The 57671-nt window shown below is 59.5% G+C and carries 50 protein-coding genes and 2 pseudogenes (1 of these 52 running past the window's edge); 35 read left to right on the top strand and 17 right to left on the bottom strand.

The window, feature by feature from the left end; genetic code table 11:
* Together ACTRWG_RS08925 and ACTRWG_RS08920 are read left to right on the top strand one after the other, a co-directional pair.
* Positions 1 to 1418, top strand: the 3' portion of a protein-coding gene (locus tag ACTRWG_RS08925; RefSeq protein WP_232272174.1) for an NAD-dependent succinate-semialdehyde dehydrogenase. It extends 37 nt beyond the left edge of the window; only the last 1418 of its 1455 coding nucleotides appear in the window; its start codon lies off the left edge, out of view; it ends in the stop codon at positions 1416 to 1418.
* A gap of 8 nt (positions 1419 to 1426) precedes the next feature.
* Positions 1427 to 3508, top strand: coding sequence for an FAD-dependent oxidoreductase (locus ACTRWG_RS08920; RefSeq protein ID WP_197918802.1), 2082 nt, complete (start codon positions 1427 to 1429; stop codon positions 3506 to 3508).
* A 75-nt stretch (positions 3509 to 3583) separates the two neighbouring features.
* Here ACTRWG_RS08920 and ACTRWG_RS08915 read toward each other — a convergent pair.
* A pseudogene (locus ACTRWG_RS08915) lies at positions 3584 to 4517 on the bottom strand (IS5 family transposase).
* Between the two features lie 252 nt (positions 4518 to 4769).
* On the opposite strand from ACTRWG_RS08915, the gene ACTRWG_RS08910 reads away from it, so the two are divergent.
* The 8 genes from ACTRWG_RS08910 to ACTRWG_RS08875 all read left to right on the top strand — a co-directional run bounded on the left by ACTRWG_RS08910 (position 4770) and on the right by ACTRWG_RS08875 (position 12030).
* Positions 4770 to 5672, top strand: coding sequence for an alpha/beta hydrolase (locus tag ACTRWG_RS08910; RefSeq protein WP_009827026.1), 903 nt, complete (start codon positions 4770 to 4772; stop codon positions 5670 to 5672).
* Between the two features lie 125 nt (positions 5673 to 5797).
* Entirely contained in the window at positions 5798 to 7435 is a 1638-nt protein-coding gene (locus ACTRWG_RS08905; RefSeq protein WP_009827025.1) for a flavin-containing monooxygenase, read from the top strand.
* A gap of 51 nt (positions 7436 to 7486) precedes the next feature.
* Positions 7487 to 8263 carry an SDR family NAD(P)-dependent oxidoreductase gene (locus ACTRWG_RS08900; RefSeq protein ID WP_009827024.1) on the top strand — a complete coding sequence of 259 codons (777 nt, stop codon included), beginning with the start codon at positions 7487 to 7489 and terminating at the stop codon, positions 8261 to 8263.
* Between the two features lie 76 nt (positions 8264 to 8339).
* A complete protein-coding gene (locus ACTRWG_RS08895; RefSeq protein ID WP_009827023.1) occupies positions 8340 to 9098 on the top strand; it encodes an electron transfer flavoprotein subunit beta/FixA family protein in 759 nt (252 codons plus the stop codon).
* Entirely contained in the window at positions 9098 to 10024 is a 927-nt protein-coding gene (locus ACTRWG_RS08890) for an FAD-binding protein (protein WP_009827022.1), read from the top strand. Before ACTRWG_RS08895 ends, ACTRWG_RS08890 begins: the two co-directional genes overlap by 1 nt.
* Positions 10021 to 11220: a 3-oxoadipyl-CoA thiolase gene (gene pcaF / locus ACTRWG_RS08885; protein WP_007120599.1), complete on the top strand. Its 1200-nt coding sequence runs from the start codon at positions 10021 to 10023 to the stop codon at positions 11218 to 11220. Before ACTRWG_RS08890 ends, pcaF begins: the two co-directional genes overlap by 4 nt.
* A gap of 323 nt (positions 11221 to 11543) precedes the next feature.
* Complete coding sequence (locus tag ACTRWG_RS08880; RefSeq protein WP_137795287.1) at positions 11544 to 11753, top strand: helix-turn-helix domain-containing protein; 210 nt, start codon at positions 11544 to 11546, stop codon at positions 11751 to 11753.
* 76 nt (positions 11754 to 11829) lie between these two features.
* The gene (locus ACTRWG_RS08875) at positions 11830 to 12030 is read left to right on the top strand and encodes a hypothetical protein (RefSeq protein ID WP_137795288.1); all 201 of its coding nucleotides are present in this window, start codon (positions 11830 to 11832) and stop codon (positions 12028 to 12030) included.
* On the opposite strand, the gene ACTRWG_RS08870 is transcribed toward ACTRWG_RS08875, so the two are convergent.
* Positions 12024 to 12602 carry a hypothetical protein gene (locus ACTRWG_RS08870; RefSeq protein ID WP_462829225.1) on the bottom strand — a complete coding sequence of 193 codons (579 nt, stop codon included), beginning with the start codon at positions 12600 to 12602 and terminating at the stop codon, positions 12024 to 12026. The two genes, ACTRWG_RS08875 and ACTRWG_RS08870, sit on opposite strands and share 7 nt — an antisense overlap.
* Before the next feature lie 132 nt (positions 12603 to 12734).
* On the opposite strand from ACTRWG_RS08870, the gene ACTRWG_RS08865 reads away from it, so the two are divergent.
* The 17 genes from ACTRWG_RS08865 to ACTRWG_RS08785 all read left to right on the top strand — a co-directional run bounded on the left by ACTRWG_RS08865 (position 12735) and on the right by ACTRWG_RS08785 (position 28252).
* A complete protein-coding gene (locus tag ACTRWG_RS08865; RefSeq protein WP_040181319.1) occupies positions 12735 to 13049 on the top strand; it encodes a hypothetical protein in 315 nt (104 codons plus the stop codon).
* A 103-nt stretch (positions 13050 to 13152) separates the two neighbouring features.
* Complete coding sequence (locus tag ACTRWG_RS08860; protein ID WP_306286042.1) at positions 13153 to 13686, top strand: lytic transglycosylase domain-containing protein; 534 nt, start codon at positions 13153 to 13155, stop codon at positions 13684 to 13686.
* 16 nt (positions 13687 to 13702) lie between these two features.
* Positions 13703 to 13984 carry a TrbC/VirB2 family protein gene (locus ACTRWG_RS08855; protein ID WP_009574106.1) on the top strand — a complete coding sequence of 94 codons (282 nt, stop codon included), beginning with the start codon at positions 13703 to 13705 and terminating at the stop codon, positions 13982 to 13984.
* A gap of 15 nt (positions 13985 to 13999) precedes the next feature.
* Positions 14000 to 14278, top strand: coding sequence for a VirB3 family type IV secretion system protein (locus tag ACTRWG_RS08850; RefSeq protein ID WP_306286043.1), 279 nt, complete (start codon positions 14000 to 14002; stop codon positions 14276 to 14278).
* On the top strand, positions 14253 to 16646 hold the full coding sequence (locus ACTRWG_RS08845; RefSeq protein WP_306286044.1) for a VirB4 family type IV secretion/conjugal transfer ATPase: 2394 nt from the start codon (positions 14253 to 14255) through the stop codon (positions 16644 to 16646). Before ACTRWG_RS08850 ends, ACTRWG_RS08845 begins: the two co-directional genes overlap by 26 nt.
* Positions 16643 to 16852, top strand: a complete 210-nt coding sequence (locus ACTRWG_RS08840) for a hypothetical protein (protein ID WP_306286045.1) — start codon at positions 16643 to 16645, stop codon at positions 16850 to 16852. Before ACTRWG_RS08845 ends, ACTRWG_RS08840 begins: the two co-directional genes overlap by 4 nt.
* Positions 16849 to 17961: a lytic transglycosylase domain-containing protein gene (locus ACTRWG_RS08835; protein WP_007120609.1), complete on the top strand. Its 1113-nt coding sequence runs from the start codon at positions 16849 to 16851 to the stop codon at positions 17959 to 17961. The genes ACTRWG_RS08840 and ACTRWG_RS08835 overlap by 4 nt, the downstream gene beginning before the upstream one ends.
* Positions 17958 to 18725, top strand: a complete 768-nt coding sequence (locus tag ACTRWG_RS08830; protein WP_007120610.1) for a type IV secretion system protein — start codon at positions 17958 to 17960, stop codon at positions 18723 to 18725. The genes ACTRWG_RS08835 and ACTRWG_RS08830 overlap by 4 nt, the downstream gene beginning before the upstream one ends.
* Positions 18726 to 18733: 8 nt before the next feature.
* Positions 18734 to 19159, top strand: a complete 426-nt coding sequence (locus ACTRWG_RS08825) for a hypothetical protein (RefSeq protein ID WP_007120611.1) — start codon at positions 18734 to 18736, stop codon at positions 19157 to 19159.
* Positions 19160 to 20173 (top strand): TrbL/VirB6 family protein, encoded by a 1014-nt coding sequence (locus tag ACTRWG_RS08820; RefSeq protein WP_007120612.1) that lies wholly within the window; start codon positions 19160 to 19162, stop codon positions 20171 to 20173.
* A gap of 17 nt (positions 20174 to 20190) precedes the next feature.
* The gene (locus ACTRWG_RS08815) at positions 20191 to 20871 is read left to right on the top strand and encodes a VirB8 family type IV secretion system protein (protein WP_007120613.1); all 681 of its coding nucleotides are present in this window, start codon (positions 20191 to 20193) and stop codon (positions 20869 to 20871) included.
* Between the two features lie 5 nt (positions 20872 to 20876).
* Positions 20877 to 21599 carry a TrbG/VirB9 family P-type conjugative transfer protein gene (locus ACTRWG_RS08810; protein ID WP_007120614.1) on the top strand — a complete coding sequence of 241 codons (723 nt, stop codon included), beginning with the start codon at positions 20877 to 20879 and terminating at the stop codon, positions 21597 to 21599.
* Positions 21600 to 21601: 2 nt separating this feature from the next.
* Entirely contained in the window at positions 21602 to 23044 is a 1443-nt protein-coding gene (locus ACTRWG_RS08805) for a TraB/TrbI/VirB10 family type IV secretion system protein (RefSeq protein WP_007120615.1), read from the top strand.
* Positions 23045 to 23126: 82 nt separating this feature from the next.
* Positions 23127 to 24122 (top strand): P-type DNA transfer ATPase VirB11, encoded by a 996-nt coding sequence (virB11, locus tag ACTRWG_RS08800; protein ID WP_007120616.1) that lies wholly within the window; start codon positions 23127 to 23129, stop codon positions 24120 to 24122.
* A 366-nt stretch (positions 24123 to 24488) separates the two neighbouring features.
* On the top strand, positions 24489 to 25328 hold the full coding sequence (locus ACTRWG_RS08795; protein WP_235866651.1) for a HamA C-terminal domain-containing protein: 840 nt from the start codon (positions 24489 to 24491) through the stop codon (positions 25326 to 25328).
* On the top strand, positions 25325 to 27946 hold the full coding sequence (locus ACTRWG_RS08790) for a DEAD/DEAH box helicase (protein WP_084353841.1): 2622 nt from the start codon (positions 25325 to 25327) through the stop codon (positions 27944 to 27946). The genes ACTRWG_RS08795 and ACTRWG_RS08790 overlap by 4 nt, the downstream gene beginning before the upstream one ends.
* 18 nt (positions 27947 to 27964) lie before the next feature.
* The gene (locus ACTRWG_RS08785) at positions 27965 to 28252 is read left to right on the top strand and encodes a DCL family protein (RefSeq protein WP_007120620.1); all 288 of its coding nucleotides are present in this window, start codon (positions 27965 to 27967) and stop codon (positions 28250 to 28252) included.
* 231 nt (positions 28253 to 28483) lie between these two features.
* Here ACTRWG_RS08785 and ACTRWG_RS08780 read toward each other — a convergent pair whose 3' ends face one another.
* Complete coding sequence (locus ACTRWG_RS08780; protein WP_007120621.1) at positions 28484 to 28759, bottom strand: WGR domain-containing protein; 276 nt, start codon at positions 28757 to 28759, stop codon at positions 28484 to 28486.
* 174 nt (positions 28760 to 28933) lie between these two features.
* Between ACTRWG_RS08780 and ACTRWG_RS08775 the strand changes: the two genes are divergently transcribed.
* The gene (locus ACTRWG_RS08775; protein ID WP_040701697.1) at positions 28934 to 30355 is read left to right on the top strand and encodes a phospholipase effector Tle1 domain-containing protein; all 1422 of its coding nucleotides are present in this window, start codon (positions 28934 to 28936) and stop codon (positions 30353 to 30355) included.
* An 18-nt stretch (positions 30356 to 30373) separates the two neighbouring features.
* Here the strand turns inward: ACTRWG_RS08775 and ACTRWG_RS08770 are convergent, their stop codons facing one another.
* The 5 genes from ACTRWG_RS08770 to ACTRWG_RS08750 form a co-directional block, all read right to left on the bottom strand.
* Positions 30374 to 32281, bottom strand: a complete 1908-nt coding sequence (locus tag ACTRWG_RS08770) for a type IV secretory system conjugative DNA transfer family protein (RefSeq protein ID WP_084353827.1) — start codon at positions 32279 to 32281, stop codon at positions 30374 to 30376.
* Between the two features lie 16 nt (positions 32282 to 32297).
* A complete protein-coding gene (locus ACTRWG_RS08765) occupies positions 32298 to 34238 on the bottom strand; it encodes a relaxase/mobilization nuclease domain-containing protein (RefSeq protein WP_084353828.1) in 1941 nt (646 codons plus the stop codon).
* Positions 34231 to 34920, bottom strand: coding sequence for a helix-turn-helix domain-containing protein (locus tag ACTRWG_RS08760; protein WP_462829223.1), 690 nt, complete (start codon positions 34918 to 34920; stop codon positions 34231 to 34233). Before ACTRWG_RS08760 ends, ACTRWG_RS08765 begins: the two co-directional genes overlap by 8 nt.
* Positions 34921 to 35376: 456 nt before the next feature.
* Positions 35377 to 35553, bottom strand: a complete 177-nt coding sequence (locus ACTRWG_RS08755) for a hypothetical protein (protein ID WP_165198475.1) — start codon at positions 35551 to 35553, stop codon at positions 35377 to 35379.
* Between the two features lie 634 nt (positions 35554 to 36187).
* Positions 36188 to 36526, bottom strand: coding sequence for a DUF736 domain-containing protein (locus tag ACTRWG_RS08750; protein ID WP_037207756.1), 339 nt, complete (start codon positions 36524 to 36526; stop codon positions 36188 to 36190).
* A 480-nt stretch (positions 36527 to 37006) separates the two neighbouring features.
* Here ACTRWG_RS08750 and ACTRWG_RS08745 point away from each other — a divergent pair, with 480 nt between their 5' ends.
* Complete coding sequence (locus ACTRWG_RS08745; protein ID WP_084353830.1) at positions 37007 to 38032, top strand: SIR2 family protein; 1026 nt, start codon at positions 37007 to 37009, stop codon at positions 38030 to 38032.
* 9 nt (positions 38033 to 38041) lie between these two features.
* Positions 38042 to 39787, top strand: a complete 1746-nt coding sequence (locus ACTRWG_RS08740; protein ID WP_084353831.1) for an ATP-binding protein — start codon at positions 38042 to 38044, stop codon at positions 39785 to 39787.
* A 43-nt stretch (positions 39788 to 39830) separates the two neighbouring features.
* Here the strand turns inward: ACTRWG_RS08740 and ACTRWG_RS08735 are convergent, their stop codons facing one another.
* The 3 genes from ACTRWG_RS08735 to ACTRWG_RS08725 are packed head-to-tail and all read right to left on the bottom strand — an operon-like array spanning position 39831 to position 45836.
* The gene (locus ACTRWG_RS08735; protein ID WP_084353832.1) at positions 39831 to 42002 is read right to left on the bottom strand and encodes a DEAD/DEAH box helicase; all 2172 of its coding nucleotides are present in this window, start codon (positions 42000 to 42002) and stop codon (positions 39831 to 39833) included.
* A 5-nt stretch (positions 42003 to 42007) separates the two neighbouring features.
* Positions 42008 to 43315, bottom strand: coding sequence for an ATP-binding protein (locus tag ACTRWG_RS08730; RefSeq protein ID WP_084353833.1), 1308 nt, complete (start codon positions 43313 to 43315; stop codon positions 42008 to 42010).
* Positions 43308 to 45836 (bottom strand): tellurite resistance TerB family protein, encoded by a 2529-nt coding sequence (locus ACTRWG_RS08725; RefSeq protein ID WP_084353834.1) that lies wholly within the window; start codon positions 45834 to 45836, stop codon positions 43308 to 43310. The genes ACTRWG_RS08730 and ACTRWG_RS08725 overlap by 8 nt, the downstream gene beginning before the upstream one ends.
* Positions 45837 to 46252: 416 nt before the next feature.
* Here ACTRWG_RS08725 and ACTRWG_RS08720 point away from each other — a divergent pair, with 416 nt between their 5' ends.
* From ACTRWG_RS08720 to ACTRWG_RS08705, 4 genes are all read left to right on the top strand, one after another.
* On the top strand, positions 46253 to 46834 hold the full coding sequence (locus ACTRWG_RS08720) for a plasmid pRiA4b ORF-3 family protein (protein ID WP_235866649.1): 582 nt from the start codon (positions 46253 to 46255) through the stop codon (positions 46832 to 46834).
* A 246-nt stretch (positions 46835 to 47080) separates the two neighbouring features.
* Positions 47081 to 47911, top strand: coding sequence for a type IV toxin-antitoxin system AbiEi family antitoxin domain-containing protein (locus ACTRWG_RS08715; protein WP_084353844.1), 831 nt, complete (start codon positions 47081 to 47083; stop codon positions 47909 to 47911).
* Positions 47901 to 48818, top strand: coding sequence for a nucleotidyl transferase AbiEii/AbiGii toxin family protein (locus ACTRWG_RS08710; protein WP_084353836.1), 918 nt, complete (start codon positions 47901 to 47903; stop codon positions 48816 to 48818). The genes ACTRWG_RS08715 and ACTRWG_RS08710 overlap by 11 nt, the downstream gene beginning before the upstream one ends.
* A gap of 13 nt (positions 48819 to 48831) precedes the next feature.
* Positions 48832 to 49671, top strand: coding sequence for a hypothetical protein (locus tag ACTRWG_RS08705; RefSeq protein ID WP_084353837.1), 840 nt, complete (start codon positions 48832 to 48834; stop codon positions 49669 to 49671).
* Between the two features lie 95 nt (positions 49672 to 49766).
* Here ACTRWG_RS08705 and scpB read toward each other — a convergent pair whose 3' ends face one another.
* Together scpB and ACTRWG_RS08695 are read right to left on the bottom strand one after the other, a co-directional pair.
* On the bottom strand, positions 49767 to 50363 hold the full coding sequence (gene scpB, locus ACTRWG_RS08700) for an SMC-Scp complex subunit ScpB (protein WP_084353838.1): 597 nt from the start codon (positions 50361 to 50363) through the stop codon (positions 49767 to 49769).
* Between the two features lie 2 nt (positions 50364 to 50365).
* The gene (locus ACTRWG_RS08695) at positions 50366 to 51250 is read right to left on the bottom strand and encodes a DUF1403 family protein (RefSeq protein WP_084353839.1); all 885 of its coding nucleotides are present in this window, start codon (positions 51248 to 51250) and stop codon (positions 50366 to 50368) included.
* A 156-nt stretch (positions 51251 to 51406) separates the two neighbouring features.
* Between ACTRWG_RS08695 and ACTRWG_RS08690 the strand changes: the two genes are divergently transcribed.
* A complete protein-coding gene (locus tag ACTRWG_RS08690) occupies positions 51407 to 52504 on the top strand; it encodes a tyrosine-type recombinase/integrase (RefSeq protein WP_084353840.1) in 1098 nt (365 codons plus the stop codon).
* Positions 52505 to 52601: 97 nt separating this feature from the next.
* Here the strand turns inward: ACTRWG_RS08690 and ACTRWG_RS08685 are convergent.
* The 4 genes and pseudogenes from ACTRWG_RS08685 to repA form a co-directional block, all read right to left on the bottom strand.
* Positions 52602 to 53960: pseudogene (locus ACTRWG_RS08685) on the bottom strand (ParB/RepB/Spo0J family partition protein); the annotation flags it as partial.
* Positions 53961 to 54139: 179 nt separating this feature from the next.
* Positions 54140 to 55351 carry a plasmid replication protein RepC gene (repC, locus tag ACTRWG_RS08680; protein ID WP_037954835.1) on the bottom strand — a complete coding sequence of 404 codons (1212 nt, stop codon included), beginning with the start codon at positions 55349 to 55351 and terminating at the stop codon, positions 54140 to 54142.
* A 213-nt stretch (positions 55352 to 55564) separates the two neighbouring features.
* Positions 55565 to 56494: a plasmid partitioning protein RepB gene (repB, locus tag ACTRWG_RS08675; RefSeq protein ID WP_100161449.1), complete on the bottom strand. Its 930-nt coding sequence runs from the start codon at positions 56492 to 56494 to the stop codon at positions 55565 to 55567.
* Positions 56478 to 57671: plasmid partitioning protein RepA (gene repA, locus ACTRWG_RS08670; RefSeq protein ID WP_009827042.1), on the bottom strand; the 1194-nt coding region annotated here is incomplete at its 5' end. The genes repB and repA, both read right to left, overlap by 17 nt.

The following is a 57671-nucleotide window of genomic DNA, read 5'->3' as shown; positions in this document are numbered from 1 at the left end:
TCGGACGAGACTGGATCGCTTCTCCCACGCCAGAGGATCGTGCAGTCATAAACCCTGCAAACGGGCAAACTATCGGACAGATTCCGCAGGCTAGCGCCGCAGATCTAGACCATGCGGTTCACTCGGCCGAATCAGCTTTTCGCCGATGGAAAAACAGCTCTCCCATGGAACGAAGTGCGATTTTGCGGCGGTTTGCCGACCTGCTGCGCCAAAATGACAGACTGATCGCTGGCTGGATCACTCTCGATGAAGGCAAGCCGCTGGCTGAGGCTTTGGCTGAGGTCCGCGCCTCGGCTGACCACGTTGACTGGCACGCCGAGGAATGTCGGCGCATTTATGGGCGCATCATTCCATCACGCAGCCCGCGGGTACAGCAGCTTGTCGTGCGCGAACCGATAGGCGTCTGCCTTGCCATCACGCCTTGGAATTTTCCGCTGAGCCAAGCGGTACGCAAGGTCGCGGCGGCGCTTGCGTCAGGTTGCACGATGATCTTAAAAGCCCCGGCAGAGGCTCCGGCGGGTTGCATGGCAATTGCTCGCTATCTGCTGGATGCAGGATTGCCCGAAGGCTGTCTGAACCTTGTCTGGGGTAATGCGGCCTTCATTTCGGAAACTCTAATTGCGCGCCCCGAGGTGCGCAAAATCACCTTCACCGGTTCGGTCGAGGTGGGCAAGCATCTGGCAGAATTGGCTGGCCGCCATATGAAGCGGGCGACGATGGAGCTCGGCGGTCACGCGCCCGTATTGGTGTTCGACGACACCGATGCCACGGCCGCGGCGCGCGCCTTGGCGGTCAACAAGCTGCGCAATGCAGGCCAGGTGTGCATCGCCCCAACCCGGTTTTACGTACAACAAGGCATCTACGATCGATTTCTGTCCGAACTAGTTTCAGCATTTGAGAGCGTAAAGGTGGGCGCTGGTTTAGCCGAAGGCACGCAGATGGGACCATTGTGTCATCGCGGACGCGTGAATGCGATGGAAAAGCTCGTCGAGGATGCCCGCGAAAACGGCGCACGGGTGTTGACGGGAGGCAAAAGGCTTGGAAATCATGGTAACTTCTATGCCCCGACAATCGTCGATACGCCCAACGACGACATTGACTTGATGCGCGAAGAACCCTTCGGCCCGATTGCTGTCGTCTCGTCTTTTCGTGACATAGAGGACGGACTGTCGCGGGCCAACGGGCTACCCTTCGGGCTGGCGTCCTATGTCTTTACCAATTCGTTAGAGCGTGCAGATAAAGCAGCTGCGGGTTTGCAGGCAGGTATGGTAAGCATCAACCAGTTCGGCCTCGCTCTGCCCGAGACTCCGTTTGGAGGCGTGAGAGACAGCGGCTATGGGACTGAAGGCGGGACGGAAACCTTCGAAGGCTATCTCATTACCAAATTTATCTCGCGCAATCGCGCGCCAGTGCTGTGAGGATGCCCATGCCTGTTGAATTAAGCTTCTCAAATGACGCAGCAATTCTGACCATAGACAATTCGCCGCTTAACCTAATCAACGCGGAGGTTCGGGCTGGAATACAACACTGTATCTTCAAAGTCCTCGAAACTGGGGCTACCAGGCTGATTATCACCGGCACAGGAACGACCTTCGTCGCGGGCGCGGATGCGAAGGAATTCGGTAAGTTGCCTGTTGATCCACAACTAAATGATGTGCTGATGCAACTTGCACACCTCCCGATTCCTACTATCGCAGCAATCAACGGGGCTGCGCTTGGTGGGGGACTAGAGATTGCTCTGGCTTGCTGCTATCGCATCGCCTCAACTTCTGCCAAACTGGGCTTGCCAGAGGTAAACTTGGGGATCGTGCCTGGCGCAGGGGGAACCCAAAGACTGCCGCGACTTATCGGTATTGAAGCTGCGCTTGACATGATTGTCACCGGGAAGGCTGTTTCCGCCGAGCAGGCACTGAAAATGGGACTGATCCAGCTGCTAGCCGATGACCCGCTTGGCGCGGCCATAGCTCTCGATGACGATGTACTTGAGGCGGCACAGGCACCCGACAATCTTCCTTCACCAAAGCCAAACCACGTCGCAGCGGAAGTCGCCCGAGCGCATGTAGCGCGGCGTATGCCTGGCCAGAATGCCCCGCAGGTTGCGGTGAACCTAGTCGCGACCAGTGCGACGACGCCGCTGCACGACGCACTAGCCAGCGAGCGCTCTGCGTTTTTGGACCTTCGTACCTCGGATCAGGCGCGGGCCCTTAGGCACGTTTTCTTCACCGAGCGTACCGCAACCAACAAGGGGCGCGCCTACCCCCGACCTTCCCGAGATGCTGAAACCGCCATCGTGGTCGGTGGTGGCAATATGGGCGCAGCTATTGCGTACACGCTGGCGACCGCAGGGATCTCGGTGACTGTCGTCGAACGTAGTGCCTCGTCCGCCGAGTGGGCCAGTAAAAACCTGCAAAAGCTGATTGATCAGGGTATCAGTCGCGGTATTCTGTCCGTCGATGCGGCAAAGACGGTTGAAGACCGGCTGGTTACGGTCTCAGGCTATGACGCTCTGCCACCAACCGATCTAGCAATCGAGGCGGCCTTCGAGGATTTTGCGGTTAAGACCGCGATCCTGACCGAACTCGAAGGCGCACTGCCACCCGAGACCATCATTGCCACAAACACATCCTATCTCGATGTAAATCGGCTCTCTGATGGGTTGAAACACCCGGCACGCTTTGTAGGGATGCATTTCTTCAGTCCTGCGCATATTATGAAACTTCTGGAAGTCGTCAGGAGCGACCGAACGTCAGACGGAACATTAGGTGCAGCACTTGTGCTGGCGCACAGGCTTGGTAAAATCCCGGTACTGTCTGGTGTTTGCGATGGCTTCATCGGAAACCGAATTTTGTCGAGCTACCGTCGCGCCGCTAATCGCCTTCTGGTGGAGGGGGCTAATGTCGACGAGATCGACGCGGCTATGCGCGGATTCGGTATGGCGATGGGTCCATATGCTGCACAGGACATGTCGGGGCTGGACATCGCCTACGCGAATATCCGTCGCAAGGCAGTTGCCGAAGGGAACTGCTGTGGTCACGTGCCCTTGGTCGAGCGGCTGGTCGAAAAGCACAAACGCCTAGGACGCAAATCGGGCGCCGGATGGTACGACTATGGGCCAGACGGCAAACCCTCACATTCGGAGCTGGTCGCTAGCGAAATACTCCGTGTCTCAGAAGAAATGAACTTCACTCGCCGCGAGTTCTCAGCTGACGAAATCGTAGAAAGGCTCTTGCTCACAATGGTGGCGGAAGCCTGCGATATCCTTGACGAAGGCGTAGCAGAAAAACCGCAAGACATCGACCTAGTAATGATTCACGGCTACGGATTTCCCCGCTGGCGGGGAGGCCTGATGCACCACGCCAAAAATATCGGCAAGGATCGGTTGACCGCGCTCTTCAGCGCGCATGTCAAAGAGGATCCTTGCGGCTGGAGGGTGCCTCGTTATTTAGAAAGAGTTTTCGCGACCGGGGAGGAACATGTCAGCATGTTTCCCACGATCACCGGCAGATAAGTTGTCTTTCTGTGGTAGAGGGAGTCTGTTTTGCAAATGGGGTGATGGCCGTGGTTGCCCTTTCCCCGGATAAACTTATCCCACAGCTTCCGTAACGGGTATGCCGAGTGCAGTGTATCCGTTCAGGACGGCGATGCGGACTGGGAGTGCCGCGACCTGACGGTCAAAGTCCCGCGCTATAAGGCGATGCCCCAGCGACATGACACAGTTCATTTTCGTCTCGACACTGCTTCGGCGGTGGTATCCGCTCCATCGTCGCCAGAGCGCGCGAGCCAGGCACTTCGCCGCGCGCAGGGCCTCGTTTCGCGCCACGGCTCCGGCGGTGATGGTCTTCCATGGCTTTGCGTTCTTGCGTGGCGGGATAACGGCGTGGGCACCACGGTCAGCAATTGCGTCGTGGCATTTCCGTGTGTCGTAGGCACCGTCAGCCATGACACTGCCGATCTACTGGTCCGCCGGGATCTGGTTGAGGAGGTCGGGTAAAACCCATGCATCGCCGATGTGGCTCCCTGTGACCTCGTCACTGCGCGAACCTCCAGTGTTTCCTCGTCAACCCCGAGATGGATCTCGGTCCAGACGCGCCGTTTGGGTCCACCATGCTTGCGGGCGTGCCACTCGCCTTCGCCCGCGACTTTGATACGCGTGCTGACAGCAGGTGCAGCGGCCCCTTGGAGCCGCGATTCGAGATGTTCACGGCCAGGGTCTTCTGACGCCGGGACAGGGTGCTGAAGTCGGGCACAGTCCGGACGAGACCAACCAGCTGCAGCAGGCTCTAGACGAACCCAGTCGTCTACCGGAGCGCCATGCCGAATAACACCTTCATGGAAAGGCAGGTCTGGCTGGAGGCATCGCTGTAGGTCTGCTGCCGGCCACGACTGCCTATCGGCGCGGCCTCCCAGCTCATTTCGGGGTCGAACCAGATTGCCAGAGCGCCCCGGCGCTTGAGCGCTTCATTGTAGGCTCGCAAGTTCCTGGTGTTGTAGGTCGGGGGTGCAGTCTGCTCATGCACCCCGGCTACCAAGCCGGGTTCATAAGATGGATCCCGCACGGAATTTGTTCAACAGAGCCTAGTAGCAGGCATATCTGCCTCACGACAGGCTGAGCAAGATCATACAATTTCCAAAGCAGGTATGTTCAATACACGGTGCATTCTTCGCCCTTACTCTGAGATCATTGGCGTACGCCTCAGACCGTTTGACGCCTCCGAGATTGGCGACGTCAGGTGGTGGCTTTGCCAAATGTTACTCTTGGGAGGATAAATATGGAAATCAGTAGAGAAGCGGATACGCTGCGGGCGCTTTATCAGAATTGGACCGATCAGATGGTCGAGAACCCAGACCTGACGATCGCGAACTTGCGCAGCATGTTCGATGAATGGGGGCAGCCTGCTCTAGAGCCGGAAAACGTTAGCTACAAAAGCGATCATATCGGAGGAGTCGAGGCTATCTGGGCACTGCCTGTCGGGGCCGATACCTCGCGTGTAATTGTTTACACTCATGGTGGCGGCTTTGCCGTCGGCTCAGCCGATAGTCATCGGAAAATGGCAGGGCACCTCGCTAAGGTGCTTGGGGTTACGTCGGTGATCCTGCACTATCGACGCGCACCCGAGCACCCATTTCCGGCGCAGATCGAAGATGCGGTAGCCGCGTACACAGCATTGCTGGATAAGGGCTTCAAGGCAAGAAATATTCTGACCGCTGGCGACAGTGCTGGCGGCAATCTTGCCATCGCCAGCGTGCTGAAATTTCGCGAACTTGGGCTGCCACTGCCCGGAGCGGTCATCGCATATTCGCCCTGGCTAGACATGGCGATGCGCGGGGAAACACTGGAAACCAACGCGGAAACCGATGCGCTAGTCGGGAAACCGATTCTCGAAGCGATGGCGGGAATGTTCCTCGGTGAAGGCACTGATCAGCTAAATCCGTTGGCCAACCCTCTGGAGAACGATTTCACCGGTTACCCGCCGCTTTATATCAATGCCGGAGGGGCTGAGACGCTTAGGAGCGATGCCGAGCGGTTGCACGAAAAGGCCAAGGCACAGGGCGTAAATGTGACCCTGTCTATCGTCGAAGGCATGCAGCATGTCTTTCCCGCGCTTTCGGGACGCGCGCCCGAGGCGAACGAGGAACTTGGTCGCATCGCCGCATGGTATCAGGCCCTCTGACACCTGTACTCGCACTGCATTGCGGTGCGGTGCGGTGCGGTGCGAGAGAAACCCCTACGACACATTCATCTGCCATCTCACCCGCAAACTGCGGGGCGGAGCAGTCTTACTCTGGGAGGAGTGACATGAACATTCAGACTGAGATTACTAAAACATCCGGAGCGGATTACGACGCAGTCGTCATTGGCGCGGGCTTCGGCGGGCTTTACGCCGTCCACAAACTTCGCAACGAGCAGGGACTGAACGTCCGGGGCTATGACAGCGCCAGTGACGTTGGCGGCACCTGGTGGTGGAACCGATATCCCGGTGCGCTGTCGGACACGGAAAGCTATGTCTACCGCTATTCTTTTGACAAAGAGTTGCTTCAAAAAGGCCGCTGGAAAACGCGGTATCTGACCCAGCCCGAGATCCTCGAATACATGAACGAGGTGGCGGATCATCTCGATCTCCGACGCAGCTACAAGTTCGACACCAAGGTGGACGGCGCGCACTATAATGAAAAAACCGGTCTCTGGAACGTGATCACTGATAGTGGTGAGACAGTTACCGCCAAATACCTTGTCACTGGCCTCGGTCTCTTGTCCGCAACGAATGTTCCAAAATTCAAGGGCATCGATGATTTCAAAGGCCGTATCTTACACACAGGTGCCTGGCCCGACGGCGTGGACTTGAGCAACAAACGCGTGGGCATTATTGGCACTGGCTCGACCGGTGTGCAGGTTATTACAGCAACGGCACCAGTTGCAAAACACCTGACTGTTTTTCAGCGCTCTGCACAATATGTCGTGCCGATTGGGAACACCCCGCAAGACGATGCTACCATCGCAGAGCAAAAGGCAAACTACGATAGTATCTGGAATCAAGTGAAGAATTCTGTTGTGGCCTTCGGCTTCGAAGAAAGCGTCAAGCCCGCCGAAACCGCCTCCCCCGAAGAACGGGAGCGGGTCTTCGAAGCCGCCTGGCAGCGCGGCGGTGGTTTCTATTTCATGTTTGGCACCTTTTGCGATATTGCGACCAGCCAAGTGGCCAATGATGCGGCCGCTGACTTCATCAAGGGCAAAATCAAGAAAATCGTGAAGGACCCCAAGGTCGCAGAGAAACTGACGCCGAAGGACCTTTACGCCAAGCGCCCGCTTTGCGGAAACAACTATTACGAGGTCTACAACCGAGACAACGTGACCCTCGCCGACGTTAAGGCCGATCCGATCGCAGAGTTCACTCCGAACGGCATACGTCTCGAAAGCGGCGAGGAGCATGAGCTTGACATCGTAATCTTTGCCACTGGCTTCGATGCGGTCGACGGCAATTACGTCAAAATGGACCTCCGCGGACGCGGAGGCGTGACCATGCGCGACACTTGGAAGGAAGGCCCGCTCGGTTACCTCGGCATGATGGAGGTCGACTTCCCGAACTTCTTCATGATCCTTGGCCCTAATGGCCCCTTCACCAACCTGCCCCCCAGCATTGAGACGCAAGTCGAATGGATCGCTGACACGATTTGCACGGTGGAAGAAGAGGGGGTTCGAAATGTGGAGCCAACCGTGGAAGCGCGCGATGCTTGGGTTCGCACCTGTCGTGAAATCGCCGACATGACACTCTTCCCCAAAGCTGAAAGCTGGATCTTCGGCGCAAATATCCCCGGAAAGAAGAATGCAGTAATGTTCTACATGGCCGGGATTGGCAATTACCGAAATGCCATTAATGCAGTGAAGGAGGAAGGTTATACATCCCTGATCCGCAACCGCACTGCCGAGAAGGTGTAAAGAATTCCGCCGGGCATCAAGAATCCCCGGCGGAACCAATTAAATTTGTTCATGAAAACTAGGGAGAGAGATTTGGGAAGGGTATTCGGAAAAGTCGCACTGGTAACAGGTGGAGCGATGGGCATGGGAAAAGCCCATTGTGAAACGCTGGCACGTGAAGGTGCGCATGTATTTGTAACCGACCGTGACACGGAAGCGGCTGAAAGCGTAGTGAAAGGTATCATTGAAGCCGGAGGGAAGGCGGAATTCATTCAACATGACGTGACGCTTGAAGAAGATTGGAAGAATGTCATCTCTACGGTGCAATCAAGTGCTGGTCGGCTTGATGTGCTAGTGAACAACGCTGGCATTCTCATTCTTAAGCCGCTCCACGAAACCTCGCCTGACGAATTTGACATGACGTTCAACGTCAATGTACGCGGTATTTATCTCGGCATCCGAGCCGCGGTTCCATTGATGAAAGAGGCCGAAAAGGCATCTATTATCAATATTTCTTCAATCTATGGGATTGTTGGAGCCGCTTCGGCGGGAGCCTACATTGGATCCAAAGGCGCCGTACGGATGTTGACGAAATCCTGCGCAGTCGACCTGGCTGAAAGTGGCATACGCGTGAATTCGATCCATCCCGGTGTCATCGATACTCCCATGACAAAAGATCTGCTACACGCCGACGAAGTTACCCGGCAGGCAATTCTGGGGGCGACGCTGCTCAAGCGACCAAGCAAACCTGAAGAGGTTTCGAATGCGGTCCTGTTCCTCGCATCGGATGAGTCATCGTTCGTTCACGGAGCAGAGATTGTAGTAGATGGCGGTTATACTGCGAATTGACAGGGACCCATCCCGAGTAACGGCTCGGAATCCGGGCCGTTACCACCATTGCAAATTTTGAAAACGATAAAAGCCAATGAAAATAATTGCTCCTATAAAACGCCTAATTGACCACAACGTGAAGGTTCGCGTTAAGGCGGACGGGAGCGGAGTTGATCTCGCGAATGTGAAGATGTCGATGAACCCGTTCGACGAGATTGCGGTCGAAGAGGCGATCCGGCTGAAGGAAGCGGGCAAGGCGGACGAGGTTGTCGTCGTCTCGATCGGCGTGAAGCAGGCGCAGGAAACGCTGCGCACGGCGCTGGCGATGGGCGCGGACCGGGCGATCCTGGTTGTGGCCGCCGATGACGTGCACCAGGACATCGAGCCGCTGGCGGTGGCCAAGATCCTGAAGGCCGTGATCGACGCCGAGGCGCCGGGCCTGGTGATCGCGGGCAAGCAGGCGATCGACAATGACATGAACGCCACCGGCCAGATGCTGGCGGCGCTGCTGGGCTGGGGCCAGGCGACCTATGCCTCCGAGGTCGGGATCGAAGGCGATCATGCCGTCGTGACCCGCGAAGTGGATGGCGGGTTGCAGACGATCAAGGTCAAGCTGCCGGCGATCGTCACCGCCGATTTGCGCCTGAACGAGCCGCGCTATGCCTCGCTGCCCAACATCATGAAGGCCAAGAAGAAGCCGCTGGATGAGAAGACCGCCGCCGATTACGGCGTCGATGTCACCCCGCGCCTGGAGATTGTGAAAACCGCCGAGCCCGCCGCACGGTCGGCAGGCGAGATGGTCGGCTCGGTCGACGAGCTGGTGTCGAAACTGAAAGAAAAGGGGATCGTGTAATGGCTGTTCTTCTCCTTGCAGAAATCGCCGGTGGCGCGCTGGCGCTGGACGCCACCGCCAAGGCGGTGACCGCTGCCAAATCGCTGGGCGATGTGACCGTTCTGGTTGCGGGCCCTGCTGCTGCGGGTCAGGCCGCGTCGCAGATCGACGGCGTGGCGAAGGTTGTGGTCGCGGATGACGCGGCCTACGCCAACGGCCTGGCCGAGCCGGTCGCCGATCTGGTGGTCAGCCTGGCAGGCAATTATGAACATATCGTTGCTCCCTCCACGGCAAGCGCGAAAAACATCCTGCCGCGCGTTGCGGCGCTGCTGGATGTGATGGTTCTGTCGGACGTGACGGCCATCCTGGACGGGTCCACGTTCGAGCGCCCGATCTACGCGGGCAACGCGATGCAGACGGTAAAGTCCAACGATTCCAAGAAGTTACTGACCGTCCGCACCACCGCCTTCGACGCGGCTGGCCAGGGTGGCTCGGCCGCCGTCGAGGCCATCGCAGCAGCCGGCAACGCGGGCCTGAGCGCCTGGGTCGAGGACAAGGTCGCGGCGTCGGATCGTCCGGAACTGACCTCGGCCAAGGTCGTGGTCTCGGGCGGGCGCGGCGTCGGTTCCGAGGAAAATTTCGCGATTATTGAAGCACTTGCGGACAAACTGGGTGCTGCCGTCGGCGCCTCGCGCGCGGCTGTGGACTCTGGGTTCGCACCGAACGACTGGCAGGTCGGCCAGACCGGCAAGGTCGTGGCGCCCGAGCTGTATATCGCGGTCGGGATTTCCGGGGCAATTCAACACCTTGCGGGGATGAAGGACAGTAAGGTCATCGTCGCCATCAACAAGGACGAAGAGGCCCCCATCTTCCAAATCGCCGATTACGGCCTCGTCGCAGACCTCTTCGACGCAGTCCCGGACCTGACAAAGGCACTCAAAGAATGACAAACGTCTATATCTGCGATTACATCCGCACACCAATCGGTCGCTATGGCGGCGCGCTTTCTTCTGTGCGAGCCGACGATCTTGGCGCAATCCCACTCAGGGCCTTGGCCAGCCGAAACCCGGGGCTAGATCTAGCGACCATTGACGAAGTGATTTTTGGCTGCGCCAACCAAGCGGGAGAGGACAACCGTAATGTTGCTCGCATGTCGCTTCTACTAGCTGGATTTCCGGATTGTGTACCGGGGACAACAATGAATCGGTTGTGCGGGTCGGGCATGGATGCGATAATCACGGCCGCCCGCGCTATCAAATCAGGAGAGGCCGATCTCATTGTCGCAGGTGGTGTGGAAAGCATGTCGCGTGCTCCGTTTGTGATGCCAAAAGCTACAACAGTATTCTCGCGCGAGAATAGTGTGGAAGACACCACCATCGGCTGGCGCTTCGTCAATAGACTGATGAAGAGCCAATACGGCGTCGACAGTATGCCTGAAACGGCCGAAAACGTGGCTGAAGTCTTCGGCATCAACCGCGCCGACCAAGATGCTTTCGCCCTACATTCCCAGCAAAAGGCGAGCGTTGCTATGGCGAACGGTCGTTTGGCCCGTGAAATTGTCCCGGTAGAGATTCCTCAGCGAAAGGGGGAGCCAAAGATCGTCGTACAGGATGAACACCCTCGCGCGAGTACGACTTTGGAAGCGCTCGCCCAACTGAAAACTTTCGTAAAAGCGGATGGCACGGTAACCGCAGGGAATTCTTCAGGCGTGAACGATGGTGCCGCAGCATTGATCCTTGCCACCAGCGACGTCGCAAAAAAATTTGGCCTCACGCCGGTCGCAAGGGTCTTGGGCGGCGCAACCGCCGGCGTTGCACCGCGCATCATGGGTTTCGGGCCGGCACCGGCGTCGAAAAAGCTGATGGCGCGACTTGGACTGAAACAAGAAGACTTCTCGGTGATCGAACTTAACGAAGCCTTTGCTTCGCAGGGTCTGGCCACACTACGGCACCTGGGGATCGCGGATGATGATGCCCGCGTGAACCCAAACGGCGGCGCTATTGCTCTCGGCCATCCGCTTGGCATGTCGGGTGCCCGCATCACCGGCTCAGCGATGCTGGACCTCAAACCTGGAGAAAAGTCGTTGTCGACCATGTGTATTGGCGTGGGACAGGGAATTGCAATCGCACTCGAAGCTGTCTGAGGTGCCGTGACAGCCTAAAAATTACCATAATCATGATTACGCGATTATTGGTCGACCCCAAATTTTCCGTGTAGAATTCGCCCTCTACCACCTCCCTGTGGGCGATACCCTGGCGGTACCGGAACCTCTCTCCGGTGCCGCCCTTTCCTGAAAGAACGATTGAACGGCCCATAATGTTTGCGAGACGGATCATCACGTGACCTGCGTTTCGGCAGGCATTCCATTCCGGCGATCTCGCGCCATCCCAAGATTTCTTCTCTGCGCCTCCGAATGTAACATATATCGCGTGGCGATATTTCGCGCACCGTGTCCGTTTCGCGGGCATGAACTTGCGGGACCGTGTAGCACTGAACATCCAGGAATTGAGACGCGCCCGCGGCCTCAGCCAGGAGGAGCTTGCTCATCGGGCCGATGTGAGCCGCGGCCATATGGGCAAGGTCGAGAACGCCAAGTTCGCGGCCTCGCTCGACCTTCTCGAACGCATCGCCCGGGCGCTCAATGTCGACCCCGAAGTACTCTTCGCGAGGCGCTAGTGCGCTTCCTGAGGCTTTGATCCTGTCCCCCAACGCGAGGACATAACGGCAAGAACGGTACGAGTGGCGCGGGTACATGGCGAAGAGAAAGACAGGCTGGCCTTTCCAGGAAGGGTTTCTGAACGACGGAACACAGGAGATCCACCTGTTCACCGATTACCGTTGGAATAATGGCTCGGTGAGTCGCCGCTGGCATGTCGATCCAGAACGTTTTGATGCAGACCGTGCCGACCTGCGCCCAGTCTCCCTGAAGGCATCGGACAGTTCGGATCAGTAGGAAAACCACTCCGAATGGCCCATGTTGCCCTCAAAGTCACCGAACTCGACCATGATGCTGCGGGCATAAAAGTGCCATAAGCCTCCGCCCGACGGATAGGCGATCTCCTGCCCGCTTTCCGAGACGAATGTCGCGGGCCAGGGGGTGTGGGAGCCGTAGACCCGCTGGATGTAGCGGCAGGTCCGGTTTTCGCGATCGCAGGAGCGGATCGACCAGTCCCACTGGCGCGGTTCGTCGCGCGGCTCGTAGGAGCGCCCGGTGAACCAGATCACATGAGTGCGGTTCAGCCATTCATACTCCGGCAAGTTTGTATCGAGCTCGCCCTCTCCGCCGGGCCCACCCAGCTCGACCGGCACATGGGCAAAGGTGCAGACCCCGAAAGGCGGCAGGCTCGGCCAGGGTGTGATCCGACGAATCATCGTGCGATAGGCCCGCGCGCAGACGGCACTCGGTGGGAAACCACCCGCCATGCAGAGCATGATGGCGCAGTCGATATCATAGGCCTGCGCCTTCACCGGCACCCCAAGAGCACCAAACACCCCGATTATCGCCGCCATCGCCTGCCGTTTCATGTCACTCTCCCGCAAAAGTTGCAGCAACTATCGTGCAATTTGTTTTTTTATGCAATCTGTCGTATTGACTCTATATGTCTTTATGGCCTTAGTGTCGTGAAGTAGAAGGGCTCTCGTGGGGAGAGTCCGAACATGCCGATAGCGCGCAACCAGATCCTGATCACCATCGATGGTGTGAAAGACCTTCAAGAAGAAGGCATCGCGTTCCGCTGCCGGTATGAACTCGTAGGGTTCACGGACGATGGCAAGCCGCGCTACCAGTGCATCTACCTGCGCGCGGGCGAGCCGGAAGCCATTCTGGTCTCGACCCGGATCACCCCACACGGACCTGAGCCGCGGTATTTCAACATATGGCCGGGGCTCTTCAAACATCATCTCGAGTTCGGTGACGGGCGCGATCTGCGCTTTGGTCCTGACTACAGCATCACCCTCGAGGAGCGCGGCTGACGTCATCGCCTTCGGTCGCGACGGCACGGCCCGGACCTCGGGCTGGACTTTCCACGGCGCGAGGCCTGCCTGGGCGGGGCTGGATGATAGCGCTGAGGCCGAAGTGGTTCTGGCCTCGCTGGTCGCCACGCCGCCGTCCGGACGCGACGACATCCTCTCCCTGATCCGGACGACTGCTGATCGCCATCAGGGGAACCGTGCCCTGCGCCGAGCTGGTCTGAGTGCCGACGACTGGCAGTTCCTGTTCCGAGCACTGGTCGAGGCCGAAAGCAGCTACAACCCAACTGCCGTCAGCCCCAAGGGTGCCTATGGTCTTGGCCAGCTGATGCCAGACACGGCCCGTGCCCTCGGGGTCGATCCGCGCAATCCGTCCCAGAACCTCGATGGCGCGGCGCGCTATCTGCTCGGGCAGCTCGCCATGTTCAAGGACATCGACCTGGCGCTGGCAGCCTATAATGCCGGGCCGCACCGGGTGGTCGAGTATTCCGGCATCCCGCCTTTCACCGAGACCCGCGAGTATATCGCGCGCATCCATCGGATCCGGTCCCGGCTGGCAGGCCCTCCCGTTTCCGCTCCGGACATCCGCGTCGCAGACGATGTTCCAGCCCACGCGCCCGTCCACATCGATCTTCAGTAAAACAAGGGAACCTCGCATGCTTCGACATCGCCTCAGCCGCCTCTTGCCTGCCGCCACAACCCTGGCGGCTTTCGCAACGCCCGCCCTCGCGCAGGACTTGTCACCCATCCAAACCATGCTGGAAACCGTCGAGGCCGCGCTGACCGGTCCGATCGGGATCGCGGTCGCGACGCTCGCGGTCATCGGCACCGGTTTCATGTGCATGATGGGACGGCTCAACTGGGGCTGGTTCGCCTCGGTCATCATCGGGATCGTGCTGATCTTCTCGGCCGGCACCATCGTCGACGGCTTCTCCTGAGGTTGGAGAATAGAGTTGGCAGAACGATCTCCCCTCTTTCTGGGCCTCGCCCGTCCGCCCAAGTATCTGGGCTTGCCCGTCGGATACCTCGTGGTTCTGGCGACCGGGGTCGTTCTGCCGTTTATCTGGACGAAGTCGATGGTCTTCTTCCTGATTGGTCTCATCGCCTATCCGATCCTCTGGTTCGTCGCTGACCGCGAACCGCATTTCTTCGAGGTTCTGCGCGTCTCCTATGGATCGGTGCGCCCGACGAAGAACCGGGCCCTGCATGGAGGCGACAGCTTTGGCGCTTGATGCAGGCACCCTTTCCACTCACGGAACCGCGCTTCTTCAGGCCGGCGGCGGGAACTTCGCGCGAGAGAGTTATCTCGCCGAACACCTGCCGTATTTCGCGCTCGCGGATGACGATGTGATGGTGCTGCGCGAGGGCGACCTTATGGCGACCCTGCGCCTTGATGGCCTCAATCCGATGACCAGCGAGGATGCCCGGCTCGACGCGCTCAAACGCGCGGTCGCCGCCATCGTCGCCCAGACCGGCAACGCCTTCGGTTTCTACATCCACCGGATCTCCGTACCGCAGGATCTCGGGATGCGCCCCATCGAGGGCGATAGCTTTGCCGCCGCGATCGACGCGCGCTGGCAGGCCCATGTCAAGGACATGCGCCCGGCCAAGCGCCAGCTCTATCTCAGCGTCATCCGGCGCCCCGACATCTCGGCCCGCATTCCGCTCCTGCGCGCGTTGGCCCGCAAGGCCTGGGTCAAGGACCGCGCGACCCGGATGCAGGAGCTGAACGAGGTCGTGGGCTTTTTCGAGGTGGCGCTCTCCTCGGCCAACCCTGTGCGCCTGACCCGCAAGGGCGGTGAATGGCTGGGCTACCTCAACACGCTGAACGCGGGGGCATTCTCTCCCATTGCCTTCGGGCAAAGCGCCCTGCCCCTTTCACATACCTTGAGCAATTGCCGCGCCACCTTCGACGGCGACGTCGTCACCTTGGCCGACGCTGTGACAGGCGCGGTCAAATACGGCGCGCTCTTTTCGATGAAAACCTATCCGGCCCTCACCGACGTTACGCTGCTCGACGCCCTCGACCTTCCCCTCGACATCGTGCTGACGAATTCTTTCAGCCCGATCCCGAACAACATCATGGCCGAACGCATTCAACGCATCATCCGTCAGATGCATGCCTCCGACGATGCCGCCGTCTCCCTGCGGGAACAGCTCGGCCAAGCCGCCGACGATCAGGAGGCGGGCCGCATTGCCTTCGGGGACCATCACCTCTCCATCGCGGTCTATGCGCCAGATCGCGACACGCTCGAGCGCGCCGCCGCCCAGATCAAGCGCGTCGGTCAGGAGATCATGTCGGTGATCGTCCGCGAGACCATGGCGCTGAAAGCCACCTACTTCGCGCAATCCCCCGGCAATTTCGGCTACCGCGCCCGCAAGACGCCGATCTCCTCGATCAACTTCGCCGACTTCGCAGCCCTCCATGGCAGCGTCGAGGGGCGCGGCCCAGACCAGTCGCCATGGGGTCAGACCATCTCGGTCCTGCCCACGGTCGGCACCTCGGGCTATCGCTTCAATTTCCATGAGGCGGGCACCCCGGGTAAGGAACCCACGGTCGGCCACACCCTCGTCTTGGGTCGCACCGGCACAGGCAAGACGCTGACCACCGCCTTCCTCGCGGCACAGGCGCAGCGGGTCGGCGCGCGGCTCTTCTTCTTCGATAAAGATCGCGGCCTCGAGATGGCCGTGCGCGCCCTCGGTGGCCGCTATAACGAGATCCGCGCGGGCGTGCCCACGGGCCTGAACCCGCTCGATACCGAAATCGACGAACGTGGCCGCGCCTGGCTCTCGGATTGGCTTGCGACACTTCTCACACGCAACGGAACCCTCACCGGCGAGCAGTCACGACACATCCAAAGCGCGGTCTCGCAAAATGCCCATGCCGAGGGCTCGCTCCGGCGCTTCGCGAGTTTCGAGACCCTGTTTCAGTCGCTCGATGACGATGGCGAGCTACAGTCCCGCGTCGCCGAATGGGCCCCGGGCGGGCGCTATGGCTGGGTCTTCGACGAGCCGGAACAGGGTCGCGGCCTCAAGATGTCCGGCGACATCCTCGGCTTCGACATGACCGAAATCCTCGACATGACCACCGAGCGCATGGCGGTGCTCTCCTATGTCTTTCGTCAGATCGAACGGCTGGTGGAAGACCGCCGCCCCACCATCATCGTGCTCGACGAGGCCTGGAAGCTCTTGGACGATCCCTACTTCGGGGCGCGGCTCGAGAACTGGCTGGTCACGTTGCGCAAGATGAACTGCGTCGTGATCATGATGACGCAGTATCCGAGCCAGCTGCGGGAGTCCCGCGTCGGCAAGACCATCGTCGAGACGGTCCCGACCCAGATCCTCTTCCCGAACGACCGTGCCACCATCTCGGATTACGACTTCCTGCGCGTGAACGCCAAGGAGGCGGCCCTCCTTGTCCAACCCACCATCGGGCAGCGTATCGCGCTTGTTCGCTCGGCGGGCGACAGCGTCTTCGTCGATGCGGACCTGTCAGCGCTTGGCAGCCTCCTCCCCATCCTTGGCGGCGGCGCCACCGGAGAGGCGCGCGTACCCGCCGATTGGCGCACCAGCCCTGATTTCTGGAGACATGTGATATGAGCTTGAAACCCCTCCTCGCGCTTTGCGCCGCCGCAAGCCTGCTCGCCGCTTGCGAGAAATACACCGAGAAGACCTCGCCCTGCTTCGGGCGCGATGGCGAACCGCAGGTGACGCGGTCCGCCCTCTCCTTCTCGACCATGGGCGCTCCGGTCCAGCAGGCCGCCAAGCCAGACTGCAGCTTCGAGCCCCTGCCCCGTCCTGAATGAGCCGCGCCGCGATCATATCCGCCGGGCTCTGCCTCGGCCTCAGCGCCCTGCCTGCGCATGCCCAGGGCGTGCCGACACAGGACAATTCCGCGATCGGTCGCGCCATCGCCCGGGTGAGGGCATTGGCCGAGGATCTAAGCGTCCAGCAGGACAAGGATCGGACCGAGTCCACGCTGGCGGATGTGCAGGCCGACCAGCTGCGCGTCCTCGAGGAAATGACCGCTGCCATTACCGGGCCTGGCTTCGACATCCGTGCGCTCGAGGGCAATGCGGATTTCGGGGTGGCGGCGGTCTATCCCAATACCGATCCAAGCCCGATGAACAGCCGCCTCTTCGGCGAGGGCCGCGAGACGGTCGAGATGATGATCGTCGAGGTCGCCGGCGAGTTCGCAGGCGCGCCCGGTGTGGCCCGCGCCGGTCTCTCGGCCACCCAGTGGCGCTGCCTCTTCCAGGCTCTGATTAAACAGGAGAGTCGCTTCAACGTCGCCGCTGAAAGCCCGGTCGGGGCTTATGGCCTGACCCAGCTCATGCCTGGCACCGCCTCCGATCTCGGCGTCGACCGCTATGACGTGAAAGACAACCTCCGCGGCGGCGCGCGCTATATCACCACCCAGCTCAACCGCTTCGGCAACATACCCCATGCGCTCGCGGCCTATAACGCGGGGCCGGGTCGGGTCATCGAATACGGGGGCGTGCCGCCCTTTGCCGAGACCCAAGGCTATGTGCGCAACATCTCGAAATTCTACAACGAATACCTCGCTGTGGTGGGCGGTGCCGACGCGCTTGGCACGCTCTCGCCCTCGGATTTTGCGCTCGCCGAATATGCCAGCATCTCCGAGGCGGGCGTCTATTACGCCGCCGACAGTTCGGCAACGACCGAGCAAGTGATCAACCGCCTCCGCGCGATCATCCTGCAGATCGATGCGCAACCCAATGCCAAGGCGGCCTGGGAACTCAACACCTACGCCAAGGCCGAGATTGGCCGCATCCTCAACCTTCGCGTCCGGCTGATGGCCGCCAACCAGCAGCGCGAGGCGGTCTATGCGCAGCACCTCGTCGCAGACCGGTTGGCGGAGCGCGACTTCATGCAGATGGGAGTTCCCGAATGAGACAGCTTCTCCTGACCGTGGCCGCGGTCGCCACACTCGGGTTTACCTCGCCCGCAACGGCCCAGGGCGTCCCAACCTTTGATGGCTCGCAGCTTGGTCAACTCGTGGCGCAGCTCGAACACATGGCCGAGGACCTGAATGTCCAGATGCAGCAGCTCGCCACAATGCGGCTGGAACTGGAAACCCAGCTCTCGCAGCTCACGAACCTCGAGGCGCAACTGACCTCGCTCATTGAAGGCAGCGGGCTCGGAGAACTCTTCGCCACGGTCGAAGAATTCCGAGCGCTGCGCGGCAAGCTGGTGGCGCCCCTCAATACCGCACAATCGCTGGCAAGCGGCGATTTTCTCAGCGGCTTCAATCCGGGTGCAGAACTCTCGGCCTCGGTCGAACGGGTGCTTTCGGGCAGCGGGTTTACTTCGGAACGCCTGAGCACGCTTTCTGGCTCGGATGAGCCCGCCGATAACCGCATCGCCGCTTCCGCCGGGGCCAGCGCCATGCTCTCCGTCGCGGCACAGGAAAGCCACGAAGAAGCGGGCCAAAGCCTTGAGCGGCTCGAGACCATGGTCGGGCTCATCGACGATCAGGACGGGCTGAAGGCTGCCGTCGATCTCAACACCCGCGTCACCGCCGAGCTTGGCATCATCCTGACCCAGATTTGGCGGCTGGAAGCGGCGCAAGGCGTGAGTGCCGGCCAGCTTGGCGTTGTCGATGCCGCGACCCTCGCGGATGAGCGCAAGTTCCGCTCGATGGCGGTGGATCCATGAGGCAAACCATGACCCGCAGCTTGGCTCCAGGCCGGGCGCTCGGTCTCGCCGCCCTTGTCTTGAGCATCCTGCACAATGCTGCGTCGGCCCAGACCCCGAGCACGAACCCTTCCGGCGACACGCCCTTCAACTCGATGGCCATCGCGCGGGATCAAACGGATGAATGTCGTGTTCCGAAACCCCCTACCGATCTGGCCGAAACCGCCTATCTGCGCAATGGCTACCGCGCGATCTTGCGCATCCTGATTGCCGAAGAGGCGCTCGCTTCGGAAACCTGCACCTGCCTGCTGGATCAGTTCGCCTGGGATCAGGCGCTTGCCGCCCTGCCCCGGTTCCAGACCTCGGACAACCCGCGCCTGCCCTTCAACGTGCTCGAGCTCTACGCCAAGGCGGACGCGCTCGAGGCGCAAGTTGTGGAGGCCTGTGCGGAGTAAATGGGGGTCATTCGCGACATCCTTGGCCAAGTCGACGCCGCGGTGAACACCGTGGCGCAGGACGGCTTTATCTCCTCGGCGGCCTCGGTCGGTAATGTCATCTCGGCGGGCGCGACGCTCCTTGTCGTGCTCCTCGGGATCAACGCGGTCATGCAGCTCCGCCCCCTGCCCTTCGGAACCGGGTTTGCCTTCGGGATGAAAGTGGCCCTGGTCGGGATCTTCGCGCAGAGTTGGGATAATTTCAGCGTCATCTATGACATCGTCACGCGCGTGCCCGACTCCGTGGGCGCCTCGATCCTGGCGCTTACCGGCTCGGGCGACGAGGCAGGGGTCTATGAGAGCCTCGACAATATGGTCGCCCGCATCACCGCCTATGGCGATACGATCGGCGACCGCGCGGGCTGGGTCTTCGGCGCGGTTCTGGGTGCCATCTTCTTCGTCCTCTCCGCCGTCTTCGCCGCCGTCACCGCAGGGATCATCGCCTTCGCCCGCATCGTCTTCGCGCTGATGATCGTCATCGCCCCCTTCATGATCGTGACCTCGCTGTTCAAACCGACCCAGTCCCTCTTCGAGGCCTGGACCCGCGCCACCATTGGCTACGCGCTCATGCCGGTCGCCGCAGCAGGCGCCGCGGGCATCATCGTCGCCATCGCCGAAGCGATCGGGGACGCCTCCGCCGATCCGGGCGATGTCGAAACCGTCAGCCTGATCCTGCCCTTCCTCGTCATTCTGATCCTCAGCGCCGGGATCATGGCCTCGGTGCCCTACATCGCCTCCAATCTCACCGGTGTCGTCGGCATCGCGTCCAATGCCGTCGGTCTCACGGGCCTTGCGCGCCAGGGGTTCGTGAACACACGGGAGTATGGCGCGGGCGCAACCTCGCGCCTCGTCACCGGCAAGTCCCCGCATGAGCTGAACCAGATGGCCAATGCGGGTGTGGTGAAGACCGGCGAGCTGATCCGGCAAAGCCCCGGCGCGCTTCTCTCCGCCGCCAAGGCCTTCCGCAAACCCTGATGTGAAAGACGACGACTTTGAAGAAGCTTGTGACCAGTTCCTCCGCGCCTGACCGCGACGCTTTCGAGGCGGATTTCATCTACGGGCCAAGACGGCGTGAGCGTTTCGCCTGGTTCGTTGCGGCGGCAGGCGTGCTGGTTGGTGTTGCCGGCATGGTCGCGGGCGCGAGCCTCTTTCCACTCAAATCGACCGAGACCTTCGTCGTCGTGGTCGACAAGGAAACCGGAGAGATGGACCGGGTCGCCGCCGTACAGGCGCTGACGCTTTCCGAGAGCGACGCCATCATCCAGGCCAATCTCGTGGCCTATGTCGATGATCGGGAAACCTATGACCTGACCGATGGCGAGCAGCGTATCAACTCGGTGCTCAACCGTTCCGATGGCGATGCCGCCCGCACGCTGCGCGATCTCTGGTCCTCGACCAACGAAGACTACCCGATCACCGTCTATGGCCGCGACGCCAAGATCGAGGTGGTGATCAAGTCCGTGAACCAGATCGAGCGCGGCGTGGCCCAGGTCCGCTTCACCCGCACGCTGCGCCGTCCCCGCGACACCCGCACCGTCACCCGGTCCTATGTCGCTACCGTTGGTTATGACTTCCAACCTGAAACCCGCCAGCGCCTTCAGGACGTCTGGGCCAACCCCTTGGGCTTCGTGGTGACCTCCTACCGCGTCGACGCCGAGACTCTGGAGAACTGACCAAGATGAAATCTCTGCCCGCGCTTTTCCTGGCGCTTGCCCTTCCTGTTGCCGCAAACGCCGAGGCCACGCCGCAAGGCGGCCCGCTCGACATCCGCATCCGCACCGCCGTCTATAGTGAAAACCAGGTCTATCGGATCGAAACCGATCTGAGGCATTCGACCACGATCCATTTCGGGGCGGGCGAGCGCTTCGAGGCCGTGATCGTCGGCGACACCGAAAGCTTCCAGGTCGATCCGATCCCAGAGCTTGGCAATGTGCTGACCATCAAACCGCATGTGGCCAATGCCTCCACCAACATGACGGTGATCACCAACCGACGCACCTATTCCTTCCACCTGCGCGAAGGCTCGATCCCGAACCGCACCGGCATGTTCTTCGAAGTCCGCTTCCGCTACCCCGATGAGGAACGTCGAGCGACGGCGGCTACCCAGCCCAAAGGCTTTGAGGCGCCCCGCAACTACAACTACCGCGTCTCGGGCGAAGGTGATTTCCGCCCCAGCCATATCTATGACGACGGGCGCTATACCTACTTCGTCATCCCGGAAAACGGTCGCCAGCCCGCCCTCTTCAAGGCCGATGACCAGGGCCGTGAGCGCACGGTCAACTGGACCCAGCAAGGCAACACGGTCCGGGTGCTTGGGGTGAACACCTACTGGTCGCTGCGTATCGGCGATGAGGCGATCTGCGCCTGGCGCGACGAGAGCGCCATCTACGTGAGCAACTGACCATGGCCGAACAAACCCCTCCCGACCTTCAGGACCGTCTCGACCAGTTCAGCCAGCGCGGCAAGTCCAAGCCCCGCGGAAACAGCCTCGGGGTCGGCGCGCTCGCGGCCGCCCTCGCCCTTGGCGGGGCCGGGGTCGCGTATTTTCTGGCCACCGGTCTGCAGGAAGGTGACAGTGCGCTTGAGACCTCCGATGTCGAGACCTTTCAGGACCGCCGCCCCGGCTCCGGCGGGCGGCTGAAGTTTCCGCCCGACGAGACCGAGCAACGGGTCAATGACGCACTGATCGCCGTCGAGGAAGCGCTCGACGTGCCCGCCGCCCCTGCCCCGGAACCGAGCGCCGAGGTGCTGGCCGAAATCGCCAAGCTCCGCGAAGCCCTCGCCGCCAGCCAGGCTGCCCGCAACTCGGAAATCCAATCCGCTGTCGCGGACCTGCGCGAGGCCTTCGACGAGCAAAAGGCCGCGCTCGAAGCAACGCTCGCCGCAAAGGAAACCGAGCTGGCAAACCTCCAACGCCAGACCGAGACTCGCATCGAGGGGCTGCAGGCCATGCTCGATGCCGAACGGGCGCAGCGCGAGGGGCTTGAGGCCGAGCTCGATCGCGAAGGGGTGATCGCCGATCAGCGCCTTCTCGAACAACGCCGGCGTCAGGAAGAGGAGCAGCGTCTGCGCGAGGCCGAACGCATCGCCGAGGAGCTTCTGACTGCCCAGATCAAATCCCCCGCCGTGGTCTATGCGGACGGTCCACGTGGTGGTGCGAGTGGCGCGGCGGTGGCCGATCCTGCCGCCGCTGGCGCAAGTGGACCGGCCCTCTCGGGCAACGAGCAGTTCTTGCAGAGTGCGCGACCGCTCGAGGTGCAGGAGGCCGCCCGCCTCATCCATCCCGAACGCACGCTGACCCAAGGATCCGTCATCCAGGCGGCGCTGCAAACCGCTATTAACAGCGATCTGCCCGGCTCCGTTGTCGCGGTGGTCTCCGAGCCGGTGCTGGCGTTTTCCGGAGACCGGATCCTGATCCCCCGGGGCTCCCGCCTTTTTGGCCAATACCGCTCCGGGATCGAAATGCACCAGAAGCGCATCCTGATCCTTTGGACCCGCGTCCTGACCCCGGACGGCACCTCGATGGAAATCGCCGCTGTGGGCGGCGACCAGCTTGGCCGCTCGGGCCTCACTGGTCTCGTCGACACCAAGTTTGCCGAGCGCTTCGGCGGGGCGGCGCTGATTTCCGTGATCGGGGCGGCGCCTGCCGTGGCGGCGGAGAGTGCCAACAACGAGACGACAAGCATTGTCCTGGGCGATGTCAGCAGCGACCTGCAGGACGCTGTCGGGTCGGTCATCGCCGATCAGGTCTCGATCGCGCCGACGATCTATGTCGATCAGGGCGCCTCGGTCACCGTGCTCGTGGACCGGGATGTGGTGATCTACGGGGGTTCCGGTTCACAATGAAAAAGAAGCATCAGGTTTCGCGTTCGAGCCGCAGGCGAGAGGCAGCGAAACCAGGTTCAATATTACCGGAATCACCGAATTGATGGATCAGGCCTCGCCAGCCTCATACCTCGAGCGTTATCTCGACCCGTTCCGCGATCTCCTGCGGCGTGACGACGTGGTCGAGATCGCGATCAACCCCGACGGCAAGGTCTGGCTCGAGGTCGCGGGGGATGCCAGCATGCGCCACGAAGGTCAGACCGTGGATCGGACCACAGCCCTCAACATGGCCCAGACCATCGTCGGCGATGCCAAGGCCCGCGTCTCTGAAAAGAACCCCCTCGTCTCCGGCAAGGTGGAATATGCGGGCCGCCCGCTTCGGGTCCAGGTCGCCGTGCCGCCCGCCATCGATCGCGGTGCCTCGATCACCATTCGCCTCTTCGCCTCTGGCAGCATTAGGGACTACGCTCCCGCCTATCTCTTCGGCAAGGCCGTCTCGCTCGACGCCCTCCGCGCGGAGAAGATGAAAAACATCGCCAGTCTAGCGGAGGAGAACCTTGAGGCCGCGCTGCAGACTCTGGTCGAGGCGCGGCTCAACGTCCTGATCAGCGGCGGCACCTCGACCGGGAAGACCACGTTCGCCCGCCACCTCCTGACCCATGTGAGCGAGCACGAGCGGCTGATCACCATCGAAGACGCTTTTGAGCTCTTCCCCGGCCAGCCCAACACCGTCGCCCTCCTTGCCGACCGCGGTGCCGGTTCGCAACGCAGCGCCAACGCTCTCCTTCAAGCCTCCCTCCGTATGCGACCTGACCGGATCATCGTCGGCGAGCTGCGCGGTGCCGAGGCCCTGACCTACCTCGAGGCCATCAACACCGGCCATGGCGGGTCGGTTTCCACCATCCACGCGGAAACCGCAGAACTCGCAATCGATCGACTGGCGATCATGGTGCTGCAGGCCGGCACACCACTGACCTTTGCCGAGGTTCGGGAATACATCCGGAAATCCATCGATGTGATCGTCCAGCTCGGGCGGGCCGAGGGGAAGCGGGGGATTACGGAGTTCTATCTGCCGGGGTCGAGAAAACTACCGACATAGACGGCGCGATGCAGCCGTTTGCAACGCTGAACTGAACTTCCGCAAGGCGAAGTGTAGCGTTCACGCCAAAAGGAGACAGCTGACGTATTATCAACGGGCAGCGGTGACACTCCGGACCTTGGGGCGTTGAAGGAGTATCGCACAATTTCTTTGACCGCAGCGCGAAGAAAAACCTAACTATTTGAATTACGTATGATACTCTCTATGCGAGCAGCAGCGGGGTCGGCACAACCACCCTAAAACGAAAGGAGGCGACCACTGACTCAAGTACTTCCAGAAGATTTGGTTAATATAGTTTCGGGCGATCCAGAAGAGTTGGGTGTTCATCTCCAGCTTGTTAAACGGGACGTGCTCTTGAAAGATTGCGTGGCCCGTCTCCACTGTCATTGCCTGACTGTGGATGGGAACGGACGCGTCAAGCCGGAGCGTCTTGCGGAATTTATGCGCAACTCAATTATCGATTATGCCGTCCCGAAATCGCGGTTGGATGATGCGCGGGCGCGGGACGCCAGATTCAAGTCCGGAAGCGCGGTTGCAGCCCTGCACCACGAGGCAATCGGCACTTTTACGGACCTTGCCAATACTGGCGAAGGCGGCGAGATGCTGCTCTTCCTACTCGCAGAGCGCTTTCTCAAGGTTCCTCAGGTGCTCTGTAAGATGGACCTTAAGACCGACTCTCACATGCACTATCATGGTGCGGACGGCGTCTATGCTTCCGTAAACGAAAACGGCCTTCTCAAACTTTTCTGGGGCGAGTCAAAGGTGTATGGCGACCCTACAGCGGCCATAAGAGATTGCCTTTCATCACTTGCCCCTTTCCTCGTGGAGACGGACCACGAAGGCGCTGATCGCGAGCGGGATCTCGTGCTCCTCAGCGACAAAGCCGATCTCAGTGATCCGGAACTTACGGCCGCATTCCGGAAATATTTCGACCGAACCTCACCGCTATCGAACAGGGTCGAATATTGCGGGATCGCGCTTATCGCCTTCGATGCGGATTTCTATCCGAAAGATGATGCAAAAGGCATCGGGGAGGACATCCTGAAGGCGGCGAATGACGAAATGGAAAAATGGGTGAAGAATGTAAAGAACAGACTATCGGTGGAGAAACTCGACAAATTCGACATTCAGTTTTTCTGTGTGCCAGTGCCTTCGGCGGATGGGTTTCGCGCATCGTTCCTTAAGGCGCTGGGTATTAAGAAATGAAAGATACCGAACTCTTTGATTGGCTGTCGGGTGAGGCGCTTCGTGATGATATTATCAGGTTGACTCAGATCACAGTGGCGACTGAGATAACAAATCTGGACGCAATCCATGAATCCGCTGACCCAAAGAAGAGCTTTGACTGGCAGCAGCTTCTTTTGGCCGGAAGCCTTTTGGCCAGATCAACCGAACGAACGCATCAGGAGGCGGCGCTGCGGATCGCAACCGCTGCCGTCACACTCGAAACTTCGCCGGAAGTGCGGGATGCGGGGGCTGTCCTCCTCGAAAAGCTGTCCAATCGCAGGTCCGTCGAGCTGGCAATACTGCGAAACCGGATCGCTCCCGATCTTGAGGGCAGACTGGGCGTGTCGATGCGCCTTGAAGCCAACAGAAGACGTTTCGAGGACTCGATACTCCTTGAATCGAGCGGAAAATGGATAGGCGTCAACGATTTTCAGAAAGAACTATGGGCGGGCGCCTCTTCCGGCGCCGGCTGGCTTTCAGCGTCCGCGCCAACCGCGTCCGGAAAAACTTACCTCGTTTTGCAGTGGCTGCTCGATCACGTTCGCACGAGCAAGACAAAGATCGCCGTTTACCTTGCCCCAACCCGGGCTTTGGTGAGTGAGATTGAACTCAGTCTGAAGGAGCTATGTCAGTCGGACACCGGCATCGAGATCACGTCGCTACCGCTGACGGAAGTTTATTTCTCATCTACGACGGGAGACAAGAAAGCCGTCTTCGTATTCACGCAGGAGCGTTTGCACCTGCTTGTCAATCTTCTCGGGGAGGACTTCAGTGTAGACCTTCTCATTGTTGATGAAGCGCACAAGATCGGAGACAATCAGCGTGGTGTAATACTGCAGGATGCAATCGAGCGGGTGTCTCGGCAGAACCCGATGATGAAGGTCGTGTTTGTAAGTCCTTCGACACAAAATCCCGGAGAACTGCTTGAGGATGCGCCGAACGATATGCCGAAAACGTCGGTCAATACCGATATGCCAACCGTTCTGCAGAACGTGATCCTAGCCGAGCAAGTGCCTCGGAAGCCCAAGGAGTGGTCGCTGGACCTTGTCTGGGGCGATTCACCCATACCACTGGGCACGCTTAAACTGTCAAACAAGCCTGCGGGCCTGAAAAAAAGGCTGGCGTTTATCGCAGCGGCGGCAGGCGGTCGCGGCGGCACACTGGTTTACTGCAACGGCGCGGCTGAAGCGGAGGACGTCGCGCTCCTTATCAGCCAGTTGGAAGGCTCGGAGAAGACAGATGATCAGGAATTGCTGGACCTGGCTGATCTGGCCCGCAAAGGGGTCCACCGTAATTATCAGCTCGCGCCGCTGGTCGAACGTGGTGTCGCTTTTCACTATGGAAACATGCCCTCTCTCATCCGCACCGAGGTTGAGAGGCTGTTCCGCGACGGCAAGATAAGATTTCTTGCCTGCACCTCGACGCTGATTGAAGGAGTAAATCTCTCTTGCAGGACCATCGTTGTGCGCGGTCCCCGGAAGGGCCGTGGGAACCCGATGGAGCCGCACGACTTCTGGAACCTCGCGGGACGGGCCGGTCGCTGGGGAAACGAATTCCAAGGCAATATTATCTGTATCGATCCAAAGGATGAAAAAGCATGGCCCGTCGGCGTGCCGAAGCGCTCACGCTACCCGATCAAGAGAGAAACTGACGTCGTTATATCTTCCACCGATGAACTGGCTGCGTATCTTGAGAACAGAAACATCGACTCTTTGGCCGATCTTGCGCAAGGCGAAGAATTCGAACAGGTCGGGGCTTACCTCCTCAATACATATATTCGTCTTGGTACGCTTTCCGATGCCGCATTTGCGAAACGGCATTCTCCAGATGCGCTCCGGAAACTCGATAGAAGCCTCGAAGGTATTTCGGCGCTGATCAATATTACGCAGGATGTTCTAGTAAGACATCCAGGCGTCAGCGCGGTGGGCCTGCAGCGTTTGCTGGAAGCTTTTCGAAAGTACGAAGGCAATATCGAAAATCTGCTGCTCGCGCCTTCGGAAAGCGTCGATGCGTACGACAGGTACGTCACCGTCATGCGACGGATTAACGCAAATTTGTATCCTGTCTTCCTGCCAGACAGTCTCATTCCCCTGCACGCGCTCGTGGTTGTCGAGTGGCTGAAAGGATTGTCTTTGGCTGCAATTATCAGGAAGCGTATAGAGTATCAGCAACGAAACAACAGATCGTTCAAGCTTCCAGTGCTCATTCGCGAAACGATGAGCATGGTGGAAGAGACAGCAAGATTCAAGGCACCGAAGTATATTTCCGCCTATATGGATGTCCTCCGCCTGTTCTTGACTGAAGCCGAGCGCGAGGACCTGATTGATGAAGACTTTGACATCGGGATAGCGCTTGAGTTTGGCGTCTCCAGCATCACGCTTCTCTCATTAATGGAACTAGGGCTTTCCCGCATGTCTGCGGTGGCCTTGTATGAGAAGATTGCGCGCGACGATCTGGACAAGGAAGGTTGCCTGGCCTGGATTAATCAGCATGGCCCGAATTTCGCCGGGATGGACCTGCCTAACCTTATCGTCAGGGAAACGCTGCAGGTATCGGGCCTTGATGATCCGGAAGCGGGCCACGAATTCAGCGAATAGAGTAGAGAGGAAGCGATTATGCCCGCAAAGCCAGTAGAGATCGGATCGCTCTCATTCGCGAGGAAAGGAGACGCAAACGACTTTTTTAGGGATATGCTGTACAAATATGAACTGGGTGACAAGGTAACCAATGAAGACGCCGAAATACTAACGCATCTCATGCATATGCATCCCGAAGCCGCCGAAAAGATCGGCCCGGGAATTGAAAGCTTCAGTGTAAGAACGGCGGATTACGGAACGCGCTGCTTCTGGGTCAACCGCGTCGATGGAACGACAGAAAAATTCTCCTTTCGAGCGTGTTACTGATCATCAACACAGAGCTGCCATCGGCTATCGCTCATTAATTGGCTCGTATTCGAGTTTATGCTCTTCCTGGTGTGCGGTGACCTGCCACTGGGCTCTGATCCAGCCATGACTGGTGCCCGGTTGGTCTTAAGCTGCCTACGGATTCTGGACCGCCGAAAGGTGGAGGATCCGGTTGCCGAAAACAAACGCGAAATACATGCTATGCGAAATCTTCTTCTCTAAAATTCAATCTTAGTTCTGCGCCACGGCTGCCCTATACCCTCGCTGCTTTTTGCTAGCATGGAGCTTCATGAGCGCCGTGACAGCCTTGCCCTCGTCATCATGAAATTCGATCATCATCTGCCCTCGAAACCCGATACGGCCCCATTCCCGCACGAGGCATGCGCCGCCAAACAGGTCTGGTTGAACACTCATTCTATAGAAGCGCCGCATGTTGATAGACAGGTCGACCCGCTTGAGATCGACTGTCGTCGGGAACACTTCCATTTGCTGCATCGTATCCAACATATTGGGCAATCCCTTCTCATGTGTCACAATATCAGGTAGACATATGTGTTTCCACTATGTTCTAATTTTTCCCGACTCGGGCGAAACATTTCCGCTGCACTCTCTCCTAGCTTGGCAGAACTGCTGCAGGTTTAGGATTTTGACTGTACTTCGTGTTCTTGAATAGGGCGACAAATGGTAAAGAACATCTGCATATTCTCGGACGGAACCGGCCAGATGGGTGGCGCCAGGCCAGACCAACGGCTGTCGAATGTTTACAAGATGTATCGAGCCATGCGTCCCGGCCCAGATTCACCAATTAGCCCTAAGGACCAAGTGGCTTTTTACGACCCGGGCTTGGGAACAGGAGAACGCGGTGGGTTTTTCGGTCGGATCAAGCCCATCCTGGAAAGCGCCGTCGGAACTGGCATCGACCACAACATAATCGATTGCTACGAGCAGATCATCGCCCATTACGAGCCCGGCGACCGTGTGTTGCTGTTTGGGTTCTCGCGCGGGGCCTACACAGTAAGAGCACTTGCAAACGTTATGAACCTCTGCGGTGTCCCGACGCAGATGCCAGATGGTTCGCCGGTCCCGCGTTACGGCCCCGGATTGCGCAAGATCGCCAAGGACGCTGTAAAATTCGTGTATAATCACGGTGCTGGAAAACCGCGCGGACAAGATCCTTACTTCAAGAACCGTGAAGAACTCGGCAAGCGATTTCGCAAGAAGTATTCGAGCTTTCCGCTCGTAGGCGAAGAAAATCAGGGAAACGTTCAGCCAACATTCATCGGGGTCTTCGACACGGTGGCATCACTGCGAACGGCAGTTGTCCGCACCTTGGTCTGGGGCGTCACGTTCGGGGTCGGGGCGGCTTTGGCCGCAGGCGTTGCACTCGGATGGTCTTGGCTTTTGGTTGTTCCGCTTGGCGTACTTCTAGTCGCGCTTCTTTGGCAGCTAGGTTCCCTGTTGCTCGACAACTTCAAGTATTTCTCGGACGATCCCGAGCGCAAACTGAAGCTCTGGCGCCCAACCGATTGGCCGCAGATTCTCAAGACGGGTCATTTCGCGGCTTGGAACAAGCGCAACTACGACAAGTGGCTGGATCCCGATGTCCAACACGCCCGTCACGCCATGGCGATCGACGAAGACCGTGCTGACTTTCCAAGGGTTGGATGGGCATCGAAGGCGGCCGCGATTGAGACCAAAGATCGAGAGCCGAAGTGGTTGAAGCAGGTCTGGTTCCCGGGCTGTCATAGCGACATCGGTGGAAGCTATCCTGAGGCAGAGTCCCGCCTGAGCGATATCGCCCTCGATTGGATGGTCGACGAATTGAAAGACTGCGTGCCGTCGATCCAGATCAACGAGAACGTCTTGAACCGCGCCCCTGACCCTCTGGGTTTGCAGCACCGCGAAGACGCGATGGTAGCATTTGGCCCCCTCCGCATCCGCTGGAAGAAGGGAATTCGCGCAGTTGGCGACGACTTCCCGCTCCATCCTTCAGTCGAAGAGCGCATGCGAGCCAAGGCCGTCGCCCAGTGTGGCGAGGTCAAACCCTACCGACCTGCCCAATTGAAAGAGCGACGCGACTTGAAATTCTACTACGACGAATAGGGGACTAGTCGACGGCGCTCACCCTCCCAACAATTCCTCGATGAAGTCCTCCTGCCGGTCGAGCGCCGCCTTCCAATCCTTCGGCACGGCGGCTTCCCTTTCGAGCGTCTCGGGCTCGGGCTGCCCGCGTCCGGCCTCAATCGGCATCACGCTCATCGCGCGCGCTTCGCGCCGCTGCGATCGATCCCGGACAGGCGCACGTTCGGCTAGTTTCGCCTGGTCGTCTGCGCCGACCTCAAAGTCACCGCCCCAGGGCCCCACGCCCTGCACACTCGGCGGATAGGGGAACGGCTTGCCGTCCTGGCGGGCCAGCATGTCCTTGAAGAACGGATCGTCGTAATACTTGATCCGGCTAGCCTTGATAGGGTGCTGGGGCGAAGCGAGGATTATGACCTCGTCGGGATCCATGAGGCGCGCTTCCGTCTCGGAAAGTAGCGGCCGCTCTTCCAGACGCGCCGAGGTCGAGGTCGCGCCAAGGAAGCCCTTGTTGCGACCGTACATCCGGGTCACCGCCTCGCGGGTGGTGCTGCCGACCGCGGCGGAGACCTCTTTCACCGTGCGCTGGTCCCGCGGGGTGATGTAGAGCTTCAGCCCTGCCCCGTTCTCGAGACTTTCACGGCCCTCGGGCCCGTAAATCCGATCAAGCGAAGCCAGCGACTGCGCGATCATCGCGACGCGGCCGCCATAGCTTGCCAGCGAATGGATCGCCCGCTCGAGATAGGGCATCGCCCCCATCTGCTGGAATTCGTCGATCATCATCATGACCGGCCAGGGCTCGTCCGGGCCGGGCTCGTTCAGCCGGATCGAGGCGATGAGATCGGCGAACATCAGGCGCAAGAGCGGCGCCAGCGTCGCGATGTGATCCTCGGACACCGCGATGTAAAGCGACTGAGGGGTCTTCCGGAAGGTCGAGAAATCGAAGTCGCTCGCCTCGGTGGCCGAGCGCACCGCCGGGTTGTCCCATTGCTTGAGACCGGCCGTCATCAGCGCCTGAATGTTCGAGGTCAGCAGCCGCGACGAGGCTGAGGCCGCATTGGTCCAGAGCTCGCGCAGGATGTCTTCCTCGGCCTCGTCGGCATAGGTCTTGTACTGGGCGTTCTTGTATTCGCCCCCGGCGACGATCTTGTTCACCTCGCCGAGGTTCGGCGTGCCGCGTTGGATCGCCAGCAGACAGGCCGCAACGAAGATCGACTTGCCGGCCTCGGAAAAGGTGTCGAGCGTCTTGTTGTCCTTGTCGAGGAAGAGGTCTGCCAGGATCGAGACCTCGGTGAAGCGCTGCGCGAATGTCGGGGCCTTGGCAATCCGCGCAAGCGGGTTGTACCGATGCGTGGCATTGGCCCAATCAAACGGGCTGAACCGATAGACCTCGTCGCCGTTGAGCGCCCGGAGCCGCGCGGTCTTCTCGAAGTTCTCGCCCTTCACGTCCAGCACCACAACCGAGCCCGCAAAGCTCAGAAGATTCGGGATCACGAAGCCAACCCCCTTACCGGCCCGGGTCGGCGCGACCATCATCACATGCGGGATGGTGGTCGAGGAGATGAACTCAGCTTTGGACGTCGGGGCTCCGAGCTTGCCACAGACAAAGCCCTTGCCAGGCGCTTGAAGCATGTCGTTCTTCTTCAGCTCCGCCTTGGTCTGCCAGTGGGCCGAGCCATAGTCGTCCCGCTCCTTCTTCCAGGTCCAGGCAAGCGCCAGGGCGCCGAGGCCAATCGCCCCGAAGCCTACGGCGCCAAACCCCACCTTGAACGCTTCGGGATGCGCCGCTCGGGTGCCCGCGCTGGCTTTCCAGAGCGCCAGCATGTCAAAACTACCAAACCCGGTTTTCAGGGCCAGGGTCAGGTAGAAGGCGGCGACGATGGTGCCGATGACGGCGCCGCAGATCACCCCGAAGAGGAGCGCGGCCCAAAGGGGGAGTGTCTTGGTCATGGTTGTCATCTCCCCCTTAGAATTCCATCTCGTCATCGAGACCACGATCTAGTGTTTTGTTTCGGGCAAGTTCACGCCCCATTTCCTGCGCCTCTTGCTGGCCGCGCATCCGCGCCACCTCCGTCGCCTTGTCCTGCTGCAACCCGGCGGCGCGGTCGGTGAAGACTTGGTCGCCGGTCTCCTCAAACGTCATCTCGAGGAATTCCTGCGTGACGGTGATCTGGTCGAGCTTGCTCGGAAGGGCCGCGTCCAGCACCTCGTAGTTGCCGCGGCGAAGTGCAGCCAAACCCTCCTCACCCAACTCCTTGAAGAGCTCGGATTGCAGGGTCCGCTCAACCACCTCTTCCTGTTCCTCGGTGAGCTTGCCGTCCCGAAGCATGTCGGCCAGGTCCTGCAGGTAGGGATTGGGCGTCCGGTCGTCTTCGTCGATGAGGGGCAGTGTCGCCTCCTCTTCGTCCGCGAGGGTTCGGCCGATCTCGACGCCCAGTTCCTTCGCCCGCTCCATCAGTGCGTCCATCACGCCGTCGACCTTTTCGAGCGCGGCATCGAGCTGGTCGTCACTCGCGGTCTCCACGCTGAGACCGTCCTTGGCCAGCACCGCGTTCATGTCGCGCTCGACCCAGTCTTGCGCCATGCCGTAGTTGCGCGTGCCGCCGGCAGTGATCCGGGCTACCAGCTCCTCGCTGTCCATGCCCACCTCCTCGGCGCGCTCGAGCACGTAGCGCAGCCCCTCGTCATTGCCGGATTGCAGCGCCGCAATCAGCACTTCGCTGCCCGCCCCCGGCGGATAGGGTTCTTCGAGCTGCTTTCCAAACCGTGCGCGCAGCTCCGGGTCAGGCACCATCTGCGAGAGGTCCGCGATGATCGGCGCGGCCTTGGCCTCGAAGGCGGCGCGCTCGGCCGGGTCCAATTCCTCGGCCTTGAGCCTCAGCGCCTCGATCGTGCGCTCGGAATAGTCGATCGCATCACCGACGGTCTTGATGTCCTTCATGTCTATCTCTCCTTCGGTGAAGTTCCAGGGCGTGCCGGAGCCGAGACCGTCTGCCATGCCGCGCACGGCGCGCGCCATGTGACGCTGGTCCATCCGGTCCAGCAGGTCGGCGAGGTACTTGTAGTCCTTGGCGAAGCCCACCACCTGCGCCTGCGCCATGGCGGATTCCTGGGCCGTCATGACGATCTCGCGCGGAAGGCGGGCCTCTTCCTTGGCGCGGTAGATCTCCTCAATCCCGGCGGGCTTCTCGAAAATGCCGCGCTCGAGCCGGGTGGTGGCGTCGAGCGTCACGCCGTAGCCTTCAGCGATCTCGGCCTGCTTCTCGCGCATCAGCTGCGGCGACATCACGCCCTCGGCCCAGCAAGAGAACCAGGTGCCGTTTTCGACGCCGCGATTGTTCAGGATGATATGGGCATGCTTGTGCGCCCGGTCGTCATGGACCGCGAGGACATAGTCCCACTGATCGCCATATTCCCCGCTCTCGAAGAAATGCTCCGTCCAGTCCATGGCGATGTCGCACACCTGATCGACCGTCACGTCGGTCGGGAACGAGAGCAGCATGTGCGAGGTGAACCCGAGCTTGGTCGAGCCGCGCCAGGTCCCGGCCCAATCCTCGATGATGTCTTCTTTCTGCTCCTCAGAAAGCACCGCCGCATCGGTCAGCGCGTTGGTCATCGTCGAATAGGTGTATACCGCCTTGTCGTTGATGTAGGAAATCTGCGCCCCGAGGCTACACCTCGTCTTGCAGCCTCCTGCCCGGATCCGTTTGAACACCGCAGCCCGGCTCTGCCCTGAAGCCACTTTCAGCGCGTTGCGCGCCGACATGGATCCGACGCGCGAGAAACTTCGCCCCTGCCGACGCCCCGCCAGCCGCGCGTCGATCCGCGCCGCGGCCTGACCCCGGATACGCTCATCCTCCCAGAGCCGGCCCATGACCGAGGCATAGAGGGCGAGCGGATCAGCCATTCCTGACGAGCCTCAAACCTGTCACGGTCTCGCGCGGGGTGCCCTCCAGAACCGCGCCATCCGCCCCCTGCCCTTCTTCCCTTTGCGGCCACTCCTGATGACGCAGCGCTTGCGCCGCATCCTTCATCCGGCCCATCTCACGGCTCATCGACTGCGCAAGATCGAGCAGTTCGATCAGCACTGCGCGATCCGCCGCCGAGACCTCCAGCCGACCGCGATGGACCGCCTTGGCGAGCACCATGCCAGCGTCGCTCACATCCTTCGCCTGTCGCCATGCGGCGCAAAATTCGGCGACCAGATCACGGGGCACATCGAGGAAACCGCACCGTCCGCGCAGCACCGCATTGAGCGCCTGTGACCGGTTGGAAAAACCCCGTTCGCGCCACTCGGCATCGAACGCTGCAAGCTCAGACTGACTAGCCCGGAAAGCCACTGTCTCGCTCGGATCGCGCGCTGCGATCCCCTCGCCCGCCTCCTCTTTCGCGAGCCGGTTCACGTGGCGCGGAGAGATACCGAACGCCGCCGCCAGCTCCTTCGCGCTCTCGCCCGCCGTGAAGCGCCGCGCCACTTCGATGCGCTCTTCAAGCTTCAGGTTTTTCGCTGGCCTCGGCACTAGGGCGTTCTCCCGCTGCCAGAAAAAGATTGCATGCGCAGACGCGCGCGAGGCAGCGATTGCTCGCAATCGCTTTCGCGTGCGGCGGAGCATTCAGCTTTGCGGGAAACGCCCATGACAGACCCCTCGGACAAAATGTGCAAACATTGGCCATATCCTGCCAACGTCTTCCTTCTCTCCTTTGCTTATACTTCAATACATCACATTGCGCAATATAACGTTTTGCATGCTGTGTCTTTTTGCTGGCAATAGGGTGCAGTCAAGACTGCTCCGCAGCGCGACATGGAACGCCGCCGTCCTCATCGATGCGCGGCAATCTGGTCGAATTAATCTGCCTAAACTTGCGCTGGAGCAGCACGCGATGTCAGGCAAACCGAGCGCCCGAGCCGGTAACGGATCGGGCGCGAAGAACACGAAAACGGCCCGCGCGAGATAGCGCGGGTCCCACCATTCGAGGGCGTCACGAAGCTTCTGAGAGACGGTGTCAAACCCCTGCGGATCAGTAGACCCGCAGGGGTGTCTGGGTCAGTGACCCAGTCCCTGAGAGCGCAGGTCGTCGTAGCGGCTGCGGGCGATCAGCGCCTCGGTCTCGAGGCTGTCGAGTGTCTCGGGATGGGCGTCTTCATCAAACGCGGCGAGGTAGGCATCAAAGGCCATGTCGGCTTGCAGTTCGGCGAGGTCGATGGATTGTTCGAGTGTCATGGTGTGATCCTTTCCGTTGATCGTCGTTGGACGGATCGTGGAAAAGACCGGGGGCATGAGAGCGGGCTGCACCCGGCACGGGGCGGAATGAAATGGAGCACGCCGGGGGCAGGTTTGTTGTGAGCGGTGCACCGCAGCGCTCAAGGCGCAGCCGTCCAGAAACCTGCCCCCAGCGTTGCCGGCCGCTCGACCCCGGGCTAGCGATCTGAGAGGCCAACAGGTCGACGGAAAGGCGCGCGACGGTGGCCCTGACGTGAGACGTCGCCCCCCGGACGCATGACGTTGATCTGCGGTTTACACCCTCGCGGCAAAGGGTGAGTTCGGCACCCTGGCAGCCTCGCCAACACGACCCAAGCGCGGGTTGCTCGACTGAGAGAAGGGGTGCGCTTACCTCGCACAGTGGGCTCCCATTTTTCCCCTGCTGACTTTCGGCTCACCCTCGGGTTCGCGCGATCCACTCTGTCCCTCAACAGAACGATCAAAGCTGCTTCTGCGATCGATCCAGTCAGACTATCCGCCTCGGTGTCAGCGTCCGAAATATGCCGCATCCTTCTGACACGGGTTTCGGACCCGAACCGCTGCCATTCCTCATAACGAGAAATAGCCAGACCGCCGGAGCGGTCTGGCCCTTGGCTTAGGCGGCGTCTTTCGGGCCCCAGGGGATGACGGCCTGCAGGGACAGATCGTCCTGGTTCGCGGCCTTGCCGAGGTTGGCGTTGAAGCCGTGGTCGCGGATGGTCAGCGTGTAGTAGTCGGCACCGGTCTCCTTGTTCTGCTTCTTCCAGATGCCGCCGCACTCGACCAGCTTGCCGCGCGGGGAGCGGCCGAGGACGCGGTGCGTGGGGGCCATCGGGTTCGTGCTCGCGACGGGCTCGACCGTGATGTCGAGGTCGAAGGTCAGGGTCGAGATGGAGCCTGTGCCCTTGGCGGTCTCGATGTCGGCGCTGGTGAATTTGATGCAGTTCGTGGTCATTGCTCTTCTCCTTGTTTGCGTTGCAATGATGGTCACCTTGCAGCTGGCCAAGGCCCGGGCACACCGAAGGCGAAGCGTAGCGGAGAGGGGCAGGTGCCGGTCTTTTTGCTCCGCGAGGAATGACCCGCAGGGTCAGGGGAAAAAGATCGGCGGCAACCTTTGTGGACGGGACGACAGCTGCGACCAGCATGTCATGCAACTCAGACAAAGGGAGAAGTGCGTTGGCCGCTAAGGAAGGATGGTGAACAGCCGTCAAAGATGCCAGAGGGCGCATGTTGATGCATGGATCATAGCTGGAGCAGGCATTTTCGGATCCATGTCACTTGCCAGATTCCCGTCGCACCCACCTTGCGACGACAGCGAAAACTTGCTGTGACAAAGAAGTGCTACCGGGGGTATCGTAAGAGCGAAATTTTGGACCAAATCGTTTTCGGGCACAGACAAACTAAGCCGAAGTACAAGAAGTGAGGCAAAATAGCTTTGGAACTAGAAGAACTCGCAAAGCAGTGCCAAAACTGTGCACAGCATAGCCCAGTGATAGTCTTGGGCAGCGGGGCCTCGATACCGCATGGCATTCGTGGCATGGGGGATTTGGCCGTTTGGCTCCGCGATAATGTACAGGCCGACGATGGACCGGAAGTCGATGCCTGGACACTTGTTAGAACAGCCTTGGCCGCTGGAGATCATTTAGAAGCAGCACTAGAAAACAAGCCTCTACCCGACTCCTTGGTTGTCAAGATTGTCCGAAGTACCTGGGACTTCATCGCTCAGGGCGATTATAGCCTGCTCAAATCAGCTATAAAGACCGAGACCATTTTTCCGCTCCGCACCCTATTCACAGGTTTATTCCGAAGTACAAACCGCAATATCCATGTCGTAACAACAAACTACGACCGCGTTGCAGAGTATGCAGCCGATTCAGGCGGCTACATCCACAACACGGGTTTCCTTCCGGGCTATCTGCGACGGGCCGATGGGGCGGAGAATCTGATTTTCAAACAAGGGGCCAATTTGGCGCGGACGGTCACAGTCTGGAAAGTCCACGGGTCTCTTGATTGGTTTTCAGACCCGCATGGGGGTGTGATGTCGCTACCGATGACGAGCGAGTTGCCCGATGGTTTGGTTCCGTTGATCGTCACGCCAGGTGTAAGCAAATATCAGCGGACGCACGACGAGCCCTTTCGGAGCGCGATACAGGGCGCCGATCGTGTGTTGAGTGCCGCGACCGCATTCATTTGCATAGGATACGGGTTCCGCGACGGCCATATCCATCCGAAGCTGATGACGCGTTGTCGTGTGCATGACGTTCCCATCCTTGTCGCAGCGCGCACCTTAACGCCCGAAGCCAAGGATTTTCTCAAGAACAACGCCGGGCGTCACTACCTCGCGCTCGAGAACCACGATGAGGGGACGATGGTTTACAACCGTGACAGCCCAGACGGTATTGTTGTTACCGGGGGCAAATATTGGGAGTTGCCTGCATTGAACGAATTGATTGGGTTTTAGGAGGAAGAGTTGGGCATACTTGATTTCAACGATGATGAAAGTCTCGGCAAAATTATTGCCGTCGATACTGCCACTGTGACGGTGCGAGTCGATGAACTTGAACGCCTCAAACGGATTCAGGTCAATCGGTTGACCGCGATCAGAAGCTCGAAAGCCGGGCAGCACTTAATCGGGATAGTTTCGCGCATCACACGCAAAGCAGGTGACGAAACTGCAATAGACGGGTCTGAGGAGGATCCGGAAGCCGCGCTCCCCGAAAACAACCTCGTTCGGGTCGCTCTGATTGGAACACTCGTAGACAAGGAGGGGCTGAAAGAGAACGTCTTTAAGCGCACCCTAGAGACTGTGCCCGAAATCGATGCGGATTGCTTTTCCTTGGAAGGTCAGCGCCTGACAGACTTCATGCAGGTCATTTCGCAGGTTTCCGGCGACGGCCCGCAGCTTGATCTTGGTCGCTATGCTTTGGACGAGGACGCGCGGGCCTTCTTGAACGGCAACCGTCTGTTCCAACGTCATGCCATCGTGGTCGGTAGCACTGGCAGCGGCAAATCGTACACAACTGCGCGGCTCCTAGACCAGATTGCCGGTCTTCCACAAGCCAACGTAATCTTGTTCGATATCCATGGTGAGTACCAGACCCTCGATAGCGACGAGTTTCGGCATCTACGCATCGCTGGGCCGGGGGACATTGGACACGATCGCCGACTGGCCGACGGTGTTCTACATCTACCGTTCTGGCTTCTCGGCTATGAGGCATTGGTCGCTTTGTTTGTAGATCGGTCCGATCAGAACGCTCCGAACCAAGCCATGCTCATGACGCGCTGTATCACCGATGCGAAGCGCGCAATGCTTGATCCGGGAAAACACGCCGACATTCTTGCAAATTTCACTATCGATAGCCCCGTGCCTTTCGATATCGACAGTGTCCACAAGCAACTATCTGACTTGAACGAACAAATGGTTCCGGGCGCTAACAACAAGGATAAGCAAGGACCATACTTCGACAAGCTCAGCCGCTTAATCGCGCGATTTGAAGCCAAACGAAATGATCGCAGGCTTGGGTTCATATTTCAGCCGCCAGCAGCCTGTATGGATATGGCCTGGCTGTCGGAGGTAACGCATTTCCTGATAGGCGGGCGCGGATCGCAAGCTGATGGCAAGGGTGGGATCAAGATCATCAATTTCTCGGAAGTGCCGTCCGACATCCTGCCGCTCATGGTCAGCTTGATTGCTCGGCTGATATTCACAGTCAGCCAGTGGACGCCACCAGACAACCGTCATCCCATCGCATTGTTCTGCGATGAGGCACATCTGTATATCCCGGAGCGTGCATCGTCAGAGTCAGCCGATGAGATCTCTGTCGGGATTTTCGAGAGGATCGCCAAAGAAGGCAGGAAATACGGTGTTGGACTAGTGGTTATCAGCCAAAGACCATCCGAAGTGAACCGCACCGTTCTGAGCCAGTGCAACAATGTCATTGCGATGCGGCTGACCAACGGCGACGATCAATCCGTGATCAAACGGTTGCTGCCTGACAGCCTCGGCGGGTTTGGTGATCTTCTACCGGTCCTCGACATCGGTGAGGCATTGGTGGTCGGCGATGCGAGCTTGCTTCCGACGCGAGTTGTGGTGTCCGAGCCGCGCTTCAAGCCCAATAGCGCGACAGTCAATTTCTGGGATCGTTGGAGTGACGCGGCACCAGTTGCGGGAACGGAAGATGCCGTCCTTTCTTGGCGGAGACAAAGCAATCACTAGCCCTAGGAGCGATGAAAACAGTCAACGAGTATTGCCGCACATATTATGCTGGGACGATTCTACCGACCATCGCGGTAAGAGTATCGGGCGCAAGCTTGGAAGAAATTGCATCCAACTCCAAGAGGGGCTGCGACAGGTAAGGATGAAACTTCTCCGACATTAAATTCCCAGCTCCAGCGAACAGATCGACAGGTTCGCCAGATCGAATGTGCGCTAGTACCGTTTGAAGATCGGGGGTTTCGTCCCCGGCCTCCACCATCAGAAACCCGTCATGCAGTTCGACCGAAAACCCCTCACTTCTCAGTGCTAGCGCGAGGGTTGATGTCTTCACAGTACCGACCCGCGTCGCAATGACTGATGTATGCTCGCCAATGGTGTGTAGGTTATTGGCCCTAAACCCCAGCTGTTCATAGTGAGCACGCGCTTCCTCGAGCATCATCAAAGAGACTGTATCCATGTAAGCTGGGCTGGAATCCCCCTCGAGCACGGCGAACATTCGGTCGATCACTTTGTCATGAATGTCCCCCGCATCGCCGCCGAAGACGGGCGGCACACCAGCCTTCGCGGGTTTGACGACGATGACCTTTTCACGATCATGGATTTCTTGAACAACCCAACGTCGCCCAGAGAATATTAATAGCATCCCAGGGGCAAGAACATTATCGATCGGCAGGGTTCCAAGGTCCCGCCCCTCTGCGACCAACCGGAATTCCTCAGGCGTCTGAAACACCGCATAGAAGCTGTAATGCTCAACCAGTTTTTCGCCCGCGGGTCCCAAAAGCAACAGCCCGCTGCCGACCTGTTCGATCAAGCCGGTTTCTGGGTGGCCGATTGCACGCAACACATCTGCGAAGACTTCGGTTGTGACCTTCCGAAAGGGGCCTTCGCGGCAGAGCACATTGTAGACCACGCTTGCAGACGCACCGCCGCGCTGCGCTATGACTGACAGTATCTGGTGGACGAGCGTCGAGAGATGAAGCGCCTGAGGTTTTGGAGGTTCGCACCAGCCTTCCAGCAGCAAGTCTATCATCGCGATGGACCTGATCAGGCCGAGGCGAAGACGATCCACGAAACTGCTCTCCGGCGTCAACTTGGCTTCGACAGCATACTGCCTGAGAATGGCCGGCTGTCCTTCACGCCGGCCTGATCGGCCAAGCCGTTGTCGCAACGCGGCGACGCTGAATGGCGCACCGATTTGAGCCACGCAGGTCACGTCACCGATGTCGATTCCAAGCTCGAGCGTCGATGTGCAAACGGCTGTCGTCGGTTTCGCAGGGTCCTTCAAGCGCCGCTCAACGAAGTCACGGTGTTCTCGGGAGAGGCTCGCGTGGTGGGGATAGAATTCCTGTGGCAGGTGCTCCCGTTCGCAAAGCTCCCGCAACCGATCTGCGTAAATCTCGACCCGTTGACGCGCTCCGGCGAAGACCAGGTTGTCGCTGCCTCGAAGGTGTTTGAAAAGATGTGCTGCGATCGCGTCCGTTGCGGATGGGCTGTTTTCATCTTCATCGCCGGAAAGGTAACCGCGAAGCTGAAGCTTCAATTCAGCCTCGCCGCCATCTGCTTCGATCAGCTGGACAGCGTTTGCGGCGTCAGGGCGAAGATAGGCCTTAGCGAGGTCCATGTCGCCTAGCGTAGCTGACAGACCTATCCGACGGATTGGGCGCTTTATCGCGAGCTCGAGCCGTGTGAGCAGTGAACGAAGCTGGACACCGCGTTCGCTGTCCAGAACTGTGTGCAGCTCGTCGATCACGACCGCCCGTGTCGCCCCAAACAGGCGGGCAATTTCCAAACCGCGACGAATGAAAAGCGCCTCAAGGGACTCTGGGGTTATCAGAAGGATCCCTTTTGGAGATATCAACGCGCGCGTCTTGATGGATTGCGAGACATCTCCGTGCCAGGGAACAACCGGAAGCTCTGCTTCCTGGCAGATGCCCTCCAGCCGCATGGCCTGGTCCGTGATCAGGGCTTTCAGCGGACCGATGTAGAGCAGGTCGAAGCCGGTGCCGCCCGACGGCTCGTCAAGCACCTGTGAAATCAACGGCAGGAACGCCGCCTCGGTCTTTCCGCCCGCCGTAGAAGCTGCAACGATTAAATCGGCATTGGATTCGCAGATCGTCCGGATGGATCGCGCCTGGATGTCGCGAAGTTCGCGCCAACCTTTCTGGCGTATCCATTTCTGCACAGGCCTCGCCAGTTTGTCGAACGCACTGCTCATCGGCGTCAGAGCTTGAAGCTGATCAGATCATCGTCACCGGGGTCTTGGGCACCAGTCGACTCGTCTACCTCGTTCATGTCTTCGCCGAGGTCTTCGGAGACCTCGATCTTTTCGATCAGATCGCTCCACTCGACACCGGGGTTTTGCTCAAGCACGGAAAGCAGGTTCACGAATGCCGTCACCGTATTGCGCGGGGTGCGGAAGTAAGCTTCACCGATCCGGTCCGAACAATGCGCCATGAAGGCCTCGAGCGCGTCGTCCGGCAGAGCACCGGCATCGTCCTGCATGATCCGCCGCACATTGGCCAGAAGAACGAAGAGATCTTCAGGGGTCAGGCTGGCCAGCCGGACAACCGGTCCTGAAAGGTCGACCAATCCGTCCCGCGCGAAGGTGTTCTCGGCCAAACGCGATTGAAGGGCTTCGTAGCTATAGAGCCCTCGACGGGTGTTCATCAGAAACTCCGGGGTTCCACCCATAAGGAATCCGAGGTTCTCGGCGCTACCCTGCAGCACATCGTTCAGGATCCGGAGGATCTGTTCGTAGTTTGCATTGCGGGCCTGCGACGAAGTGAGCTTGTAGAGGTTCACCATCTCGTCGAGGCCGACCAGCAATCCTTTATACCCGGCCTCGCACACGAATGCCGACATCAGCTTCAGATGGTCATAGACACTGGCGTCGTCGATGATCGTTCGCACACCAAGTGCTTTGCGCGCGTCGGTGCGTGTCGCGAACTCGCCGCGCAGCCATCTCAGGGCTGCGGATTTCAACTCGTCGTCGCCGGTCTCATGGCCTTCCCAATATCGACGGATGACTTCGGCGAACTCAAACCCTCCGGTAAGTTCTTCAAAGTGGCCAAGGCGTTCACGAATGACGGTCCCCGTGGGCAAATCCCGTTCTTCAGCATCTCGGTGAGCCTGGCTGACAAATCGCTCCACCACGCTGGCCAATGCCCCGCCATCGGGCTTGGTCCGCGTCGAGAGGTTTCGGGCCATCTCGGCATACAGCCCGCGAGCTTGTCCGCCGGTCGCGTGAATGCGCCGATCTGGCGCTAAATCCGCGAACATCACGACCAGGCCTTTCTCCAGAGCCACGAGGCGGATCAGGTTCATGAAGAACGTCTTGCCCGATCCGTACTCCCCGATGATGAACCGGATCGCCGATCCGCCATCGGATATCCGGTCCATGTCCTTGACGAGCTCTTCAATCTCTCGGACGCGGCCAACCTGAATATGGCGCAAACCGAGTTTGGGCACGACCCCGGCCCGAAGCGCCTGTACGATTGCATCGCGTTCACGTGGTTTCAACTTAGACATCCCTGCCCTCCGCACTCATCTTTTCTTTTACCGCCTCCGCAATTTCCAGAGACACGTCATATCCATCATACTCGTCGAGCAGTGCTTCGTTGTAGGTCTCAAAAGCCCATTCATTCACGACTTCCAAAGCCCCGGATGCCATCAACCCATGCGAGGCGCAGATCGTCTCGAACTCGGTTTCAGACCAATGCTCTCGAGTGACCAGTTCGAGGACAAGGGCGCCGTGTTTCGGGTCAAGCCCTACCAGCTGGCTTTGGCTGGCAGGCGCGGAGGCACCACTTTCTTCCTCTTTGACATCGAAAATCTGACCGAGGACGGACGACACGCGCTCTGTGTCCGAACGAATTGCTGCGATCCGTGAAGCGTCGAGTTTCGGTCCGCTGGCTTTTTCGAGCGCGGGTATCGCTTCGCCCGGGCGACCCGGTTGCGACGCGCGAACAGTGCGTGGACCATCCGCAACTTCGCCAGCATGCAGGTCGGTGTAGGCAAGCGCAGGATCAAGTCCCAAAGCCTTGTAGATTTTCTCGATGCTTGCGACTTCGTCGGAGTGAATAATGCCATCGGCATGTGCTGCACCGACCAGCGCTGCCCGCATAGCGGCTTGGCTGTCTTGGCCCACCTCCTTCAGTTTGCGCCGCAGAAGCGTCATGTCCGGTGGCACGGCCAGGAACCATTCAAGGTTTGCACGCAGCCTGCGGCGTTCCTGATCGCTGAGGGCCGTGGCAGAAACCTGATCTTCCAACGCCCTGCGTTCAGGCTCCGCGATGCGACCATCAGCATGGGCGACTAACGACCCAAGTGCCAATTCGATCAAGGCGCTTCGATAGCTGTCGGAAACGTCCTCCAGTCTTTCGATGGGTTCGCCCAGACGAAACAGCACAACAGGCTCCTCCGTCTTGGGCGACCGGAGCGCAAACCGAGGGTCGGGCGCCAGACCGAAACCGAGGCGCGCGAGCGCGTCGGCGGCTCCTGTCATTTGCCGTTTTCCGATCTTCTCGTTCGTTTCTCCCTCCAGTCGTCCGATCACCTCCTCAAGCGGCACCAATCCCCCGCGATCGACGATATCGCTTGCCCAAGATTTCAAGCGGTCCATTTCCTCTGATGGGAAAGCATCCCAAAGTTCAGAGGGTAGCAAGGCATGCGCTTCCACACTTCCGCGGCCGTCAGGGTTTCGGCCCAGGAAGCGACTGAGCTTGTCGAGGTCGTTCATCACCTCGTCAGCCAGCTCTTGCGCAATCTCGACCGGCTTGCGCAAGCCGGAGATGTCGGGCACGGGTTTGCCATCCACGGTCGGATTGACTGACCCCTGAAACTCGCTGGAGGCGGCGCGATAGGATGCCGTGAGTGATTTCCGGGGTTTTGTCACTTTGAGCCCATCAGGAAAACGCCGATCAAACCGCATACGGAAAAGAGCGACGAACTCGTCACGGCACCGCGTCGCGGGAGTTCTCAGATTTGTTTCCGGATGGCAGATGAACCAACTCAGCAACCAGTCAGCCGTCAGGTTCTCGCCTTTGTCGATCCGAGCTCCGATTGCGTATTTGAGTGAGAACGGAAGTTCCCAGCCCTGCTTCTCGAAAATCGGTTCGATAGCGTCGAGGTCGGTTTCGGCAAGCATCGCAATGTCGAGGAACTCACCCAAATAGCGCCTGACGGAGTGGTTGTCAGGGTAAAGTGACTGCAGCCGCCGAACTTCCTGGACGATATCCTTGGCATCTTCGTTGGACTGATCGACGAAGAAGCGACGCTCCAGCCCGTAGAAGTACAGGAACATGTATCCGGGGTTGTAGGAGGCGTCGTTGCGCCCGCTGGCCAACCAGTCGAGGTAGGTCGCCCGGCACTGAGGTGAGATATCCGCGTATCCGGGCCAGTAAGGCATACCTTCACCAGCTTTGTCGGCTCCAGAGCGCGCGACAGACAGAGACGGATCGATATAGGCTCGGCACTTGTCACGATACCCGTAGGTGTTCAGCAAGGGAGCCGTGCCGACATAGACCATCCCGCCGATGTTGCGGCCGGCGACGCTAGCTGTTTCATAAGACGGGACCCACCCGCTTTTCGATGATCGGACCGATGCGCTCGATGCCACTCGCGAGGGCTGATTTCGTTCAGCGGCCGCGGCAAGTGCCGGCGCCGCAGACTTTCCAGCCCGAACGATTTCAGCGTAGTCCTGCTTTGGTGGGGAGTAAGCCTGCACGGCAGCCGGCTGTTTGGACGCGTTGGCTTCGCGAGTTCGTTCGCGCTCACGCTCGATACGCTTGTCGTAGGCACTTGGGCGCGGCACCGGCTCAGGTCGGGGGGGTAGATTTTCGGAACTCCCCTCAGCTTGCGCCTTTGCAGCGACTTTCCGCGATCTCCGTTTTTCTTGCCACCAGACCAGAATGACGGGAACACCAAATGCAAACAACATCTGGCCGCCAATCGGCCAACCCTGAAGCATTGTGGTCACCACGACCATACATAAGAAAAAATACAGGACGAGAAAGAATGTAATTCGGAAAAACTTGATTATTGAAGACATTATCGGAACCCTCTCCGAACCACACTATTTTGCACAGCCATCTTTGCAACGACTAACGTCATGGTTGAAGCACTTCCCATGCTTTATGCTTGATTGGGCCGATGGCCACATACATCTGTTCGCACCGTTGCGGGCACACCCCTGCCCCAGTGACCGTAACCGGAACGGCCGAGATGAAGCGTTGCCACGACCATGCGACGGCTGGTCGGGCTGGCTCCGGAGGAGACGGCCGGGCCAGCGGCACGTCGCAGGGAGAGGCGGCGTTTCAGCTCGGGGAGGGCGGCTGCGCGCAGCCGACCGAGTAGGGCGCGGTCCTGGCCAAAGGGCGGGAGGGGCCAATGTTCCCCTTGAATGCTTCAACTTAAGAATCAAAAGTTACTTCAACGGCAGGGCCATTGAGACAGGCGGAACACACTTTGATTGAGCTGAAAATCGAACTGGTTGGCATCAAACCACCCATCTGGCGCCGTATCGTCGTGCCGAATGACATCAGCTTGGACATCCTGCATTCCGTTCTCCAGGGCGCTATGCCTTGGCAAGACTATCATTTGCATGAGTTCGAGATTGGCGAAGACAGGTTCGAGGCCCGCGACGAAAGTGACGACAGCTGGGACCCTACCGATGGGCGGAAGGACGAGAAGAGGTTTACTCTTGGAAAGCTGGTCAAGAAAGGCAGTCAGTTCACATACACTTATGATTTCGGCGATGGCTGGCGGCATCTCGTCACCGTTGAGAAGTTTAGCAAACCAACCGGAAGACCAGATCTGGACTTTCCCGCCTGTGTTGACGGAGAGCGAGCCTGCCCGCCAGAGGACTGTGGAGGACCCTACTCTTACGAAGAGTTTCTCGACGCGCTGACCGACAAACACCACCCGGAACATCGCGATACAAAGCAATGGGCGGGCGCGTTCGAACCGGAAGTGTTCAGCGTGCAGCAAGCCAATGCTGCCGTCGGTGCGATGTTTGTATGGGCAAAAGAACGCCACAATCGAAAGTGAAACCTGACTCTGGTTTGGCGCAGCGGCTTCGACAGGGGCACATAGCTTCGACTGTTCGATCCGAATGGCCGGATGTCTTCTCAGCCCTCCGAGGGCATCCACGCCCTGCTTTGCTGGTGAGCTTCAGAGCTGACAACCACCAGTCTCTTTGAAAATTCCAGAATTTGTCGATCCTTGACGGACTATCTCACAGGTTATCACAGAAACAAGTGGCGGCATCTTTAAAAATACATCATTATGTCGCCCATGAGTGGACAAGAACACGAAAAACTAAAGAGTCTTCTTGAGGCTGTCCCCACGGGGTTCCTCGTGGACTCCGCCTGGCTGGAGCACCACGGGATAGGTCGGCGTTCGTCCTACGGCTATGTGCAACGCGGCTGGCTAGAACGCCTAGGACGCGGAGTGTTCCGCCGTCCCGCACCAAGCAGCGCCACCACGAATACGCTCGACTGGAAGACCAGCCTGCTCTCGCTCCAGCACATCATGCACTACCCTGTCCATATCGGGGGGGCGACGGCATTGGGCCTGCAAGGCTATGCGCACTACCTCTCACTCGGCGACAAGAGCACAGTCTGGCTCTACGGCTCAAAAATCCCCAACTGGCTCGAAAAACTGCCGCTCAACACCGAACTCCGCACACGCAGCGTATCGCTGTTCTCCGATCCAGAGTTGGGTGTCAATGACGCGCGAAATAATCTCAACGAGACAGCATCGTCCCTGCCATGGGACTGGAAACTGGTGATGTCCTCGCCGGAACGCGCCATCCTCGAAGCGCTTGACGAGTTGCCGGATCAGGAGAGCTTTCACAACCTCGACATGGTGTTCGAAAGCCTGACGACGTTGCGCCCAAGAACCCTCTCGGCACTGCTCAGAAGTTGCAAGAAGATCAAGGTCAAACGCCTGTTCTTCGTGTTCGCCGACCGCCACGACCATGCCTGGCGCAAGCGTCTCGATCCGGAAGACTTCGACCTCGGCAGCGGGGATCGCGCATTGGTCAAAGGCGGCAAGATACATCCACGCTACAGGATCATGGTGCCCGAAGAGTTTGTAAGAAAGGAACGTGGTGATGGCGCGTGAAGACTATGCCGCCCAAGTGGCCCTGCTCGTACGGGTACTTCCATATGTGGCGAAGGAGGAGATATTTGCGCTCAAGGGCGGGACGGCCATCAACCTCTTCTATCGCGACCTTCCGCGCCTCTCGGTCGATATCGATCTGACCTATCTGCCTGTCAAGGACCGCGCCGACAGCCTCGTCGAGATCAACGACGCGATGGACCGGATTACCGCCGCCATCGAAGGCGGCATCGCCGGCGCCAAAGCGCAGCGAATTGCCGGCGGTGGCGGCGGCGCCACGCGTGCGCTCGCCCGCCTCGGCACAGCCGAAATCAAAATCGAAACCTCCCCCGTTACCCGGGGCGTCGTGCATGATCCGGAACAACGCGAAGTCTCCGAAGCCGTCGAGGAGGCGTTCGGATATGCGACGATGAACATCGTCTCCTTCGAGGATTTGTTCGGCGGCAAGCTACATGCGGCCCTAGATCGCCAGCACCCGCGAGACCTCTACGACGTTAAACTGCTCTACGAGAACGAAGGGTTTACCGACGAGTTGTTCCGCACGTTTCTGATCTACCTCGCGAGTTCACCACGCCCGCCGCACGAACTGCTGAATCCAAACCTGATCGATCTAGATCAGCCCTACGCGCGGGAATTCGAGGGCATGACGAAGGAAGCAGTCGACCTAACGGAATTGGTCTCAACGCGCGACCGCCTGATCGGTGATATCCAATCCCGCTTGGATGAGGGCGCGAAGAGGTTTCTGAGAACCCTGCATGACGGCGATCCAGACTTCGACGCGATCGACCGCCCTCAAGCGGCCGAGCTTCCAGCGGTCCGATGGAAGCTCATCAACGTGAACAAGCTGAAAGCAGAAAACCCCAAGAAGCATGCCGCCCAAGGGGAAGAGTTGGAGAAGCTCCTCGGCTGAAGATGGACCAGAGATGACTGATTTCGAGAACGACCCCGACTACGAAGAATGCCTTGTGACCTTTTTTGATGTCCTCGGTTTCAGGAACCTCCTGCACACGCGAAGCGGTGCAGAGATCAGGCACTTGCTTTCGATGTTTCGCAGGGTGTCCGAAGGGGATGCCACGCCGCCCACCCGCTCCGACGAGATGCGGATGATCAGCGAAGTCCATGCAGAGATCGTGTCTGACGCGATCGTAAGAACCAGAACCATTGAAACTCAGTACCAGGCTGGCCCTTTGGTCTGGGAACTCATCGATCTGCTGCACATCCAGATCGAATGCGTGGCGAACGGCATAATGGTGCGCGGCGCGATGACCATCGGCCCTATGCATCTCGGCATCGACTTCAGTGGTCCGGTGTTTGGGCCTGCCCTCGTTCAGGCTTATTTCATGGAAGAAGGCGAGGTCATCTTCCCGCGCATTGCGATCCATGAAGATGTCATCGAACGCCACCGACAGGACCAAACGCTTTGGCGGGAAGGACATTCCTATGAGGATGAAGAGCGTCACCTGAACAACCTCCTGCGCCAGGACGAGTCAGGCCTCCACTACATCGACTATCTTCGCGCCAGTCTGAGCGAGCTCGACGGCGAATACGCCGGCTGGATCGAGTTTCTGGGTAGGCACAAAACGTTGGTGGAGAGCGGTCTCGCCGACAGTCCCAACGCGACGGTGCGGCGCAAATACAGCTGGCTCAAGAACTACCACAACGCAGTCATCGACGAGAACATAGCAAACCTGGAACCGGGCGCGATGACCGAGGATGGGGACCCTTGGGAAGCTCTGTTCAGAGGGCTCAGGATCGAAGCCTGAGTTCTCTCAACAAGTCACAACTGAGAGCGTCACGAAATGTCCACGACATGCCTCACCGTTTGGCCAATACGGGGATCGCCAGCCCGCAACCATTCCTATGACCCGCCATCCAGACCTGCGTCCTCCAACTGCTCCCGCTCTGGCAGATCCGCGAGAGTCTCCAGATCAAATGCAACAAGGAACTGCTCGGTCGTCACAAATGTGTATGGCGCACCGCGGCGCGGCGATCGTGGCCCGGTCCCGATCAAGTCGCGCGCATGCAGCCGACCGATCAGGTCGCGGCTGATCTCCTTGCCGAAGATGTCCTTGAGCCCGTCGCGCGTGATCGGCTGGTGATAGGCGATGGCGGCCAAGACCGCGACGTCGAATTCACTCAGGTCGAGTAGCTGATCCTCGACATCCGCGGCGACCCGGATCGCGGGAGCGTAGGCCGCCCGCGTCCGAAACATCCAGCCGCCAGAGACCTGGGCGATCTCGAAGGCCCGCCCTTCCAGATCGGCGACGAGATCCTCGACCAACAGATCCACCGAGACCCCCTGCCCCACGACGCGGGCGAGGTCTTGGCGCGGGACAGGCGAGGCGGAGGCAAACAGCACCGCCTCGATCCGGCGCATCCATTCCCGCCAGCGCAGCTCAGGCGGCAGGTCGGCCAACTCACGGTCCAGGTCCGGCTCTGAACGATCCTTCGCCATCGCTACACCCCGTAGAGCCGAAACGTGTCTCGCCCTGTCAGCTCGCGCACCGCGCCGAGATCGACCAGTCGGTCGCAAAGCCGCCGCGCGGCGCGATCCGACAAGGGCAAGGCCAAAGGTGCCACGGCATCGCGGGTGAGGAACATCTCGACAGCGGCATCCGCTCCCTTGGCGCGAAGCTTTGGCGCAACGGCCTTTAGGTGTGCCGCCCGACGCGCGAGGTCGGCGGAGAGACGCACAGCCTCGACCGCCGATAAGATGAGTGCCCGATGACAGACGAGACGCAAATCGTCGCCCTGCTTGCGCAGGTCGGCACGTTTCAGACCCGCGGCCAACAACGGCACGAGATGATCCCAACCGAATGTTTGGGCGAGAGCCGCATCCGCGAGGACCAGCGAAGCTACGTCAGCGCGTGGCGCCTCCGTCAGCACCGCCTCCAGCACCATCGCGGCCCGAGTCACCGGCGCCCCCTTCCCTGCATTGAGCCACATCGCGATCTTGCCCGACTCGAAGGCCGGCAAGGCTCGATCCAGAGCCTTGGTCGACACCGGCCGCTCCACCGCGCGCCGCCAGGCGAGGCAGGTCTCGCCAGCCGGTCCCGGCAGATCGCCAGAACGCAACAAATGCACCGCGTCGCGCAGATCCCCTGCTCTCTCCAGGCGCCCCGAAAACGCGACACAGGCCTCCGCTGCGCGCAGCGCGAGCCGATCCCGCAACAAGGCTTGGGGCACCTCCTCGCGCTCCAGCACAACATGCAGGTGGCTCAGCGCTGCGCCCGACAAAAACGCAACATCTTCAAGGCTTTCAGCCCGCGCTGAGGTGACCCAGGCGGGCATCCGGGGTAATGTGTCGAGGTCGCTGGTGTGATCGAGCCGAGCATATGTCATGCTTGGAGCCTACGTCATCGCGGCGCTTTTCACCAGAAAATAGCGTTAGAACCGCCGCAGCCTGCAAGATCGCGCTATGTCCAATAAGTTTGCATTATCGGACATCAAGAGATATGCTAGGACGCAGTTTAATTTCACCACCGGATTCACTGGAAAATGCCCTCAGAGGACGAGAAGTCGACATCATCAAACTCTGGTGCGTTTTGTATCGCTCAGAACGGCGACAGCGATCAAGAAAAAAGCGACGACATCTCCCTACCCGCCCACGTCGCGGGATCCGGCAGCCTTGATCGCCTGGTCGACGCCGCCCGAGATTATGCGCGCGCCGCAGCTTCTGACAATACGCTGAAAGCCTATGCCAAGGATTGGGCGCATTTCGCGCGGTGGTGTCGGATGAAGGGCGCGGAGCCTCTGCCCCCGTCGCCTGAAATGATCGGGCTTTATCTCGCAGACCTGGCGTCCGGAGCGGGCCCCTCCCCTGCCCTATCGGTCAGTACCATCGAACGTCGCCTCTCCGGCCTTGCCTGGAACTATGCGCAACGCGGCTTTGTCCTCGATCGTAAGAACCGCCACATCGCAACAGTGCTGGCCGGGATCAAACGCAAACACGCCCGTCCGCCGGTGCAGAAGGAAGCGATCCTGGCCGAGGACATCCTCGCGATGGTCGCCACCCTGCCCTACGACCTGCGCGGGCTCAGGGACCGCGCCATCCTGCTCCTCGGGTACGCCGGCGGGCTCCGCCGCTCCGAGATCGTCAGCCTGGATGTCGGAAAGGACGACACGCCCGATTCAGGCGGCTGGATCGAGATCCTCGACGACGGCGCCGTGCTGACGCTCAACGCCAAGACCGGCTGGCGCGAGGTCGAGATCGGTCTGGGATCGTCTAACTCCAGCTGCCCTGTGCATGCGCTCGAGCAGTGGTTGCACTTCGCCAGGATCGACTTCGGGCCGGTCTTTGTCGGCACCACTCGGGGTGGAAAGAAGGCCCTGGAGACAAGGCTGAACGACAAGCATGTCGCGCGGCTGATCAAGCGAACGGTCCTGGACGCCGGCATCCGATCCGAACTGCCCGAAAAGGAACGCCTGGCACTGTTCTCTGGCCATTCTCTGCGCGCAGGTCTCGCCAGTTCGGCCGAGGTGGACGAGCGGTATGTGCAGAAGCACCTTGGCCACGCTTCGGCACAGATGACCCGCCGCTACCAACGCCGCCGCGACCGCTTCCGCGTGAACCTGACGAAAGCCGCTGGATTGTAATCTTGCGAACTGTCATCCTGTCATTAATCCTTGGCCGGTCTGAGCTGATGAAGTCAAGAAGATCTGCATCTTCAGCCTGCTCGGTGTCGGGAACGGGCTCAGGCAAGGGCTTCAACGCACCATCGTCCTCGTCGTCGCGTGCGTTCGCGCCAAGCGCTTGACCAGCAGAAGTGATTTCCGTACCGTGGCCGATACCATCCGCGTAACTCCCCGTTGAAAGCTCAGCGCCCTGCTGTCGGTTCACAGCTGAAGACATCAGCGTATTCCCGAGGCTCATCCTCGGGCCGGACAAAGCCGCGATTAACGACAAGCTCGCCATGCGATAAAGCGTCACAAAAGCCCCTGCCCGCGCGATCTCTTCATCGTCGAAGATCAACGGCCGAGTCTCGAGCTTCTCCATCGCAATTTCCAACTCGCCAAGTCGCGCGTCGACTTCCTCGGGGAATTCATCCTGGCCCTCGTATTCCTCTTCGAGCGCCCGGTATTCGGCAAGAAGCTTGGCATGGGCCGCGCCTTCGTCATCCGTCATCGGTGCCGGGTCTCCGCTCAGCCGCCGCAAACCGTGGCTGTAGCCATAGGGCAGGTCGAGCGAGACCTCGATCCATTTCCAACCTTCGGTCGCAATGGCTTCGGCTTCAGCCTGAAGCTTCTCGCTGACCAGACGATCGAACAGGGCGGGGTCTTCCAGCCAGCCGCCGTCATCGCCCTGGAAGAGGTCGTGCAACATGGTGCCGCCAGCAGACTCATAGGCATCGATGCCGACAAAGACAGCACGACGATCGGATGCCCGCACCGAGGTTTCCGTCAGCATCCGCCGGATCTGATAGGGCTCCTTGTTCCAGGACGAGCGGATCGCCTCCCAGACCTGAACCTGGCGCTCATGATCCGGGTTAACCGTCAAGGCCATCAGCTGCTCCAGCGTCATTTCATCCTCGGCATAAAGCTCGAGCAGGGCAGGGGCCACGACGGCGAGTTTCAAGCGCTGTTTGATCACCTGCGGCCTGACGAAGAAGGCGGTTGCGATCTCTTCGTCGCCCTGACCCTTCTCCTGCAGCGCCACGAAGGCGCGGAACTGATCGAGTGGATGCAGGACAGCGCGCTTCATGTTCTCGGCGAGCGAGTCGTCTTCGGCGAGGATCGTGGACTTCGCATCCCGCACGAAGCAGGGAATGGGCGTCGTCTTGGCCAGGCGCTTCTGCTTCACCAAGAGTGACAGGGCCTGGAAGCGCCTACCGCCAGCGGGTATTTTGAACTTGCCTGTCTCGGACCCATCATCCGCCAGAACGGGCCGGACGCACAGGCTTTGCAGCAACCCGCGGCGGGCGATGTCTTCGGCCAGTTCCTCGACCGAGATGCCGGCCTTGATGCGCCGGACGTTGGACTGGCTCAGCACGAGCTTGTCGAAGGGAATGTCCCGGAACGGGGACTGGGTGACTTTCTGGGCAGGTTTCGCCATCAGATCTCCTCCACGACGGGCGCCGGAAGCCACTCTTCCGATCTCACTTCCCGTCACCCTCAAACCAACAACCCTTTCCCTCTCATATTCTGACGCTCGCGAGGCAGGACTTTAACAGCTGTTAAGTCGACAGTCCCGAGGTGGCGGAAAAGTACGCAGTCTCTCAACCTTAACAGCTGTTAAGCTGCAGATCGTCGCCCAATCAATGCCATGACCATCGGCCCACAGGAGAACTCGCCGGCCGCAGCTTTGGCAGTCAGAGCTCGCAAGTATCCACCAGGCGATCTTATGTCGGCGAAGCGTTCCAGCATCGCAGCAACGACGATCGACGCTTGCTCCGGACCCATGAACCGCTGTGCTTCTTCCCATGCAGACGCACTGATCCCCATGGCTGGCCGCACATGGCCCGCCGCATCGAAAAGCTGATGCCAATGCCGGATCTCACCTTGGTAGAAGGTCTTCAGCGAGGGACATGCCGCTATCACTAGGTGAAGCGGGATCTTTGGCAGATGTCTTGTGTCCTGTTCATCAACGTCAGCCACCGGCTCATTCGTATCCACATCTGGCACACCCGCCGCCGCCCCGCTTTTTTCTAAAGCCGGCTCAAAATCTATAGATTCTTTATTTGAATTATGATGGTGACGCTCAGATTGGGCATCATTGGTGTTCATTTCTTCTGTTTCAGGGCCATCAATGATGTTGCGTGCCTGGTCAAGGAGAGCTTCAAGATCGGCTCGATAGGCCGCGAGGTCCTCAATTGAAAGCTTGCGGCGAAGCGCGCGGGCTGTGAGGGCAGCCTTGTCGCGAAGCTGATCCCAGAAGCCTAGGCCTGGCTGCATCTCGTCTCCGAACTCGGCGAGGGCCGCGAGATCGCGTCGCATGAGGCTTACGACCTCTCTCAGGCGCCTGACGCGCTCCTCAGCCTCACGTACGGCCTCTGCGGCCCGTGCTATCTCCTCGGACTGGCAGTAGAGCGGGGAAAGATCGAAGCCAAAGGCGACGCGGTCTTCGCCGTGCTTGCGGACGTAGCGCTTCCCATTGGGGCTATCGCGCCGCTGGAGCAAGCCAGCCTCGACGAGACGCGCGAGGTGACGACGCATCGTTGAGCACGGCATGCCATTCAGGCGCTCGCAGATCGCCTTGTTCGAGGGGAAGACGACCATCTCGGCGTTCCCGCCAAGCGCATCGTCCGGAAAGAAGCTGAGGAGCCCCTGCAAAACAGTCAGATCACGTTCCGAGACCCCAAAGGCCGCTTGCGCCTTGGAGAGCTCGCGCAGGAGTTCCCACTTGTTAACGGGTCTGGCCGGAACAGATGCCTCGGGTCGCTCGATGACGCGCAAATGAGCGTGCGAAATCGGCCGCATAAACGGCGAAATTGGTGTGTACTCCATGAAAATGTTCACGAAGACAAAAATTCTAGGGCCCGCGAATCGCTTTGCGCTTGCGGGGTAGGGGCCAGAACGCTACATTCAGAAGTGCGAAAACTGAGATTTTGTAGCGGGCTGATCCCGGTGCGAAACCTTACAAAGGTCTCGTGAAGCTAGCTTCTCGGGGCCTTTTTCTTTTTGCCTGTATCGTGCCTCCTTCTTGTTGGTTGCTCTTCCTCAGTCTTCTGAACGCTTCCAGCGCTCATGAAGCTCGGTAATCAGCTTTGGGGCATTGCCCTCCAACCAGCTGATAAAATCAGGTTCATCCGTAGTCAGATCGAGTTTAAGCTGCTTGCCTTGGCGGCTGGTCTTGACCGTCGCAGCTCCGACACCGGGGATCGCCAAAGCAGGCACGCCTTTTCTAGACGGGCTTGCTTTCTTCTCTGCGCTCTTCGCGGCTGCCAGAACTGCGAGAAACGCACGCTCAGAAACCTCATCGACCGAGCCGGAACTTTCGGACTTGGCTGCATGAGCTACGGCTTGCAGTTGGTCTCGATCACCGTCGTAGGCACCCAAAGCCTTTTTGAGCTCTTCCCATCTCGGGCGACCAATCCCGGGAGCCGCACCAATTGCCTGGATGAGTTCCTCGCCGACCGTCCGAACGACACTCAAGAGTTGTGAAACCCCGGCTTCGTGGAGGTTAAGGACTTCGGCGACACCTCGATTGGTGCGCTCAGCCCCTTCCAAATGATCACCGTCCAGAAGTGCCGTCGCAACGAGCGCACGCTCAATAAAGCTCAGATCACGACGCTCTTGGTTCTCGAGAAGCTGATCTCGAAGCGCTTGATCACTCTCAACCTCTGTGACGATGGCTCGAACTTTGATACCGAGTTCGCGACATGCTTCCAAGCGTCTGCGGCCATAGATCAGGTTGTAGCGATCGCCTTCCAGTGGGCGCACCAAGACGGGCACACGCTGACCGTTCTTGGAAATAGAGTTCTTCAGGCCCTCAACTTCAATCTGAAGCCTGTCATCCAACCGTCCTTCGGTAAGGATCTGCGCCGGATCGATCTCAAATACACCGCCACGCAGTCGGCGCCCTTCAAGAGCGTCAGGAGCGTTGCGAAGGGTCTGCAGCGGCAGGCCAAGTTTAGGCTTTCTTGCCATTCCGACCCCATGTGTTCTGGATGATTTCAGCGATCTCATCGTTCACTGCGTTCATGGATTCGATCGCACGATCAAACGTCTGACGCGTGAAGTCCTTTTTGTCAGCTTCGTAGAGCGTTTGCTTGGTCAAGCCGGCATCAGATATTGCGGTCGATTCAACCATGTGATTGGTCAGGACCGACCTCCCAAACAGCCCGCGAATGAAGGCGATGACTTCGGTTTGTGGCGCGTCGCCGACTTTGTATCGCGTTGGCAAGAAGCGCAGCCAATCGAAGCGCAGATTTGCGCCTGCATCCCTGATCACTCCCAGGAGATCCGCAGTCATTCGCAGGAATTGAGACATCGACATGAGGTCAAGCATCTGCGGGTGAACCGTCACGAGGACACCCGAGGACGCAGAAAGTGCTGACATCGTCAAGAAACCAAGCTGCGGCGGGCAGTCGATCACAACAACGTCGTAGTTTGCTTCAACACTATCGAGTGCGTCATGAACTCTCGCGAAGAACGCCTTCGCTCCGCCTCGCTGGATAGCAGCAGGCGTCTCGTGCTCGAACTCCATGAGTTCAAGGTTGCCCGGGATAAGATCAAGGCCGCGGATGTAAGTCTTGCGGATCACTTCGGCGATCGGAACCGGATCGTCGTAGCGAACGGCATCATAGAGGGTTCCGCCCTCCATAAGGTCGAGTTCTGGCTGGATTCCATGAAGAGCCGAAAGAGATGCTTGGGGGTCGAGATCGATCGCAAGAACCCTGTACCCCTTTAGCGCCAAGCGCTGAGCGAGGTGAGCAGACGTCGTCGTTTTGCCGGAGCCGCCCTTGAAGTTCACCACTGATATGACTTGAAGCTCGTCACCGTCGCGACGCCCAGGCACGTAAGTTCCAGACTTTTTTGCATTTCCTTCAAGCGTCTGCCGGATTTCCCAGATATCGTCGAGCGTATAGCGGCGATGACTTCCCGCCGTCGTCTCGACGTCAACGATCTTTCCTTCTCGATGAAGCTTCCGAAGATAGGTATGGTCGACGCCAAGGAGCTCAGCAGCTTCGCCGCTGGTCAAAGTGCGCATCACCTTCTTTGCATCTGGTGGGAAGTGCGCAGCGCGCTGAGCATGCAGGTTCGACGCGAGAAGTTCCGCGTAGTGCCCGATGGCGATATCAAGATCCTGTTCTGCTTCGCTCAT

The organism is Leisingera sp. G5_S3_59_S7 (assembly GCF_054968485.1).
The sequence above is the reverse complement of the archived record's forward strand: the minus strand, read 5'-3'. Positions and strand labels throughout refer to the sequence as shown.

Excerpts from the sequence above, each read along its gene's own strand:
- ACTRWG_RS08920 (WP_197918802.1), top strand. The coding sequence starts at position 1,427 with ATGCCTGTTGAATTAAGCTTCTCAAATGACGCAGCAATTCTGACCATA.
- ACTRWG_RS08910 (WP_009827026.1), top strand. The coding sequence starts at position 4,770 with ATGGAAATCAGTAGAGAAGCGGATACGCTGCGGGCGCTTTATCAGAAT.
- ACTRWG_RS08905 (WP_009827025.1), top strand. The coding sequence starts at position 5,798 with ATGAACATTCAGACTGAGATTACTAAAACATCCGGAGCGGATTACGAC.
- ACTRWG_RS08900 (WP_009827024.1), top strand. The coding sequence starts at position 7,487 with ATGAAAACTAGGGAGAGAGATTTGGGAAGGGTATTCGGAAAAGTCGCA.
- ACTRWG_RS08895 (WP_009827023.1), top strand. The coding sequence starts at position 8,340 with ATGAAAATAATTGCTCCTATAAAACGCCTAATTGACCACAACGTGAAG.
- ACTRWG_RS08890 (WP_009827022.1), top strand. The coding sequence starts at position 9,098 with ATGGCTGTTCTTCTCCTTGCAGAAATCGCCGGTGGCGCGCTGGCGCTG.
- pcaF (WP_007120599.1), top strand. The coding sequence starts at position 10,021 with ATGACAAACGTCTATATCTGCGATTACATCCGCACACCAATCGGTCGC.
- ACTRWG_RS08880 (WP_137795287.1), top strand. The coding sequence starts at position 11,544 with ATGAACTTGCGGGACCGTGTAGCACTGAACATCCAGGAATTGAGACGC.
- ACTRWG_RS08875 (WP_137795288.1), top strand. The coding sequence starts at position 11,830 with ATGGCGAAGAGAAAGACAGGCTGGCCTTTCCAGGAAGGGTTTCTGAAC.
- ACTRWG_RS08870 (WP_462829225.1), bottom strand. The coding sequence starts at position 12,602 with ATGAAACGGCAGGCGATGGCGGCGATAATCGGGGTGTTTGGTGCTCTT.
- ACTRWG_RS08865 (WP_040181319.1), top strand. The coding sequence starts at position 12,735 with ATGCCGATAGCGCGCAACCAGATCCTGATCACCATCGATGGTGTGAAA.
- ACTRWG_RS08855 (WP_009574106.1), top strand. The coding sequence starts at position 13,703 with ATGCTTCGACATCGCCTCAGCCGCCTCTTGCCTGCCGCCACAACCCTG.
- ACTRWG_RS08845 (WP_306286044.1), top strand. The coding sequence starts at position 14,253 with ATGGAGGCGACAGCTTTGGCGCTTGATGCAGGCACCCTTTCCACTCAC.
- ACTRWG_RS08840 (WP_306286045.1), top strand. The coding sequence starts at position 16,643 with ATGAGCTTGAAACCCCTCCTCGCGCTTTGCGCCGCCGCAAGCCTGCTC.
- ACTRWG_RS08835 (WP_007120609.1), top strand. The coding sequence starts at position 16,849 with ATGAGCCGCGCCGCGATCATATCCGCCGGGCTCTGCCTCGGCCTCAGC.
- ACTRWG_RS08830 (WP_007120610.1), top strand. The coding sequence starts at position 17,958 with ATGAGACAGCTTCTCCTGACCGTGGCCGCGGTCGCCACACTCGGGTTT.
- ACTRWG_RS08825 (WP_007120611.1), top strand. The coding sequence starts at position 18,734 with ATGACCCGCAGCTTGGCTCCAGGCCGGGCGCTCGGTCTCGCCGCCCTT.
- ACTRWG_RS08820 (WP_007120612.1), top strand. The coding sequence starts at position 19,160 with ATGGGGGTCATTCGCGACATCCTTGGCCAAGTCGACGCCGCGGTGAAC.
- ACTRWG_RS08810 (WP_007120614.1), top strand. The coding sequence starts at position 20,877 with ATGAAATCTCTGCCCGCGCTTTTCCTGGCGCTTGCCCTTCCTGTTGCC.
- ACTRWG_RS08805 (WP_007120615.1), top strand. The coding sequence starts at position 21,602 with ATGGCCGAACAAACCCCTCCCGACCTTCAGGACCGTCTCGACCAGTTC.
- virB11 (WP_007120616.1), top strand. The coding sequence starts at position 23,127 with ATGGATCAGGCCTCGCCAGCCTCATACCTCGAGCGTTATCTCGACCCG.
- ACTRWG_RS08790 (WP_084353841.1), top strand. The coding sequence starts at position 25,325 with ATGAAAGATACCGAACTCTTTGATTGGCTGTCGGGTGAGGCGCTTCGT.
- ACTRWG_RS08785 (WP_007120620.1), top strand. The coding sequence starts at position 27,965 with ATGCCCGCAAAGCCAGTAGAGATCGGATCGCTCTCATTCGCGAGGAAA.
- ACTRWG_RS08780 (WP_007120621.1), bottom strand. The coding sequence starts at position 28,759 with ATGTTGGATACGATGCAGCAAATGGAAGTGTTCCCGACGACAGTCGAT.
- ACTRWG_RS08775 (WP_040701697.1), top strand. The coding sequence starts at position 28,934 with ATGGTAAAGAACATCTGCATATTCTCGGACGGAACCGGCCAGATGGGT.
- ACTRWG_RS08770 (WP_084353827.1), bottom strand. The coding sequence starts at position 32,281 with ATGACCAAGACACTCCCCCTTTGGGCCGCGCTCCTCTTCGGGGTGATC.
- ACTRWG_RS08765 (WP_084353828.1), bottom strand. The coding sequence starts at position 34,238 with ATGGCTGATCCGCTCGCCCTCTATGCCTCGGTCATGGGCCGGCTCTGG.
- ACTRWG_RS08755 (WP_165198475.1), bottom strand. The coding sequence starts at position 35,553 with ATGACACTCGAACAATCCATCGACCTCGCCGAACTGCAAGCCGACATG.
- ACTRWG_RS08750 (WP_037207756.1), bottom strand. The coding sequence starts at position 36,526 with ATGACCACGAACTGCATCAAATTCACCAGCGCCGACATCGAGACCGCC.
- ACTRWG_RS08735 (WP_084353832.1), bottom strand. The coding sequence starts at position 42,002 with ATGAGCAGTGCGTTCGACAAACTGGCGAGGCCTGTGCAGAAATGGATA.
- ACTRWG_RS08730 (WP_084353833.1), bottom strand. The coding sequence starts at position 43,315 with ATGTCTAAGTTGAAACCACGTGAACGCGATGCAATCGTACAGGCGCTT.
- ACTRWG_RS08725 (WP_084353834.1), bottom strand. The coding sequence starts at position 45,836 with ATGTCTTCAATAATCAAGTTTTTCCGAATTACATTCTTTCTCGTCCTG.
- ACTRWG_RS08715 (WP_084353844.1), top strand. The coding sequence starts at position 47,081 with ATGAGTGGACAAGAACACGAAAAACTAAAGAGTCTTCTTGAGGCTGTC.
- ACTRWG_RS08710 (WP_084353836.1), top strand. The coding sequence starts at position 47,901 with ATGGCGCGTGAAGACTATGCCGCCCAAGTGGCCCTGCTCGTACGGGTA.
- ACTRWG_RS08705 (WP_084353837.1), top strand. The coding sequence starts at position 48,832 with ATGACTGATTTCGAGAACGACCCCGACTACGAAGAATGCCTTGTGACC.
- scpB (WP_084353838.1), bottom strand. The coding sequence starts at position 50,363 with ATGGCGAAGGATCGTTCAGAGCCGGACCTGGACCGTGAGTTGGCCGAC.
- ACTRWG_RS08695 (WP_084353839.1), bottom strand. The coding sequence starts at position 51,250 with ATGACATATGCTCGGCTCGATCACACCAGCGACCTCGACACATTACCC.
- ACTRWG_RS08690 (WP_084353840.1), top strand. The coding sequence starts at position 51,407 with ATGCCCTCAGAGGACGAGAAGTCGACATCATCAAACTCTGGTGCGTTT.
- repC (WP_037954835.1), bottom strand. The coding sequence starts at position 55,351 with ATGGAGTACACACCAATTTCGCCGTTTATGCGGCCGATTTCGCACGCT.
- repB (WP_100161449.1), bottom strand. The coding sequence starts at position 56,494 with ATGGCAAGAAAGCCTAAACTTGGCCTGCCGCTGCAGACCCTTCGCAAC.